Below are 57,671 nucleotides of genomic sequence, written 5' to 3'. Positions count from 1 at the left end.
TCAATCATCATGAGTACTAAATTTAGCATCTTTGATTCATTCCTTTTTATTTAGTTAGTTTTATTATGGGAAAATAATGAAGTCGGCGTCAAGAAGAACGAAGTATTTTTTGAAATATTTTACACATAATAACTTCCTCTTTATTTGACAATACAATAGAAGAGTGCTAAAAATAAAGTAATATAATACAGTCCTTTAACCCAACCCCGTGAGGTTGAGAAGGAAGTCGGAATACAATATACGTATGTTCTTTTTTTGGGATACGTATGCTTTTTTGGCCTTCTCATCATATCAGGTGAGAAGGCCTTTTGTTATTCTTCCATAGCGACTGTAGAAAATAAGGAGGAGTAATAATGAACGTCACTACTGATGTACAACAAATAACAGAGGAGACGAAAGCGAAAAGATATAAAACATTATTTGGTTCTGCGCTAGGATATGCAGCAGAAGGTTTAGATATGTTGCTATTATCTTTCGTACTTGTCTATATTTTAAAAGAGTTTCACTTAAGTCCTGTTGAAGGTGGAAACTTAACATTAGCTACCACAATAGGGATGTTAATTGGTTCTTATTTATTTGGATTTATTGCTGATTTATTTGGACGTATTCGTACAATGGCCTTCACAATCTTACTGTTTTCACTAGCAACCGCACTCATTTATTTCGCAACAGACTACTGGCAATTATTAATTCTTCGCTTTTTAGTTGGAATGGGAGTTGGTGGTGAATTCGGAATCGGAATGGCCATTGTAACAGAAACATGGTCTAAAGAAATGCGCGCTAAAGCGACATCTGTTGTTGCACTTGGATGGCAATTTGGTGTACTGGTTGCTTCACTCCTTCCAGCATTTATTGTCCCGCATTTTGGATGGAGAGCCGTTTTCTTATTTGGATTAATTCCAGCTTTACTAGCTGTCTATGTCCGTAAAAGTTTAAGTGAACCGAAAATATGGGAGCAAAAACAACGCTACAAAAAAGAACTATTACAAAAAGAAGCTGCAGGTAAATTAACACCTACTGAAGCAGAACAACTAAAACATATAAAAAAATTCCCACTTCGAAAGTTATTTGCCAGTAAAAAAGTAACAATCACAACAATCGGTCTTATTATTATGTCATTTATCCAGAACTTCGGATATTACGGAATCTTCACATGGATGCCAACTATTTTAGCAAATAAATATAACTATACATTAGCAAAAGCAAGTGGCTGGATGTTCATTTCTACCATCGGTATGCTAATTGGAATTGCAACCTTTGGTATTCTAGCTGATAAAATTGGTCGTCGTAAAACTTTTGCAATTTATTATATTGGCGGTACAATATACTGTCTCATTTACTTCTTCTTATTCACAGATTCAACATTATTATTATGGGGAAGTGCATTGCTTGGATTCTTTGCAAATGGAATGATGGGAGGATTTGGGGCAATTTTAGCTGAAAACTATCCTTCTGAAGCTCGCTCTACCGCAGAAAACTTTATTTTCGGTACAGGACGTGGATTAGCTGGATTTGGGCCTGTTATCATCGGCTTACTCGCTACAGGTGGCAACCTACTTGGAGCATTATCCCTGATTTTTATCATCTACCCAATCGGGTTAATTACAATGCTACTATGTGTACCAGAAACAAAGGGAAAAGTATTAGATTAAACGTAAAAGAGGAAGCATCTCATTTAAGATGCTTCCTCTTTTACGTTTTTATTTATTTTGATTTACTAGCCTTCTGAAATAAGAATGCAGTTTTATCTTCTTCTTTTACAATACCTTGTTTTAATGCTAATTCTCCCGCAACTTTAGGCGCTAACCATAGCATCGGGAATAACAAAATTGATACCGGAACTGCCGTCACTACGATAAACGATTGTAGCGCATTAATACTTCCTTCACCCATATATAAAAGAATTGCTGCAACTGCTCCCATAATAAGCGACCAAAAAATTCGCAAACTAATTCTAGGATCTCCGTCTCCAGTCACTGCCATTGAAATGGAATACGCCATTGAATCTCCTGTTGTCACTACAAATAAAATTGTTAATAAAAGAAATGCTGGTCCAATAATATTAGAAAGTGGCAATTGTCCTGTAATTGCAATCATAGCTGCCGGCATACCAGATTCACTTAATGCATCCGAGATAGAACCAGGATTCATTAACTCATAAAACACACCTGATCCACCTAATATAGTAAACCAAAACGTTGTAATAATAGGTGCGATAATTCCAATTGCAATGATGATTTCTCGAATCGTTCTCCCTCTTGAAATTCGACTCACTAAAATTGCCATCATTGGTCCGTATCCAATAAACCATCCCCAGAAAAAGATTGTCCAAGATCCTAACCAACTTGTATCACCACGGTATGTGCTCATCGGTATAAACTCACTTACATAAAATCCAAACGAAGAAACAAACGAATCAATAATAAATCCACCTGGCCCAAATAGTAATATGAATGCCATTAACAAAATTGCTAATCTAACATTTAAATTACTTATAATTTGAATCCCTTTATCAATACCTGTTACTGCCGATATGGTAGACACGGCCACTACACAAACAATAATTGCTAATTGAGTAGTAAATACATCAGAAATTCCAAATAATTCTTGTAACCCATAACTTGCTTGTAAACCTAAAAATCCAATTGGGCCAATTGTACCTGCAGCTACTGCAATAATTGCAGCTGCATCAATTATCGTTCCAAGCAGGCTCTTTCTTAATTTTTCCCCAAAAATAGGATATAAAAGCGTTCGAGGTTTTAGCGGCATACCTTTATGATAATGTCCATACATCATAACTACCGCACTAATTGTACCTAAAATCGTCCATGCTAAAAATCCCCAATGCATATAACTTTGTGCTAAAGCAGGCATAACTGCTTCTTTCGTTCCAGCAGATATACCATCATGTATTGGTGGCACCGTCATCAAATGGTACATTGGCTCTGCTGCTGCCCAAAAAACGCCACCTCCGGCAAGTAATGTAGACATAATAATAGCAAGCCATTTTGCCGTACTAATCTCAGTTTTTTCTAATCCCCCAAGTTTAACTCTCCCATATTTGGAGAACGCCATACACATCGCAACAATAAATGTACCTAATAATAAAACTTGCCAGAAGGCACCAAAATATTTAATTGAAAAAGCGAAACTGTTATTAATCGCACTCTCTACATAATCCTTGTTCAAAAAAACTGCAATTACAAATAATAAAAGTGAACCACCGCTAATAATAAACACAGGCCAATCAGTTTTTCGACTCTTCATCCTCATTTACACTTCCTCCTTCCTCAGCAATCTAAAAAAACAACTTTATTATGTTTTATTGTTTAAACCCAAAACACAATAATTATATATGCATAACATTTTATCGACTTCCCACATACTTATGTTGTCCCTAAAAACATGCCAAATCCCTTATTAAAAAGAAAAAATCTCTTTCTCTTACATAAAAAAGCAAAACAAAAGACCTTATATTTCTATAAGGTCTTCGAAACAGAAATTTGATTATAACATAAGGAACTCCTTGGTTCAAAAATCCTCTTCCAAAAATAACCGAGAGTAAAGGCTTCCATTTGCTACATAACAGTAATTAAAAAAAATATATTTTGCAGAAAAAAACTGCACTAAATATTATTTATGAAAGAAATTTGGCTTCAAAATTTCATTCGGATACGGTTTATGATAAATATGAGTGGTAGCTGGAGATAATGGTGGAATAAGCCACACCCAATTACCTGTTACAACACGACCACAAGCAGCTTCTTGCTTCTCAAATTGCTGAAATTGTTGTGCAGCAGTATGATGATCAACAATACTAACTCCTTGTTTTTTAAAAGAGTGTAGTACGGCAATATTCAACTCAATTAGCGCCTTATCCTTCCATAACGTACCGTTTCTCGATGTATCTAAATCCATCATCTCCGCAACAGCCGGAAGTAAATTATAACGATCATGATCCGCTAAGTTGCGCGCCCCAATTTCTGTTCCCATATACCATCCATTGAACGGAGCGGCTGTATAAGAAATACCGCCAATTTCTAAGCGCATATCTGAAATCATTGGAACCCCATACCATTTTGCTCCAAGTGATGAAATAGGGTATTCTGGGTGTTCAATTGGCACTTCTTTTACTTCTTTCCTCGGAATTTCTTTATATGTAGGCGCCTTCCCGTTTATAGAAAATACAAGTGGCAATACATCGAAATTCGTACCTTCTCCTTGCCAGCCAAGCTCCTGACAAAAGTCCGTAAATGTAGCGGAATGCGAGTCACCGATCACTCCCATTTCTGTTTTATATCCTGCATATCGAATCAATTGGTGATTATAAATTCGTATATTATTTTCCTCACCTTGATATTGCTTAAAAATCGTAATGGTTGGTTTAACTTTTCCATCGTTCGTTGCATATTTAATATGATGAATTAATGCATTATATACACCCTCTTCATCATTTACTTCGCGCGCATCTAATATGTGCATCTTACTCCAAAATAGTCTTCCAATACATCTATTACTGTTACGCCATGCCATTCGTGAACCATGAACAAGTTCTTCAAATGTATGCTCATATGTCCCTGTCTTCTCTATCTCAATTTGAATTTCTTTTATACGTTCTTCTATCAATTGTTCTTTATGAAGCTCCTTATAACAAATCGTAATAAAATTACTTGCTTCCTCTATTAATTGTTTCGTTTTACTCATAAACAATCTCCTTCTATTTCAACAAAACCTTGCTACTTTACAGTATAAGCAAAAAGGATAGGAGTCACAAATGAAATTGAGAGTGTTACTTTTATTGTAATATTTTTCAGAAAATTAACAGACTTACTATTGACTTATATGGAAAATGGGTGTATTTTTGACTCAGGTAAAGTATTTTTACCTAGACCAACTTTTTTAAATAGAAAGGAGGGAATGTTATGTCTTCATTTCAATTGCCAAAGCTTTCATATGACTATGATGAACTAGAGCCACATATCGATAGCAATACACTTTCCATTCATCATGGAAAGCACCATGCGACATACGTAAACAATTTAAATGCTACTTTAGAAAATTATACTGAATTACATAATAAATCTTTAGAAGAATTGCTATGTAATTTAGATGCTTTACCGAAGGAAATTGTTACAGCTGTAAGAAATAACGGTGGTGGTCACTATTGTCATAGTCTTTTTTGGGAAGTGATGAGCCCACGAGGTGGCGGTGAGCCTAATGGAGACGTTGCAAAAGTAATTGATTATTATTTCAATACCTTTGACAACTTAAAAGATCAACTTTCCAAAGCAGCTATTAGTCGTTTTGGAAGTGGCTATGGATGGCTTGTTCTTGACGGTGAGGAACTCTCTGTTATGAGTACACCAAATCAAGATACGCCTTTGCAAGAAGGGAAAATCCCCTTACTCGTAATTGATGTATGGGAACATGCTTATTATTTAAAGTATCAAAATCGGCGCCCAGAGTTTGTTACCAATTGGTGGCATACAGTAAACTGGGACCAAGTAAACGAGAAGTATTTACAAGCAATTCAATCACAAAAACATTAGTCGTATGTATAAGGTAAATTTGGTAATGTAAAATCAGTATTGTCGAAATCCTCCAGAATCCCCCGGATTGCCACCGGGGGATTTATGATTACTTCATTGTATTTATATAATGTTTTAAAACATTTTTTATTTCTAGTTTCAGCTCTCGGAACAAAAATCCAAATTTACGAGCCTTTCCATTATGTAACGTACAGTTAGTTACCTCATTATAAGGAGCTATATTTTCTCCAGCTTCCTGGATGAGTGCTTTTATTCCCGTCTTCTCTTCTATGAAATGAATAATTTCTTCCGTAGAAACTACCCCGTTACTACAGGCGTTAATTGGTCCTTTCACATTTTCCATTCCGCACCAAGCTAGAAACTCTCCTGCCTCTTTTTCATGTATAAATGACAAAGTTCCATCTACATGATCCACAACAATAGGTTTTTGGTTCACAACACATTCAACGTAAAATTGTAACCTTTTCGTATAGTCATTTTCTCCAATAACAACTGGAAAACGCACTGCAACGACTGGGAATGTTGCATATTGAAATAAAACCGCTTCGGCTAATCGCTTTCCTTCACTATAATTAAAATCATTTCTATCTCCATATGTAATTGCATATTCGTATGGATTAAAGTCCTCTTCTAACAAACTTAATGCAGGTTCATAGACAGCCATTGAAGATGTCATAATATACTTCTTCGTTTTTCCTTTCAAAACTTCACATACCATTTTCGCTGCATTTGAACTATAGCATAAATTATCGTATACAATATCATAACTTTTTCCTTCTAGACGCTCTTCCAGTAGCTTTCTATCTTCTCTATCGACAATTATTCTTTTTACTGCGCTACCAAAAGAATCTTCAGTGACTCCCCTTGTGGCAATTGTTATATCGTGTCCAGCTTGCAAAAGGTACTCTACTAAATGTTTACCAAAAAACCTTGTTCCTCCTAGCACCAACACTTTCTTCAATTTCATCATCCCCATTTTCATGATTTATGAGATACCACCTCTTTTATTATAAAACGCTAATATATAAAAAAGCATGAAATCAGTTTAACGATTCCATGCTTTTATGCAGATCATATATTAACGTACTCGATATTTATAAATACAATAACAGAAGTACAAAATAGAAATTACTGATACATAAACCCATAGTTCATATACGAATCCCTCTCCCCATACTCCCATAAAATAAAATAGTGAAGGTAAAGTCAATGTTACCCATGATTGTACGAAGGCAATCCTTCCAAGATATTGATTGATGTTCTTCTTTTGTGTATTTAATACAAAGAATAAATACCAAAGTAATGCCCACATAAACCACGTTAATGCATTAACAACATCATGGAATTGAACAAATGAAACAACCATATAGAATAAAGCAATAATTGCTACCCAAATACAAAACCATCCTAGACCACTACTATCTATTCCTTTTATAAAAGTAACACCTACATATAAATAAGTTAATCCAAATAAGAAAGTAGCCGCATATGAATACACTGTCCAATTGCTTTGGTCAGAAATCATGATCAAATAAAACGGAATAATAATTTGTAGTGCACCCACAAATAAATTAAAAACACCCGCACTTTTCATCTCTGCTTTCCCTAATATAACAAGACTATTTAAAAATAAAGCTGCCCCTGAAAGTAATAATCCTATATAACCCATATATATTCGTGTGAAAATCTTTACCTTTCACACTTTTAACCTCCCCACACTATAAAGTGATACTGATATTATTTTTCTTCCCATTTAAAACTACATACATAATTTTTTATCTGAATAAGTCAGACCTCCTACCTCAAAAAAGAGGAAACTTAAAACGCTTTCAATAATAAATAATCCTATCAAAATATGAAATAGGATTCCTTGATTATAAACGGACTCTAGCAATGATACAAGTGTTGGAATACTTTTCAATAATACGCTTTCAATTTCTATAAAAAATTAATAAAATAATACATTCCTCTATCTCATTCTACTATCTTCTAGCATAAGATATTGTAAAATCATATCATTTAAAACAGCAAACGTTCTTTTCTAGGTTCGCTAATAAACCTAATAAAAAATGACCTCTTGCTTTTATGCAAAGGTCATTTTTTTATTCATCATTAAACTTCTAAATAGCCATTTTTATTATTTGATTGCCATTTCCAAGAATCTGCACACATCTCTTCTAATCCGCGTGTTGCCTCCCAGCCTAATTCACGCTTTGCTTTAGATGCATCAGCAAAACACACTGCCACGTCACCTGGGCGACGCTCTGTAATTTTATACGGAACTTTCTTGCCCGAAACTTTTTCAAACGCTTTAACCATCTCTAGTACACTATAGCCCATGCCTGTGCCTAGGTTATAAGCATCTACTCCTGTTGTATTCAGTACTTTCTCAAGCGCCTTTACGTGACCATTTGCTAAGTCCACAACATGAATGTAATCACGGACTCCCGTTCCATCTTTCGTTGGATAGTCATTTCCGAATACACTTAATTCTTTTAACTTACCTACTGCTACTTGCGTTACATATGGCATTAAGTTATTTGGAATTCCATTTGGATCTTCTCCAATACGCCCACTCTCGTGTGCACCAAATGGATTGAAATAACGCAGTAACGCGATACTCCATTCTGCATCTGCAAATGCTACATCACGCATAATTTGCTCAATCATTAATTTCGTTTGACCATATGGATTTGTTGCACTTAATGGAAACTCCTCCGTAATCGGTGACGTTTCCGGGATACCATATACAGTTGCAGATGAACTAAAGATCATCTTCTTAACATTATGTTTCTGCATTACTTCACATAGCACTAACGTGCTTGTAATGTTGTTATGATAATATGTTAATGGAATCGCTACTGACTCCCCTACAGCTTTAAATCCTGCAAAGTGAATAACTGCGTCAATTGCATTTTCTTCAAAAATTGCGTCAAGCACTTCATAATTTAAAATATCTTCTTTATAAAACTTAAATTGTTTTCCTGTTATTTCTTTGACTCGATTTATAGATTCTACCGAGCTATTCGAAAGGTTATCCACTACTATAACTTCGTAACCGCTATTTAGTAATTCTACGCATGTATGACTACCAATATATCCTGCTCCACCTGTTACAAGTATTGCCATAATTATAGTCCTCCATATTTCATTCATTATAAACTTCTCAAAGTATATCACATATTTCTTATCCTATGTTTAACATGCGAACACATAAACTTACATTTTATCCCATAATAATTTTATAACATATACGATTCTAATCAGGTAATAAAAAAACGCCACATAATTTTTATTATGTGGCGTTTTTTTATTAAATTACGTAACAATATACACTTAGAAAATGCGCAAGACTACCTAATAATACAAAAACATGAAAAATTTCATGATGCCCCATATATTTAAACTCTAACCATTTTGGCTTTGTTCCATAAATAAATCCACCAATTGTATAAAAAATGCCTCCAAGTACTAAGAAAATAATGCCTCCTGTACTTAAATTCTCAGCTAACGGTGCAAAGAATAAAACAATTAACCAACCCATCGTAATATAAATTGCTGTCGATAACCATCTTGGACAATTAAACCAAAACATTTTAAATACAATGCCACAAATCGCAGTTGCATAAACTAAACAAAATAATAGTAAACCACTTGCTGAATTTAATGTAATTAAGCAAAAGGGTGCATATGTACCTGCAATTAATATAAAAATCATAGAGTGATCAAGCTTTCGAAAGAAATAAATAACTCGTTCACTGGCTACCACACTATGATATACAGCTGATGCTGTATACAGAACCATCATTCCGATGCCAAACAAAATAACAGCTGTAATTGCCGCAAAAGATGGCATCTTAATAGAAACTTTTACAAGCATAGCTAATAATGCAATAAATGATAATACAGCTCCCCCCAAGTGGGTAAAAGCATTAACCGGTTCCCTTATATAAGCATTCATATAAACACCCCTCATATAATTACATGTAGTTTCGATAACTACATGTAATTATATACGCATTATTATTAGAGGTCAACATTTACAATTCATTTGTTTCGTAATACCATATTTAGAGATAAATTTAACTTTATGCTCCACTAAGTTATAAAAGTGAGGGGTTCTACGTGAAAAATATAAATAAATTGCTTGAAACATTACATTTAGAAAAAAATATTACGCTTGAGGATATTCCAAATGTCGACTTGTATGTAGACCAGGTTGTCCAACTATTTGAAAATACTTATGCGGATACAACAAGAACCGATAATGAAAAAGTATTAACAAAAACAATGATTAACAATTATGCAAAAGGGAAACTGTTTATTCCAATCAAAAATAAAAAATACTCAAAAGAGCATATGATTTTAATTAGCCTAATTTATCAATTAAAAGGGGCCCTTTCCATTAATGACATAAAAAGCTCCTTAGAAAATATAAATGAATCCTTATTAGGCGATGATTCCTTCGAATTAAATACGCTATATAAAGATTATCTTACCCTTACCGAAAACAACGTTGAAAACTTTACGCAAGACGTAAATAACCGTGTTTCAGAAGTAAGTGAGATTTCTTCCTTAGAAAATCCGAACCTAGAGAAATTTTTATTACTAACATCATTTGTGTCGATGAGTAATATGTACAGACGCTTAGCTGAGAAGTTGATTGATGATTTAAAAGAGTCCTAATAACTATCCGAATGATTGTAGTATTTTAGAAATTATATTTTCTAAGTATCCTCTCATGTTTATTTTTCTATTGGGATTTTACTCTTTCAAACTAAAAAAGTACATTTTGCATACTGGCAAAATGTACTTCTCTCTAAAATTATAATTTTTACTGTTTCTTTATTAGTAATTCAAAGCGATCACAATACTCTTTTACTAATAATTTACACATAGCATAGAAAATAAAAACATTAATAGTAACGATAAACATTCCCATATTCGTATTAGAGCCTGCATACAGAACCATTACTAGATTTAAAAAGATTGTTAACGTTAATCCTAAAGCTATTCCTGTCCACTTCATTTCATATAGCAATAAAAAGATGACAAATACTAATGCTGGGAAAGCATATCTCTCATGCATTTGCGTAGGTAACATAAAGAATGCAAAACTTATAAAAGTCGCTGCTTTTAATAGAATTGCCGTATTCATATGGCGATGGAAAAAGACATATAAACAAGTTAATGCCGCTGCAATAGACAAGAGTATTAATCCAACTGTTTTCAATGTAATATGTGGTAAAACTTGAATAGTATCTACCGTATTAGGATCCGTACCAATCGCGTAATACCAAATATTCATAGCAAATACAGTTACCGTTGGGAAAGTACCCACCGCATTTAAATATGCTTGTGTCAACATAGTAATAAATGTTCCATGTGCTGCGAAATAAAGGCCGAATATTAATAACGGGATACAGAACCCTATTATAAATTTAATTAATTGCTTACCTTCTCTTTTTTCAAAAATGATTTTTAGGAAATACATAGCAAATACAGGCGCAATTACGATTGATTGAAATTTAGCTAGTAACGCTATAGCGTAAATAGCACCAGACCAAGTTGGCTTATACATTAGCAATAAAATAGAACTAACCATCAATATACTATGTAACATGTCTACTTGACCCCAAATAGTCCCATCCACTATAACTGCTGGACTAAATGCAAAAAATGTCACTAATGCTGCTCTCACAATCGAATTTTCTATCCTTTTAGAAGCTATAGCAAAAATAATTATAGCCACTACTTCAAATGCAATTGATGGGACTCGAATTAAAACACCAGCAGCATCCACGGATATATTAAAAAATGACAATATCACTCCATAAATACCTAAAAGAGCTAAGAAAAACGGAGGGTAGTTTACTAAATCCCCATGTGCATACACATCACCTAATCCATATTTACCTACCGTGTTCATCCAATCCACGAAAAATAGTTGATCTCGTTCATATCCTTCTAAATGAAATGCTAAATATATTCGTAATAAAAGAGATGCAACAACTACTACCATCAAATAAAAATGAAGCCATTTAAAACTCCACCTATCTTGAGTAAAATTCATTTCATAAACACCGTCCTTATTTTTTATAGCTTACAACAATTAAAATAAAATTGATTTACTTATATAAAAATATACTCCTAAATGAATTAACAATTTTCCCATTAAACGGTAGAAAAAACCAATTAAAAATACTAACATACAAAAAAACAATCGTCAATCACGTATTGGTTAAAGTCCATTCACATTATCCACTCTATAAGTAAGCCCCAAAAAAATATCCACCTTTAAAGTGGATATTTTCATTTATTTAATTGCCTCATGAACTTTTAATTGTTTACCTTTTATCGTTGTATTTCTCATAACCTTTAAAACCAGTGGCCCTTTTCCATTTAATATTTCAACATAAGAAACATTGTCTTGTATTGTAATAATACCTATATCATCAGCAGAAACACCTTGAATTTTAGCAATTGTTCCAACGAAATCTACCGCCCTAATTTTCTTTTTCTTTCCGCCATTAAAGTACAATTTCATAATTCCTTTGTTTAGGTCTGCATTTTTATCTTTCTTTATAATTGGTTTAGCATATATCTTTTCTTCAAATACTGCTTTCCCTTTTATAACTTCTTCTTTTGAAGGTGCCAGTTCCTTTGGAATTTCAAATCCGATATATTCCTCAATCTCTTCTAAAAATCTATTTTCATAAGGCGTTATAAATGTAATAGCTTTTCCACTATTACCAGCTCGTCCCGTTCTTCCCGTACGGTGTACATAGCTTTCTTTTTCTAATGGAATATCGTAATTAATAACATGTGTAATATTATCAATATCAATTCCTCTCGCAGCTACATCAGTTGCTACTAAATAACGGAACTTTCCTTTTCTAAAATCATCCATAACTTCAAAACGATCTTCCTGTACCATACCACCGTGTATTTTGTCACAAGGATAATTAACTCGTTTTAGCTGTCTATATACATGATCTACGTTTTCTTGTGTACGGCAGAAAATAATACAACTATCTGGATTCTCAATCGTTGTTACATCTTTAAGTAGTGAAAGCTTCTCGTCTTCTATTACCTCAAAAAGAGTATGTTCAATTTTATCCGTTGTAATCCCATCTGCTTTAATTTCGATATGAGTTGGTGAATTCATATATGTACGAGACAATTTTTCAACATCTTCTGGAAGTGTTGCTGAAAATAGCATTGTCATTCTTTTTATAGGTAATTCATCAATAATTGCCTCTACTTGATCGATAAAGCCCATATTTAGCATCTCATCTGCTTCATCAATAACTAAATACTTCAAACACTCTAAAGAAAGGGTACCCTTTTCAATATGATCCAACACACGACCAGGAGTCCCAACTACAATATGTGTCTTTTGCTTTAATTCTAATTTTTGACGTGCAAATGGAGATTTCCCATAAACTGCCGCAGCCTTAATCCTTTTGAATCGACCTATATTTGTAATATCTTCTTTTACCTGTACCGCAAGCTCTCTCGTTGGTGTTAAAACTAATGCTTGTGGTTTATTCTCTTCCCACTCCACCATTTCACACAGCGGAATACCAAATGAAGCTGTTTTTCCACTTCCAGTCTGGGACTTCACAACAAGATCCTTCTTTTGTAATGCGACTGGAATAACCTCACCTTGTACTTCTGTTGGATGATCATATCCTAACCCAGTAAGCGCCCTTACAATTTCCTTACTTAATTTATAATCAGAAAAACTTTTTTTACTCATATATTAACCTCATTTTATTCTGTATTATTTTCTTTTTTATCTTTTGTATACGTTACTATCACCCTACTTATTATACTTGAAACCTCACATAAAAAGGTGGATCATATCAGATTCATCTTTTTATATAGAAATAAACCTTATCATTTCATATATTGTTCAACTAATTGATAACATCTTTTGCTCGTATTGTTAGCATTAACCCTTTCATAGTACCCTCACCCTACCAAAAAATAAAAATAATACATACAACCTTGTATAATTATCTAAATTTTTCAACCTTTTTTCATAAACGAACAATACAATTGAAAAAACGTTTTAAATTCGTTTTTAACGTTTTTTTTCAGATATAAAATCTACTTTTTAAAAAAATGTTAAGAAATCCTTTGACTTCTTAATAAAAATAATGTAAATTATCCTATGGACGAACATTTTTGATTAATAAAAATAAAATATTCGTATTTTAGGGGTGTAAATGATGGAAAACGTATTCGACTATGAAGATATTCAATTAATTCCTGCAAAATGTATTGTAAATAGCCGCTCTGAATGTGATACAACTGTCACTTTAGGAAAACATAAATTTAAATTACCTGTCGTGCCTGCAAATATGCAAACGATTATTGATGAAAGAATCGCAACTTATTTAGCTGAAAACAATTACTTCTATATCATGCATCGTTTCCAACCAGAGAAACGAATCTCATTCATTAGAGATATGCAATCACGTGGATTAATCGCTTCTATCAGCGTTGGTGTAAAAGAGGACGAATATGAATTCGTACAACAATTAGCTGCTGAGCAACTTACACCTGAATATATCACGATTGATATCGCACACGGTCATTCTAATGCTGTGATTAACATGATTCAACATATTAAAAAACATTTACCAGAGAGCTTCGTTATCGCTGGAAACGTTGGAACTCCCGAAGCGGTAAGAGAATTAGAAAATGCTGGTGCCGATGCAACAAAAGTTGGTATTGGACCTGGTAAAGTTTGTATTACTAAAATTAAAACAGGCTTCGGAACTGGTGGTTGGCAGCTAGCTGCACTTCGTTGGTGTGCAAAAGCTGCAAGTAAGCCAATTATCGCTGATGGTGGTATTCGTACACACGGCGACGTAGCTAAATCTATTCGATTTGGGGCAACTATGGTCATGATCGGTTCTCTATTCGCTGGTCACGAAGAGTCTCCAGGGGAAACAATTGAAAGAGATGGCAAACTTTATAAAGAATACTTCGGTTCTGCTTCTGAATTCCAAAAGGGTGAGAAGAAAAACGTTGAAGGTAAGAAAATGTTCGTTGAGCATAAAGGTTCTTTAGAAGATACGTTAATCGAAATGGAACAAGATCTTCAATCTTCTATCTCTTACGCTGGTGGAACAAAACTAGATGCTATTCGTACTGTAGATTATGTTGTCGTGAAAAACTCAATTTTTAATGGTGACAAAGTATATTAATTCTTAAAATTAAAAAGAAGGAGAAGCATAGAATTGCTTCTCCTTCTTTTTCATATATAAAAATGTTAAATATTTTTATTTTACTGAATTTTCTAGTATCATATTTTTAGATGCTTTTAATAAGGAGGATATAAGACATGAAAACTATAATTGAGAATCGTCTTGTTCGTGCGGAAGTACCTAACGAACTAAAATGGGATTTGTCTGATTTGTATAAGTCCAATGATGAGTGGCATACCGCATTAAACGTATTAGAAAATGATATACAGAAACTTGATGCATTTAAAGGACGTTTACATACTAACTCCACAACTTTATTAAATTGCCTACTTTTAGAAGAAGAGCTTTTAATGAAGTTAACAAAACTGTACTCATATGCAAATTTAAAAGAATCTACTGATCGTACAAATCCAGTTATTCAAGCGAACTCTTCCAAAATTTCTGCTTTATGGACGAAAGTACATACTGCACTATCCTTTATTCATAATGAAATCCTCTCATTCGACGAAGAAACAATTGAAAAATATTTAACTGAAGAAACAAAACTCGAACCTTTCCGTAAGTCGTTACTAGAAATACTCAAAAAAAGGCAGCACACACTCTCTCCTGAAACAGAAGAAGCACTTGCTGCACTTGGCGAAGTTCATAGTTCTCCATACAAAATTTACGGCATGACTAAATTGGCAGATATGGATTTCACTTCTATACAAGACGAACAAGGAAACGAACTCCCTGTTTCATTCTCATTATTTGAAAGCAAATATGAATTTTCTCCAAGCACATATATACGTCGAAAAGCATATTCATCATTTGTTTCCACACTAAAACGATATAAAAATACAGTTGCGACAACATATGCTACCGAAGTAAAAAAACAAGTAACACTTTCTCGTTTACGTAAATATGAATCCGTTACCCATATGCTATTAGAACCACAAAAGGTTCCACTTGAAATGTATAACAACCAACTTGATATTATTTATAAAGAATTAGCACCTCATATGCGCCGTTTTGCAGATTTAAAAAAGAAAGTATTAGGACTCGATCAAATGCTTTTCTGCGACTTACATGCACCTTTAGATCCCGAATTTAATCCGACGATTACTTATGAAGAAGCAGCCACGCTCATTCAAGATTCTTTAAAAGTATTAGGCGATGAATATAGTTCCATAATCCAAAAAGGATTCAAAGAAAGATGGGTAGATCTTGCAGATAACGTAGGCAAATCAACAGGGGCGTTTTGCTCAAGTCCATACGGCTCTCATCCCTATATTTTAATTACATGGCAAAATACGATGCGTGGATGCTTCACATTAGCTCATGAATTTGGACATGCTGGTCATTTCTATTTAGCAAATAAAAACCAACGTATCATGAACGTACGCCCATCTATGTACTTTGTTGAAGCACCATCAACTATGAATGAATTACTATTAGCTCAGCATTTACTAGCGACTACTGACAATAAGAGGATGCGCAGATGGGTCATTCTACAACTACTCGGCACATATTATCACAACTTTGTTACTCATTTACTTGAGGGTGAATACCAACGTAGAGTATATGCTCTAGCAGAAGAAGGACAGGCCCTTACAGCTACAACTTTAACTGAAATTAAAACAAATGTCCTTTCGACATTCTGGGGAGATTCTGTAGAAATCGATGAAGGTGCGGGCTTAACTTGGATGCGTCAGCCTCATTATTATATGGGTCTATATTCCTACACATATTCCGCAGGCCTCACTGCATCAACTGCAGTAGCTCAAATGATTAAAGATGAAGGACAACCTGCTATTGATCGCTGGTTAGATGTGCTTCGCGCTGGTGGTACGATGAAACCACTTGAACTAATGAAACATGCCGGAGTAGATATGTCAAAACCAGATGCAATCCGTCAAGCTGTTTCTTACGTTGGTTCATTAATTGATGAATTAGAGCATTCTTATCAAGAATAAAAAATAAGCCCTCGCTTTATGAGGGCTTATTTCATATTTACTTCCCAAACCTTTTACGATATCCACATTTCCTACAAAGCTCTTCAACCGCAACTCTTTTGGAAAATCCATCGACAATGTTTGTTGCTCTTTCACCTTCTATAATGTTAGAAAATGAATCATTATTAATATTTCCAAGGTTAATAATCCCTTCACCATCTAAACAACAAGGAATAACCGTCCCATTCGCTAAAATCCCTGCTTGATTACGAAGTCCATGACAGAATCCTTTCCCATCATCCTCTTCTTCATGTAATGCTGGCCACTGGAATTCATAGTCTTGATTAATAAAGACACGTTCTGCAATTTTTATACCTTTTCCTGGTGTAAGCTTCTCTTCAATCTGATAAGATAGATCAAATTCATTTTCAATTATGGATAATAACTCCCTATTTTTCTGAATTTCAGCATTTGTTTTATTATCCTGAGTTAAATTCCATAACCTTAACGATACAATTAAATCTGATTGACTTGTCGCTTCCCTAATGAAGGAAAGTATACTCCTTACATAGCCCTCTTTATCTTGCGAACCTGGGTGTCCATCAAAACTATGCAGTGAAAAATTCATTTGTCTTAACGCGGGCTTATTTAACAGCCTATGCCTTCTCTTATTAATTAACGTTCCGTTCGTTGTAATATTAACTTTAAACCCTTTTTCATGACTTAAGTCTAATAGTTGATCTATTTTCGGATGGAGCAACGGCTCACCCTTCACGTGCAAATAAATGTAGTCTGTGTGAGGTTTAATTTGGTCTAATCTTTTAGCAAAATCCTCTACAGAAATGAATTGCTTCTGCCTTTCCGTCGGCGGACAAAAGCTACACGCAAGATTACACACACTCGTAATCTCCAAGTAAAACTTCTTAAACTTCTTCACCTTTAATTCCTCACTTCTCTAACTACTTATACTTTTTCCTCTTCATATTACAGCATATTTTTATGGAAATAGAAACATACTTATTTTAGGAAATGTACATACCATCTAATAATATTTAAAAGACCATCGGTAATTTTTGTCCAATGGTCTTTTTATCCTTTTTATATGCAAAGAATAAATTTATTTATGATACAGTTCATCATAACTATTCTAAATAAGCTTATTTTTTATTATTTTCATAATTAAATTTAACAAAAAAGGTAGTGCCTTCCGATCCTGTTTGAATTTCTATTTTTGCATTATGGCGGGCAGCAATGGCATAACATACACCTAACCCCAATCCAGTTCCATTATGTTTGGTCGTGTAAAATGGCGTACCCAGTTTCTCTAATACTTCAGGCCTGATACCTTTTCCTTGATCCTGCACTGCAAGCACCACACAATTTTGACCTTCCTTGTAGGTGCTAATGGTTAGAACTTTCCCTGTACTCATCGCTTCTAAGCCATTACGATATAGATTCATTAATAATTGCCGTATCTCATTACGATTTAAAAGTAATTTCGGAATGTCATTTGTATCGAATTGAATATATTTATTTTGATTATACGTATCAATCTTTATTAAAGGAATAATATCGCGGATAAGTGAATTTAAATCTAACATCTGCAAATCCAATTTCCTTGTATTACCCATTGAGAGAAATTCAGTAATAATAGAATTGGCACGGTTAAGTTCTTCAATCATTAAATGAAAGTACTTATTATGTTTCTCATAGGTATTCTCTTCTTTTAATAACTGCAAAAATCCTAGTACCGTTGTCATTGGATTTCTAATTTCATGGCTGATACCTGCTGCCATTTGCCCTATTAAATCAATGTTAGATAATCTTTTCAATTCCTGTTCATATTTCTTTTTTTCCGTTATGTTTTTAAAAATACAACAAATACCATCATCATACGGGTATGCAATAACTTCGTGCCAATATTCATCTGCAGTAGAAAGAAATTCGAAATGAACTGTAGTTCGTTCTGACATCGCACGATGAAATTCCTTATACATAACTGTGTCGATATCACTCGGGAAAACATCCCATATATTCTTTCCTAATACATCTTTTGCTGTTTTTCTTTGCGGAAAATATTGGTGCTTATTTACGTACGTAAATTCCCATTTATTATTTAAAGTAAAGAATCCATCCGTAATACATTCAATCACACTTGTAACTTTTTCATTAGCAGCAGCTAGCTCTCCCGTTCGCTCTTCCACTATGCTTTCTAGTTGATCCATATATAACAAATTTGAAAACGTAGGGGCTGTGGCATCAACGATAGATTTTGCTAGTTGAATTTGAGAATTATCGTAATTGTGAGCTTTTCCTTCTTTCCCAACGACGATTACCCCCAATACTTCTCCCATTGAAATCAATGGAATCATCAATAAATCCTTACTATCTATATTTTTTGTTTGAATAACTTCTTGGATCTTGGCTTCATAGCTTTTCTCTGTCCAATCAGCTTCTGTCCAATCACAGCCCTTACTTAATTTCGTTGTTTTAATCGTTGTTTTGTCTAGCGGATCTAGAAGATGGGCAGTCATATTTTTACTCTCTAAAATCTGTTCTAAGTAAAAAAAGCATTTATCAAAACTCTCCTGTATCGAGGAACACATTGATAAATCACGGGTAACATTTAGTAACAGCTGCTTCTCAACAATAAGGTTTTCCTTTTGTGTTAAATTATTTGCGTTTTGAATTGCGACCGCGGCCATATTTACATAAGCTTCAACACTTTGAATTTCTGAATCTGTTAAGTTCATCGGAATCCCATAATCAAATAAAAAAACCAGACCAAATAACTCTTGCCTAAATGAGATAGGCAGAGCTAATAAGGACTTAATTTTAAACGCATCAACTGGTCTCGGATCTGGTCGATGATCCTTTGAGGTATCAGGAATATAGATGGTTTTTTTCGTTTCAATAACTTCTTTTGCCAGTAAATCTACTTCAGGATCAATTACCTGAGTATCGAGCGTTACGCCATTTATGGTCTCTGGTTTTCCTGCAAATCCTCTAAATGTTCCATCTTCCTGGGGTAAATAAATTCCAACAGCATCGCACCTAACAATCTCCTCTGATATCGCCATTGTCACACGCTGTAATACTTCACGTAGTTCTAATTTTGTATTTATTATTTTTGTTATATTCGCGAGCCTAGAATATCTCGTCTGATCACTTACCATTCACATAGCCTCCAGTTATAGGCATAATAAAATAAATATGATAATATCAGCGTCTTACCTTTGTTTTACATAGAATACCTTACTTATGGTAAGGTTCACCGCGATTAATCCGAAACGCTCTATACACTTGCTCAAGCAACACTAATCGCATTAATTGGTGTGGTAACGTCATCTTTGAAAAAGAAAGTGATTCGTTTGAACGCTTCATCACTTCTGAACTTAGTCCGAGTGATCCACCAATTACAAATGCGACTTTACTCTTTCCGTATGTAGCAAGGCGATCTAGACTTACCGCAAATTCTTCTGATGACTTTTGCTTTCCTTCTATAGCTAATGCAATCACATGCGTGTCATCAGAAATTTTATCCAGTATACGTATACCTTCTTTTTCCTTTACAATTAACATTTCTGCTTCACTTAAATTTTCTGGCGCCTTTTCATCTGGCAATTCAATTACTTCTACTTTTGCGTATGCTGATAATCGTTTTAAGTATTCTGCTATACCTTGTTTCAAATATTTTTCTTTTAATTTCCCAATTGAAATAATCGAGATATTCACACGTATCCTCCACCTTACAAACATGTTATCCACAAAACTTATCCACATATCCACAAACACTACCCACATATTGTGTGAGAATCTGTGTTCGATACAACATATGTCGCCTCATTTTGACAAAATTCACATGTTTTTTTCTCTTTTTCTGAGTTATCCACATTGTTGATAACCGGCGCAACTTCACACTCATCCACAATAATATCTAACGCTAATTCAACATGTTCTAAACAACAAGGTAAATTCATTTTCTTCACCTCACTTTTCTACAATAGAAAACAGGAGGTAGGCCCTCCTGTTTTTAATACTTTTGAATGCCTAATTTCACTGTTGTTGTTACTCTTTTTGTACCACGATAAAACGTAAGAGTCATTTTATCATTAATTTCCTTATCATATAAGGCCGTGCGGAATCCAATAATATCGCGAATCGGTTTTCCATCTACTGCCACAATAACATCATGTTCTCTTAAACCAGCATCCGCGCCTGGCGAAGGACTTTTCACATCCAAAATACAAACTCCTTCTGTTACAGTACCTGGTAAATGTAATGTTTTTGACCAATAATAGTTTGGAATTTCATTTAATGACCTAAGTTCAATCCCGACATACGGTCTTCTTACTTTTCCATACTTCTCAAGTTCATTCATAATCGGAACAGCCCTAGTCACCGGAATAGCAAGTCCGATTCCTTCTACTTCTTTTGCAGCAATTTTCATTGAATTAATACCAATTAATTGTCCTGCTGCATTTACAAGCGCACCGCCACTATTCCCTGGGTTAATCGCCGCATCTGTTTGTAACACTTCTACTTGCCAATCATAATGTCCATCTTGATCTAAATCTACAGGGACAATACGTTCATTAGCTGAAATAATACCTTGCGTAACAGTTCCAGAGAATTGCAGTCCAAGTGGATTTCCAATCGCAATAACTGGCTCTCCTCTACGAACAGTATTAGAATCGCCAATTTCAATTATTTTTTTCACATGCTTTGCATCTATTTCTAATACAGCTAAATCTGTGACTACATCGGTTCCTAATACTTTTCCAGGAACCTTCTTACCGTCACTTAGACTTACTTCAATACGATTCGCTCCAGCTACAACATGATTATTCGTTACAATATAAGCTTGACCATCTGTCTTTTTATAAATTACTCCTGATCCTGTACCAGCCTCTGAATCTGCCTCTGAAAAGTTATCTCGTTGAATGTTAATAACACCCACAACAGCTTCAGATGCACGATCAACAGCATCTACAAAGCTAATCTGTTTAATTCCTTGAGCTTCGGCCATATTACTTCCGCTTGCTTCAGCTTGCGGAAGCGTATCAGCAGAATTTGAAAATAAAGGAGCTCCAAACGCAAATAAAGAAGCTCCTACAATTGTTCCCGCTATACTAGAAAGAACTATACCTTTATGCTTCTTTTTTCCTGCACGTTTCATACGATAATTTTCTTCATCAATAAAGGACATATTTGTTCACCCATCTTCCTGAAAACAACTATATTCACCTTTATTGTTTACTAAAATGAAGAATTATACGTATTGAATTTTTGTAGGCATTTTTGGATCTGTATCGTGAATTTCAAAGGATTCACCCACTCCAAATCCTTTTTCCTCTAGTACTTGTGATACTGACATACGCGCTAGTTCTTTCATGTTATTATCTAAGCTTAAATGGGCTAAATAAATATGCTTTGTCTCATCTGTAATTACATCTGCCATCGCTAATGCAGCATCCTCATTACAAACATGCCCAACGTCGCTTAAAATACGTCGTTTAATGCTCCATGGGTAACGTCCCATACGAAGCATTTCCACATCATGATTACTTTCAAACACGAAAGCATTAGCTCCCTTAATAACGCCCTTCATACGGTCGCTTACGTATCCCGTATCTGTAATAAGCGCTAATTTCCTATTATTGTTATGGAAAGCATAAAACATCGGTTCTGCCGCATCATGAGAAACTCCAAATGATTCGACTTCAATATCACCAAATGTTTTCACATCCCCAACTGAGAAAATGAATTTTTGCTCAGTTGGGATATTTCCTATTAAATGTTCCATTGCATTCCATGTTTTCTCATTCGCATAAACGGGTAAATCATATTTTCGCGCCAATACACCTAACCCTTTAATATGATCACTATGCTCATGTGTTACAAGAATACCTGATACATCATTTATATTCAGTTCTGCTTGTTTAAATAAAGCCTCTGTCGCTTTACCACTTAAACCTGCATCGACTAGTAATTTTTTTTCATCGGTTCCTACGTATAGCATATTTCCTGTACTTCCACTTGCAAGTACGCTAAAATGCAACCCCATTATTTCTCACTCCAGTATGTTCATCAACCACTTGATTTTCCTTTTCCCCTAATTCCATAACTTGTCCTTCAATTGCATTCACAAAGAAGTCCTGCTTTTGCTCCGTTTTTAAATTCCATGTTGGAGCAAGTACTTGGTTATTAGAAGTAGATGCGGTAAGAGTGGCATAACCAATTTGCGCTTCTTTAACATGTGTATTTCCATGAATTTTATTTTTTAAATACAAATTTTCTAAAGCTGTTTGAGCCGTAATAATTTCTTGCTCTTTCGTTTTTTCACCTTCGCCCATTTCTTTTAAATCAGTTAGCATTGTCTGCGTATATGAAACAAGTTCATTTTTTTCATTTAATTCCACAACAATCATCGCCTGATTATTATAGAAAATAGGCTTATCTTTATATTTTTGGAAGAAATAAATTTTAGAGTCTTTCACCGCTCCAAATTCATACTTTTGTCCATCCAATACATAGTTCTTCAAAAATTCATTATACTTATCTTTTGATAATGATTTCGTATTTAAAAAAGGCTCTTTTAGCTTACTTTCTATCGTGTACATATTTTGTATATGCGCCGTTTGATTTTTCAAAGACTGTATATCATCTTCTTTAAAGGCTTTATTTTCCGCTCTAATAAATGACTCTTTCTTCGGTTCCTTAGGGATATTCCCTATAGTAATTTTATTTGCTTTTAATTCTTGATCTATCTTTGTTTCTGCAATAAGCTCCAATTGATTACTATCTTGCTTTTGAATGAATTGAAAAATGAGAAAGAGGTCCAAAACAAAAAAGGTCACAATAAATATGGTTTTAATTCGATCCCAATCCATTTAGTCCTCCCTCACTCCACTCATAGATTTGCTGTTTACCCGTTTCACCTTCAACAAGCTTTACATACCAAATTGGTTGTAGTCGAACTACTTGCCCATCTAGTGATAACTTGTATCCAATACCAATATCCTTAATTACTTGTTTCTTTATCTCTGGATTATTTTCTAGGGATGCTATTACAACATGCCCTGACGGAAGAGTAACTTTCTGTTCTATGCCTTTAGTATTTAAAGACAGCAACGGTCTTTCATATTCCATTACTTCTTCTGATCCCCATTTTTGTCTCAATTCAGCTAATCCATCTGTATTGAATACGGAATATCCATCTTCATGTAAGCGAAATACTGTCTCTCCTTTATTCATATAGTCCAAACGATATGAATCCAAACTTCCACTGTGACCACTTACAAATTCAAAGCTTTTTTGTAACAGCATTAAATTATCTATCGTTTTCTCAGTTAAGACAGAAGAGTTTTTATACTTTAGCATGTGACGATCGTTTTCAATTTCCATGGATCTAATACCATCTGTAAATGTTTCTTTCGATATCTCAGTAATCGGACTTAAATAACGAGGATCACTAAACAGAGCATTCTTAAACGTATCAACTGCTAAATTAGATGAAATATATGTTATATTGTTTAACTCTGTCGTGCCATCTGGTAAAAATAACTTTTTCATATCATTGATTTGATAATCAAAATAGGGCTTTGCTGATACTATAAATTGATTTTGAGCATTTACAATATCTTTTAAATACACACCACTTAATTTTGCCTCATATATTTTAAAGTTATCACCATCAGAAACAAAGTTAATTTTAATTTCTTGATCCTTACTCCTAGAAGGATCAAGGAGAATACGATTAAAATGTTTAGGCTTATCTGTACTTTTCTCTTTCATGTTAAACATAGATTTAACTGCATCAAATGGGATATCAGTAGGGAAAACAAGTTCAATTTTCCCTTCACCATGCACATAGGATAGGAAATCATCCTTAGTGATTGATATCTCTCTAAACTCATGTAGTTCCCCTACTTCCAAAGGCTTATAGATTGATTCTATATCTGCCTCTCTTCTGCTCCCATAATGATTTTTATCTTTATGCACGATGATAGAAGTAGGACGGACAACATCGGAAATTTTAGTTTGATTCGTTCCTTCATTGCCCTGTACAAATTTTGCGTTTTGCATGGATGTAGAATCTGGCACATACGTCCATAGGTTAAAAGTAAGAAACAGGCTAATTACAACTAGGTTAATTAAAACTATTGTTTTAAAGTTTTCCATACTCATTCCCAATCGTCCTCTTCATCTGCTGCCATTGGTAACGTGAAATAAATAGTTGTCCCTTTTCCTTCTTCACTCTTCGCCCAAATAGAGCCACCATGTGCCTCGATCATTTCTTTTGCAATTGCTAATCCAAGTCCCGTACCACCCATTTGTCTTGAACGAGCTTTATCTACGCGATAAAAACGTTCAAAGATTTTATCAACGTTTTCTTTTGGAATACCCATTCCTTGGTCACTTACGCTAATTTCTAATAAATCACCGCGATCACGTAAGCGATATGTTACTGTTCCACCTTCTGGTGAATACTTTAATGCGTTAGAAATAATGTTATACAGCACTTGAGTAATTTTGTCAGTATCCATATCAATAAACCTAGACTTCTTAGAGAAAGATCGTTTGAAACTTACATTTTGTTCTTTAGACATTTCAAAGCGATCAATAATATTATTAAAGAAATCAGTAAAGTCGACCCATTCTTTCATTAAACGGTGCTCTGTACTATCAAGTTTAGATAGCTGTAACAACGCATTTACAAGTCTAATCATTCTTTCTGTTTCTTCTTGTGTAACCGTTAAAAATTGTGGTGCAATATTCGGATCCTGCCATGCTCCATCTGTAAGTGCCTCTAAATAACTGCGCATTGTCGTTAATGGCGTCCTTAATTCATGAGAGACATTCGCCACAAACTCACGGCGTTCCCTTTCTATACGCTCCTGCTCTGTTACATCATATAATACGGCAATTAAACCATTTGCCTTCCCTGTTTCTTTTTGAATAACAGAGAAACTAGCACGTAAAATATATGGTTCATTTCTCGTACTAAAATCTAATAAAACAGAATCTGGCTCTTCATATAAATGATCGAGCGTAAATTCTTCCTGTATCCCTAATACCTCTAAAACAGATTGATCGAGCGCTGTTTCACGAGAAACATTTAACATTTTTTCCGCAGGGTCATTTAGTAAAATAATATCCCCTTTTCGGTCAGTAGCAATTACTCCATCTGTCATATGAGATAAAACAGATGATAGTTTACGCCTTTCACTTTCTGTAGAAGAACGAGCTTGTTGTAATTTTTTTGATAAATTATTGAAGGATAATGCCAGTTGTCCAATTTCATCATGGCTATGCACCTTTACTTTTCTCGAATAATTTCCTTTTGCCATTTCGATTGCTTGTCTCCGCATATCTGAAATTGGTCTTGTAATTGTTTGAGCCAATAAAATCCCAAGTACGGCCGTTACTAATAAGGCAATTACTGTTCCCGTAGCAAAAATTTGATTTATATCCTTCATTTGTTTATATACATCTTCCATAGATGCAACGATGTATATAACACCAAGCGCATCCTTGCCATTATCATCTAGAATCGGAGTAAGCATAACTTGAACACGATGGCCTGTACTACCATCCTTCTCAATTTTCACTTCTGGCTTTTTTTGCACCAACACTCGCTGAACAGCTATATCAGTTGATGTTCTATTCACCTTATTCTGCTTTGATTCATCTGAAATAGCCAGTAACTTTCTATGCGAATCAAATACACTTACCTCTTGTATAACTTTTTTTTGATCAGAGGCAAACTTTCGAATAGAAGTTTTAATCGTTTCATCTGTTGACTCTGTTTCTGCTTTTGTATAACTTTTTTTAAATTCTTGTTTCAAGTTATATGATAATAAGTTTGTTTGCTGCGTTAAAGAATCCCTAAAACCTTGTACTAGGCTCTTCTCTAATTCCCTTACAAAATATACCCCAATAACTTGCATCGCTATTAATATTAATAGCATATATATAAGCACAAATTTTAAATGAATAGATTGAAAAAAACCAACTTTCTTCATATACTATTCCTGCTCTGGGTCACGCAAGTAATACCCTACTCCACGTCTAGTTACAATTAAAGTAGGATGGCTTGGATTATCTTCAATTTTTTCACGCAAACGACGTACTGTTACGTCTACTGTGCGCACATCTCCAAAATAGTCATAACCCCAAACTGTTTGTAATAAATGTTCGCGTGTCATAACTTGTCCTAAGTGTTTCGCTAAATAATGTAGCAACTCAAATTCACGATGTGTAAGCTCGATATTTTCCTCGCGCTTCGTTACACTATATGCATTTGGATTAATAACAATTGGTCCAATAACCATTTCTGTATTTTCTTCTTTTTCTGCAGCACCACCTTGTTGGTGACGGCGTAAATTCGCCTTCACACGAGCAAGTAATTCTCTCGTGCTAAATGGCTTCGTTACATAATCATCTGCCCCAAGCTCAAGCCCTAATACTTTATCAATCTCAGAGTCCTTTGCTGTAAGCATAATAATCGGCATTTCTGAACTTTTACGTATTTCACGACAAACCTCTAAGCCATCTTTACCTGGTAGCATAATATCTAATAAAACCATATCTGGTTGTTCTTCATTAGCTTTTTCAATTGCTTCATCACCATCATGCGCCATTACTATTTCAAAACCTTCTTTTTCTAGGTTAAACTTCAAAATATCTGCAATCGGCTTTTCATCATCAACTACTAAAATTTTCTTTCCCATCATCGTCTATTTCCTCCTTATAAAAATATGGTCAATAATCCCTAAACATATTGATGTTTACATAGTATGTCCTATATGACCGCATCCTTTGTTTAAGTATTTTCTCCTCTATTCTCATAGACTCATGTATGATCCACTTTTACACGGAATCCTATACGATCTATAGAAAAACCTCTAGCTTCAACTGCTAGAGGCTCCTCGTTCTATTTTAAAATAACTACTCAGTTTTGTAAAATTACATAAATAAAAAGGATATTAAGTGGGCCCACTTAATATCCTGAGAGTGGCTCGGGACGGAATCGAACCGCCGACACGAGGATTTTCAGTCCTCTGCTCTACCGACTGAGCTACCGAGCCAAAACTATATATAAAACCACTAATGGTGGTATAAACAAAAGTGGCGGTCCCGACCGGGGTCGAACCGGCGATCTCCTGCGTGACAGGCAGGCATGTTAACCACTACACCACGGGACCAAAAATAAGCATAAAAAAAACATGACCCGTACGGGATTCGAACCCGTGTTACCGCCGTGAAAGGGCGGTGTCTTAACCACTTGACCAACGGGCCACGAAAAATAAAATGGTGAGCCATGAAGGATTCGAACCTTCGACCCTCTGATTAAAAGTCAGATGCTCTACCAACTGAGCTAATGGCTCATACTCACCAACGTCATATTTTCGTGACGACAAGATGTATCATAACATGTATTCTGTATTCTTCGCAATACTTTTTTTCATTTTTTTATAAAAGATAAGAAAAAACTCATGCGGACATGAGTTTTTTCTTAAAATATCAATTAAGCTTCGTATACATTACGAACAATATTCGTTTGGTTACGATCTGGTCCAACTGAGAACATAGATAATTGAATTCCTGTTAACTCAGAAACACGTTCTACGTATTTTCGTGCATTTTCAGGAAGCTCGTCTAATGATTTTACACCAGTAATATCTTCTGTCCAACCTGGAAGCTCTTCATATACAGGCTCACATTTCGCTAAAATGTTTAAGTTTGCTGGAACTTCATCGATAACTTCGCCATTGTATTTGTAAGCAACACAAATTTTAAGAGTTGGAATATCTGTTAAAACGTCGATAGAATTTAATGATAGATCCGTTAAACCACTAACACGACGCGCATGTCTTACAACAACGCTATCGAACCAACCTACGCGGCGCGGACGACCAGTTGTTGTTCCGTACTCACGACCAACTTCACGAATTTGATGACCAATTTCATCATTAAGTTCAGTAGGGAATGGACCGTCACCAACACGGCTTGTATATGCTTTACATACACCTACAACGCGAGTAACTTTCGCAGGACCAACTCCAGTTCCAACTGTTACACCACCCGCAATCGGGTTAGAAGATGTAACGAATGGGTACGTACCTTGGTCAATATCAAGCATAACACCTTGTGCACCTTCAAATAATACACGGTGATTGTTATCTAGTGCATCATTTAATACAACAGATGTGTCGCATACATATTGTGCGATTTGTTGTCCATATTCGAAGTACTCTTCAAAGATTTCTTCTACACTGAAACCTTCTGTATCGTACATTTTTTCAAACAAACGATTTTTCTCTACTAAATTGCGCTCAAGCTTCTCTTTAAATGCTTCACGATCTAAAAGATCAGCCATACGGATACCAATACGAGCAGCTTTATCCATATATGCAGGACCGATACCTTTTTTCGTTGTACCGATTTTGTTATCACCTTTACTAGCCTCTTCTAACTCATCTTGTTTTAAGTGATAAGGTAAAATAACGTGTGCACGGTTACTTACACGTAAATTATCAGTACTTACACCACGGTCGTGTAAGTATTTTAACTCTTCAAGTAATGCTTTCGGATCTACTACTAAGCCATTTCCGATTACACAAATTTTCTCTTTATAGAAAATACCAGATGGAATTAAGTGTAACTTATATTTAACTCCGCCGAAAACAATTGTATGTCCCGCGTTATTTCCACCTTGATATCTTGCAACTACTTCCGCATGCTCAGAAAGAAAATCAGTGATTTTACCTTTTCCTTCGTCGCCCCATTGTGTTCCTACAACTACTACTGAAGACATTATTAAAGCACCTCCGCAATTTTCAAACGATCTATTCAAACAATATAATTGTACCAAAACCGAAAAAGAAGTCAACCAAAAAGCGAACATTTTTTTATTAAAAATCATTTTCGTTCGTAAGAATTATGTTTTCACCTTATGAAAGCCTTATCTTTACCCCATAAAAAAAGAAACACATCTTATTATAAGAAATGTGTTTCTTTTTTATACTGCCTTTATGCCCCATCCTCAAAGCGTCGTTCTAAGTTAACGAACTTATTGAACTCTTTGACGAATGCAAGTTCCACTGAACCTACTGGACCGTTACGTTGCTTTGCAATGATAATTTCAATTGTATTTTTATTTTCCGTTTCACGGTCATAGTAATCTTCACGATATAGGAAAGCTACAATATCAGCATCCTGCTCAATACTTCCAGATTCACGAATATCAGACATCATCGGGCGTTTATCCTGACGAGATTCTACACCACGAGATAACTGTGATAAGGCAATAACAGGCACTTGCAATTCACGTGCAATCCCTTTTAAAGTACGAGAAATCTCAGATACTTCCTGCTGACGGTTCTCACCTGATTTCCCACTTCCTTGAATAAGCTGTAAGTAGTCAATTAAAACCATTCCAAGACCTTGTTCTTGCTTTAGTCTACGACATTTTGCTCGAATCTCATTTACCTTAATTCCCGGTGTATCATCAATATATATACCGGCATTTGAAAGACTCCCCATCGCCATTGTTAATTTCGCCCAATCATCAGAAGTTAGTGACCCGGTACGAAGTCTTTGCGCATCGATATTTCCTTCTGCACAAAGCATACGCATAACAAGCTGATCGGAGCCCATCTCCAAACTAAAAATCGCTACATTTTCATCCGTTTTCGTCGCTACGTTTTGTGCGATGTTTAATGAAAATGCAGTTTTCCCTACTGACGGACGTGCTGCTACGATGATTAAATCATTTCGCTGGAAACCTGCCGTCATCTTATCTAATTCAGTAAATCCAGTTGGTATCCCAGTAACTTCACCTTTTTGATTATGCAAAAGTTCAATTTTATCATAAGCATCCACAAGAACATCTTTAATATTTTGAAATGCTTTTGCATTCGTTTGATGGGATACTTCTAATATTTTTTTCTCGGCCTCATTTAAAAGGCCGTCCACGTCATCTTCTCTCTCGTATCCATCCGACACTATATGAGTCGCTGTTCGAATTAAACGGCGTAAAAGTGCCTTTTCAGCAATGATACGTGCATAATATTCAACGTTAGCAGCTGTTGGAACAACTTCTGCTAACTCTGCTAGATAAGACACTCCACCAACTTCTTCTAGTAATCCTTGATCAGCCATCGCTGATGTCATTATTACTAAGTCGATCGGTTCTCCTTTATCAGATAATCCAAGCATGACCTCAAAAATCTTTTGATGTTTCGTTCGATAGAATGAATCAGGTACCAATAACTCCGATGCTGACGTTAACGCATCTTGATCAATTAATATGGCACCTAAAACCGCCTGCTCGGCCTCTATATTATGCGGAGGGGTACGATCAGCAAGTACATCACTCATACGCAATCCTCCTTGCTTAATTTATTTTTATTGTTCACTAACATGAACTTTTACTGTCGCTGTTACTTGCGGATGCAATTTCACTGTTACATTTGTGTAGCCTAATGCACGAATTGCATCATCCATTTCAAATTTACGTTTATCAAGTTTAATTTTATGTGATTTTTGCATCGCATCTACGATTTGTTTGCTCGTAATAGAACCGAATAAACGGCCACCTTCTCCAGATTTCGCCTTTAATTCTACAGTTAATTTCTCTAAAGTCTCTTTTAACTCTTTTGCATTTTCAAGCTCTGCTGCTGCATCTTTTTCTTCTTTACGCTTTTGAGCTTCTAAAGTTTTCATACTGCTATTTGTTGCTTCAGCAGCTAATCCTTGTTTTAGTAAGAAGTTATTTGCATAGCCATCCGGTACGTTTTTTATTTCTCCTTTTTTACCTTTACCTTTTACGTCTTTTAGAAAAATTACTTTCATGATTGTGTGCCTCCCTGTAAATAGTCATCAATAACAAATCGAAGCTTCTCCTCAGCTTCATCTACTGTAACATTTTTCATTTGTGTGGCTGCATTAGTCAAATGCCCGCCACCGCCTAAGTTTTCCATAATTAGCTGCACATTCACTTCACCTAAAGACCTGCTGCTAATTCCAATGAGATTCTCACCACGTTTCGCAACAACAAATGATGCAATAATCCCTGTCATCGTTAATAACGTGTCTGCCGATTGCGCAATAAGCACTTGATCGTAGTAATCATCACTATCAACTTTAGCAATCGCAATTCCATTTTTATAAATGTACGCATTTTTTATAGCTTTTGCAACCCGTAAATACTGATCCATATCTTCCTTTAAAAGTTCTTGTACAAGCACAGTATCTGCACCATGTGAGCGTAAATAAGAAGCAGCATCAAATGTACGAGCCCCTGTCCGGAATGTGAAACTTTTCGTGTCGACAATAATACCTGCTAACAATGCCGTCGCTTCTAGCATTGTCATCTTTAAATTTTTAGGTTGATACTCAAGTAATTCTGTAACCAATTCTGCCGTTGAAGAAGCATATGGTTCCATATAAACTAGCAATGGGTCTTCAATAAAATCTTCCCCACGACGATGATGATCAATAACTACTACATTTTCAATTTTATGTAACAGTTTTTGCTCCATCACCATAGAAGGTTTATGCGTATCAACAACAACAAGTAACGACTCATCATTTGCAAATTCCATCGCTTGCTCTGGAGTAATAAAATGAGACCATAACTCCTCATTTTGTTTCACTTTGTCCATCAAGCGTTTAATTCCCTTATCAGAATCATTTTCATCTAATACAATATATCCTTTACGCTCGTTTAATTGAGCCACTTTTAAAATACCAATCGCAGCACCAATTGCGTCCATATCAGGAGCCCTATGTCCCATGACAATGACATTACTACTTTCTAATACTAAATCCTTTAACGCATGCGAAATGACCCTAGCACGTACACGGGTACGCTTTTCAACCGGATTTGTCTTACCTCCATAGAACTTAACTTTACCTGTCGCTTGTTTAATAGCTACTTGGTCTCCCCCGCGCCCAAGCGCAAGGTCTAAACCAGATTGAGCCATTGCCCCAAGCTCTGACAAAGGTAAATCACCTGATCCGACACCTACACTTAATGTAAGTGGTATATTCCTTTTAGATGTTTCTTCACGCACCTGATCTAAAATACTAAATTTCCCTTTCTCCATCTGCGTCAGAATACTTTCATTTAGCACAACGAAGAATCTTTCTGAAGATGCACGTTTTAAATACGCACCATACTTAAGTGCCCATTCATTTAGTCGCGATGTCACAAGACTTGTTATATTCGTACGTAATTGATCATCTAATCCTTGTGTAACTTCATCATAATTATCCAAATAAATTACAGCTAAAACAGTGCGTTGATCCTCATACATCTTTTCGATTTCCGTTTGTTCCGTTACATCAAAGAAATAAATTAACTTTTCTTCTTTCCTTACAAAAACACGAAACTTTCGATTATTTAAAGAGACTATATCATCAGAAGTTTCTCCTTTAATGAAAAGAAGTAATGTTTCTGATACATCGTAAAGGTGCCATCCAGCTAACGCATGCTGTCCCAGGCATGAAGATAAATAAGGATTTGCCCAATCAATCCCGTAATCCTTATTGTATAACAAAATACCAATCGGCATTTGGTTAAATGCTTCATTACTGACTTTCTTTACCCTCGTAATCATATCTGTCGTATGCTTTTCGAAATTCCTTTGAAAATTAAGTTCAAATCGTATAACGATAAAGAACACGATACAAAAAATGATAAAAGCAGCTATCCCCATAATTAAATGAAAATAACAGAGAATTGAAATGAGCACAAACACAAAAAATGCCAATACATAAACAGGATATAAAAACCACTGTTTCTTATCAAATTCAGGCATGTATACAACTCCTATAAAGTAAAACTAACTCACCTTCCAGTTAGTTAAACAGATTAAAATAGTATAAGGAATATTATTTTATTCCCCTATTTTAGAACGCAACGAAATCCCTAAGTCAATTATACCTAAGATTGTCACAAGAGGAAACAGCATCGGAATAAACATGCATACAATAAAACTAATAATAGGAACCCCTTTTGTAAAACCTTTTCTATACGCTAAAAAGGAAATGAATGTCAGCCCTTGCAGTACAAGCAATAGTGCAAATATGACATATAGGTTAGAAAATACCATATGTAAATATGATGTTGGATCTACTTTTATAAAAGTTGCTAACAAAATAAATATAACGTAATACCAAACAATACTCTTTGGTAATTGTAGATCTTTAAATTTAGGCCAATGTATAATGTCGTGTTTTAACTTTTTCAAAACACTACCTGATATTATCACTGTAATCCAAGAAAAACATACTGAAACTAGAACAAGTATACTTGGAAATAACAATTGTAATATATCATTCATTTGTGTAAGTAACTCTTTTTGTTCCTTACTAATCGGCATACCTATAGCACTTACTATCTTTTCACTTTGCACCATACTTTCACTAAACATACTTTGCATCTGCTTCATTATATCTATGTTGAAAAACTTTATACTCGCAACATAAATAAGTACAAAACCAATTAAGTATGCAAGCGTCCCTGCTATTAAGATTTCCACTGGCTTTTTTCTTGTTTTATACGTATACCCTAAAACAATCCCTATCAATCCAAACATAATTGTCTTCACTAAATTCATAGGTTGACTCACAATAACAGTAACAAAAAGTGCCACTACAAAAATCACAAGCACATTAGATAGTTTATATCTTATCGTTAATAGTATAAATGGTAACGGCAACGCAAAAGTTACAACAGTACCTAAAATTGGAACATACATAGATATAAGCAATAAAATTGCATATATAGCTAATAACGCTGCGCCTTCTGTAATAAACTTTGTTTGTTTCACATTTTAACCTCTCTTTCAAAAAAGAAAAGCATAGCAAAATGCACAGTAGAGTCGGACTCTACTGTGCATTTCATACGCTATTATTCACCAACATATGGTAAAAGTGCCATTTGACGAGCACGTTTAATTGCAACTGTAAGTTTGCGTTGGTATTTTGCGCTTGTCCCTGTTACACGACGAGGTAAAATTTTACCACGCTCAGAAACGAAACGTTTTAATAAATCAACATCTTTATAGTCAATGCGAGTGATGCCGTTAGCTGTGAAGAAACACACCTTACGACGTTTCGCACGTCCACCTTTGCGTCCTGCCATGTCTATTTCCCTCCATTCTTTGTTAAAACTAACAAATTTACTGTATTAGAACGGTAAATCGTCGTCGGAAATGTCGATCGGTTGACCTACATTTGAAAATGGATCGTCATTCTTCGTAAATCCAGAGTTCCCTTGATTACCTTGGTTACCTGAATTACTAGATTGACCAAATGGGTTAGAGCCTTGGTTACCGAAACCAGCTCCTGATGGTTGCTGATTGAATGAACCACGTTGCTCCCCACCGCCATTACGCGGCTCTAAAAATTGTACGCTTTCCGCAAGAACTTCTGTTACATATACACGTTTACCGTCTTGTCCATCGTAATTACGAGTTTGAAGACGTCCATCTACGCCTGCTAAGCTTCCTTTTTTCAAATAATTTGCTACGTTTTCTGCTTGTTTACGCCATATTACACAATTAATAAAGTCAGCTTCACGCTCACCTTGTTGATTCGCAAATGCGCGATTCACAGCTAACGTAAAAGTAGCTACTGCAACACCATTGGGCGTGTAACGTAAGTCAGGGTCCTTAGTTAAACGACCAACGAGGATAACACGATTCATCAATCGAACCACTCTCCCTTATATATCAATTATTTTTCTTCTTCTTTAACAACGATATGACGAAGGATGTCTTCGTTGATCTTAGCTAAACGGTCGAATTCGTTAATCGCTTCTGCGTTAGAGTTCACGTTTAAGATCATGTAGAAACCTTCACGTAAGTCGTTGATTTCGTAAGCTAAACGACGCTTACCCCACTCTTTCGTGTTAATGATTTCTGCACCATTGTTTGTTAAAACACCTGCAAAACGTTCAACTAAAGCTTTTTGAGCTTCTTCTTCAACGCCAGGACGAATGATGTACATAATTTCGTACTTTCTCATTACACTTTCACCTCCTTTTGGTCTAAACGGCCCATAATGGGCAAGGAGCAATTAATTTATAGTAATTACTCACGAGTTTAGATTATATCATAGTAAGTTATATGAATCAACTCACCAATACATAAAAAACTTGGCAAACATATAATATATTCGCCAAGCTCATATCTTTATTTTTCCTAGGAAATATTAGATTAAACGTTAAAACGGAAGTGCATAACATCTCCGTCTTTTACGATATACTCTTTTCCTTCTAAACGTACTTTTCCAGCTTCTTTTGCAGCTGTCATAGAACCGTTTGTCATTAAGTCATCGTAAGAAACTGTTTCTGCACGAATAAATCCACGCTCAAAGTCTGTATGAATAACACCAGCACATTGTGGTGCCTTCATACCTTGTTTAAATGTCCAAGCACGTACTTCTTGAACGCCAGCTGTAAAGTAAGTAGCAAGTCCTAATAAGTCATATGCTGCACGAATTAATTGATCTAAACCAGACTCTTCAATACCTAGTTCTTCAAGGAATACTTTTTTCTCTTCCTCGTCTAATTCAGCGATTTCTGATTCGATTTTTGCACATACAACGATTACTTGAGAATTTTCATTTTCTGCAAATTCTTTTACCATTTGTACGTATTTATTTTCCGAAGGATCGATAACATCGTCTTCACTTACGTTCGCTACGTATAACATTTCTTTTGTTGTAAGTAAATGAAGGCCTTTAACAATCTTCATCTGCTCTTCTGTAAATTCAACAGTACGAGCCGGTTTCCCCTCTTCAAAAGCCTCTTTTAAACGAACTAAAATTTCATGCTCATATACAGCTTCTTTATCTTTTTGTCTTGCTAATTTCGCAACACGCTCGATACGCTTATCAACAGACTCTAAGTCCGCTAAAATTAGCTCTAAGTTGATTGTTTCGATATCATCAATTGGATCTACTTTCCCTGAAACGTGCGTAATATTTTCGTCTTCAAAACAACGAACAACTTGGCAAATTGCATCTACTTGACGAATGTGAGATAAGAATTTATTTCCTAAACCTTCACCTTTACTAGCACCTTTTACGATACCTGCAATATCAGTAAACTCAAATACAGTCGGAACAGTCTTTTTCGGTTCTACTAATTCCGTTAATTTATTTAAACGCTCATCTGGTACTTCTACAATCCCTACGTTTGGATCAATTGTACAGAATGGATAGTTTGCAGATTCTGCTCCTGCTTGTGTAATTGCATTAAATAAAGTGGACTTACCTACGTTAGGTAATCCAACAATCCCAGCCGTTAATCCCATATTTTTCACTCCTATGTCTCAATCTTTCATCATTATAGATAGTAACGAAAAAAATGACAAGTTTCCGCCAAACGAAAAAAAGTAACAGTTACCTACTGTAACTGTTACTCTCCCTCTATTCTTCGTGCTTCACAAGTATTTTTTTCACCTTACGATCAAACTCTCTTCGAGTAATCATTACTGAATGGTCACATCCCTCGCACTTAATGCGGATATCCATTCCCATACGAATAATTTTCCAACGATTCTCGCCACATGGATGTGCTTTCTTCATTTCCACAACATCGTACAAGTTATATTCCTTTTGCTCCACTCTTCAAACTCCTCTCCATACTAAATTGCTTTTCCACTAACCAATTCTTCACGATTGTATAAAACCATACGTGGATATGGAATTTCAATTCCATGTAAATCAAGACGATTTTTAATCTCTTTACGAAGTGCCCTTGCAATAACTGCATGTTGCATCGGCTCTACTTCAGCGATAACGCGTAATATAACTTCTGATGCAGCTAACGTTTGCACACCTAATAATTGAGGTGTTGTTACCATTTTTTCATACTTTGAAGGTAACTCTACTAATAAATCTTCAATAACCTGTTCTGCTTTCGCAATATCAGCCTCATATGAAATAGATACATCAACAAACGCTACACTATTACTAACTGAGTAGTTAGTAACTTGAATAATACTTCCATTTGGTAAAATATGAATTTCACCTGTCCAACTCTTTACTTTCGTTGTACGAAGTCCAATTTCTAAAACGACTCCTTCAAATTGACCGATTTTAACATAATCGCCAACTGAAAACTGATCTTCTAGCAAAATAAATAAACCTGTAATAACGTCTTTCACTAAACTTTGAGCACCAAATCCGACTGCTAAACCAATTACCCCGGCACCCGCTAATAAACCTGATGCATTAATATCAAACACACCTAAAATCGCAATTAGCATAATGAACATAACAACATACGCTACAATATTTTCAAGTAATTTCGCCACTGTAACTGTACGACGTTCTGAAATTTGAATTGGAGAACGACTCCCCATACGAAACGCATTTCGTACAACCGCTCTTGCAATTCGCACAACAACTGCACCAATTATTAAAATAATACATATTTTTAATGTCGCAACTCCAATATGAGCCCAACGATCAGCATCTAATAAATACTGTTTCGTAGAATTAAACCACTTCGTTAATAAATCCATGTACCTCTACCTCTCTAGCTAAAATTTCTTTTTAGTTATCCTTATTATTGTATCAGAAGTCCTCTAATTGCTGAAAAAATTTTATGATTTTAATCCTATTTTATCCCCGCCATTCAGGTATAAAATGGAACGAATATATATATACTAGTACTATTATTTCCGTTTTCATTCACATTTTGCAAAAATTACGCACTTATAGCTTTCCATTTTTCTCACCATATAACATATATTGAAAATTTATTAAAAGGATGGGTGCTTCATGAACATTGGAAGTTTTCGCTTACCATTTTTTGAGAAAGAAACTCAAAACGTTATGCACCAAGATCTAGAAGCCTCTGAGATAATCAGTAATTTCTTACTTACCCATATTCCTATTAAAACTAATATACCACTCATTCTCGTTTGTATCGGAACAGATCGTTCTACAGGTGACGCACTCGGCCCGTTAGTTGGTACAAAACTTGAACAAATAGACATAAAAAACCTCCAAATATTCGGTACACTAGATGAGCCAGTACATGCACTAAATTTAGAAGAAAAAATTCAGAATATACAGAAAAAACATCCTACTGCATTTATAATTGCTGTTGATGCATGTTTAGGAAAGTCCCAAAATATTGGGTCAATCACTACTGGAAAGGGACCTAGTAAACCGGGTGCTGCTATGAATAAGAAATTACCTGCAGTTGGTGATCTGCATATACACGGTATCGTCAATCTAAATGGGTTTATGGAGTTTTTCGTTCTTCAAAATACAAGATTAAGTTTAGTCATGAAAATGGCTGATGTAATCGCACAAAGTATAAAAGAGACGGATCAAAAATTATCCGCATTAAAAAAAGCAAACCATCTATAAATAATAAGATGGTTTGCTTTTTAATTTTTCTGTGCTAATAGTTCTAAAATACGATTTAAATCTTCTTTATTAAAAAATTCAATTTCGATTTTACCTTTTTCTTTTTTCGTCTCTTTAATTTTCACATCTGTGCCAAACTTTTCTCTTAAGAACGTTTCACGTTCTACGAAAAATATATTTCGCTCTTTTTTCACTTTTTTTGTTTCACGTGAAACGTGTTTATTAATCTCTTGGACGATTTTCTCTAATTGACGAACATTTAATCCTTCTTTTTCAATGCGTTTCAATAAGGACTTCAATTGTTCTTCGTCTTTTATCGTAAGTAAAGTTCTCCCATGAGCCATTGAAAGTTGACCATTTGCAATCATATCTTGGACGAACGAAGGGAGGCTTAATAACCGAGTATAATTTGCAATGTAAGGTCTGCTTTTGCCAAGACGTTTCGCTAATTGTTCTTGCGTTACATTTAGCTCATTCATTAACATCTGGTATGCCATTGCCTCTTCCATAGGATTTAAATCTTCTCGTTGTAAGTTTTCTAACAAAGCAAATTCCATCATTTGCTGTTCAGTTAATTGTCTTACAACCGCAGGTACCTTTTCTAAACCAGCCTCTTTTGCAGCACGAAATCGTCTTTCACCTGCAACGATTTCATATCCTTTAATACTCTTTCTAGCAATTAATGGTTGTAGAATACCGTGTTCCTTAATCGAAATTGCTAATTCCTGAATAGCCTCTTTATTAAAGTGTTTACGCGGTTGATATGGATTTGGCCTTAATTCAGTTACAATAATCTCCTGAATTGTTTCCTCTTCTTTCACATCTAAATCAGGAAAAAACACATTAATTCCTCTTCCTAATCCTTTAGCCACCTGCAATCACTTCCTCTGCTAAATCTATATATACTTCTGCTCCTCTTGATTTAGCGTCATACTGCATAATAGGTTTCCCATGACTTGGAGCCTCGCTCAAGCGTACATTACGCGGAATAATCGAGCGATATACTTTATCCCTAAAATACTTTTTCACTTCATCTATAACTTGGATCCCTAAATTTGTACGAGCATCCAACATTGTTAACAATACGCCTTGAATTGCTAAATTTTTATTTAAATGTTTTTGTACAAGTCGAACTGTATTTAATAGCTGACTTAATCCTTCTAGTGCATAATATTCACACTGTACAGGAATAATAACAGAATCTGCTGCTGTTAATGCATTAATCGTTAATAACCCTAAAGACGGGGGACAGTCGATAATAATATAATCATATTCATCACGAACTGGCTGTAATGCTCTTTGCAAACGTACTTCCCGGGAAATAGTCGGTACCAATTCAATTTCAGCACCAGCCAATTGAATTGTAGCGGGTAGAACATCTAAGTTTTCAGTTGCGGTTTTCTGTATAACCCCTTGAACATCTGCATCTTCCACAAGAACGTTGTAAATACATTGATCTAATTCAGATTTTTCAATTCCCACACCAGTCGTTGCATTTCCTTGAGCATCAATATCTACAAGAAGGACTTTTTTACCTACTTGCGCCAATCCAGCCCCTAAATTAACAGATGTTGTGGTTTTTCCAACACCGCCTTTTTGATTAGCAATAGCAATGATTTTTCCCATGATGTCACCTACTTTCAACCTTTCTATCTTATTCTAGTAACAATTACGTTTATTGTAACATGAAATAAAACTTTTTCTTTTACGTCCTTTATTAAACTTCAAAATTTATTTCTAAACTCCTTCTTCATTTAACAAGAAAATATAGTAAAAGAGACCTCTCCAATAGGATAAGGTCTCTAACACGTCATTATTATTTTTTCTTTGGAATTTTAATTGTAATTTGATAGTACTCATCAAATTCTTCTTCCTCAGAATTAACATTTAAACCACTTTCAGTAACCATTTGTAAAGATTGTCTAATTGTATTCATAGCAATCCTCGTATCTCGACTTACTGCTTTTTGCTTTGCCTTACGCTTCGGTTTTGCGTCCTCTAGTAACTTCGCAATTCGTTCTTCTGTTTGCTTTACATTCAGTTGTTTCTCCACAATTTCCTGTAAAACCTTCAGTTGTAATTCCTCATTTTTTAAAGGAATGAGAGCGCGGGCATGACGTTCTGTAATGCTTTTTTCTAATAATGCACTTTTTATTTCTTCAGGCAACTTTAACAATCGCAACTTATTTGCGATTGTAGATTGTCCTTTTCCAAGTCGTTGTGCCAATGCTTCTTGTGTTAAATTATGTAACTCAATCAGCTTTTGATACGCCACAGCTTCCTCGATTGCCGTTAGTTCCTCACGTTGCAAGTTTTCAATTAAAGCTACAGAAGCTGTCTCTGTATCATTTAAGTTCTTTATAATTGCAGGAACCTTTTCCCAACCTAACTTTGTTGCCGCGCGAAAACGTCTTTCTCCAGCAATAATCTCATACTTATCGTCCTCATATTGCCTTACAACAATCGGCTGAATAAGTCCATGTGTACGAATCGTTAATGCTAGCTCATCAATACGCGCATCATCAAAAACTGTTCTTGGTTGATAACGGTTAGGGGTAATATTTACTATCGGAATTTCTTGTATTTCCTCATATACCTTTTTATCTATCTCTTCATGGCTTTCGTCTTGTAATTCGAATTCGCTCTCTTTATCTCCAAAGCCAAATAAACGAGAAAACGTATTTTTCATACATATTCCACCACCTTTTAGGCCTATTGACTATTCTCCATAAAATGTTTCCTATGAAACATTTACGTTTTCATTTATATAATTTAATCTTACGTCTAATAAGATTTATTTTTCAATAGGTAATTTATTGGGTGTTCCCGGTTTGCGTGGATATTTCTTTGGTGTCTTGCGCTTTTTCTCGATTAATAAAATATTACGTTCACTCTCTTCAAACGGTAATTGGAACGTAGACATCTCTTTTAACTCTCCGCCTAGCACCTCTAAAGCATACTTGCCATTTTCGATTTCTTCGTTTGCTGCTGCACCTTTCATTGCAATGAATGTTCCTCCAACTTTTACAAGTGGTAAGCATAGCTCACTTAATACAGAAAGACGCGCAACTGCACGTGCCATTACAATATCGTATGATTCACGTACACCTTCTTTTTTCCCAAATGTTTCAGCACGATCATGACAAAATGCAACATCACTTAATTCTAACTTTTGTGCTAAATGATTTAAGAAATTAATACGTTTTTGCAATGAATCTACAATTGTTACTTTTAAGTGCGGGAAACAGATTTTTAAAGGAATACTTGGGAATCCAGCCCCTGCACCAACATCACAAATTGAGAATGGTTTTGAAAAATCATAATAAAAAGCAGCTGTAATGGAATCAAAAAAGTGTTTTAAGTATACTTCTTCTTTTTCTGTAATAGCCGTTAAGTTCATTTTTTCATTCCACTCTACTAATGTTTCAAAGTAGATTTTGAACTGCTCTAATTGTCTAGAAGAGAGGGTGATTCCCTTCTCTTCTAGCATAGATTGAAATTGTTCTATGTTCATCTAGCAATATCTCCTTACTATGTTATTGGTTCGATACGCGCGCAATTTTTCCTTGTTCTATATACACAAGTAAAATGGAAATATCCGCTGGATTTACGCCAGAAATACGTGAAGCCTGCCCCATTGAAAGTGGACGAACATCTTTCAATTTCTGTCTAGCTTCTGAAGCAAGGCTAGAAATCGCGTCATAATCAATATCTACAGGGATTTTTTTACTCTCCATTTTCTTCATACGCTCTACTTGCTGTAAAGATTTTTCAATATATCCTTCGTACTTAATCTGAATTTCAACTTGTTCTGTAACTTCATCACTTAATTCTACTTCACTTGGTACTAAAAGATGAATATGCTCATATGTCATCTCTGGACGACGTAATAAGTCACTTGCACGTATTCCATCTTTCAATTCACTTCCGCCAATATTGCGAATTAATTCTTGAACTTCAGGACGTGGTTTAATAATAATGCTGCTTAAACGTTCCTTTTCCTGTTCAATTTGTAATTTTTTATTTGTAAATCGCTCATATCGCTCTTCTTTAATTAATCCAATTTCACGACCAACTTCAGTTAAACGAAGATCAGCATTATCGTGGCGTAATAATAGACGGTATTCTGCACGAGACGTTAATAAACGATATGGTTCATTTGTACCTTTCGTTACAAGATCATCAATTAAGACACCAATATAAGCATCCTCGCGGCCTAAAACAACTTCTTTTTTACCTAAAGAACGGCATGCTGCATTAATCCCAGCCATAAGCCCTTGTCCTGCCGCCTCTTCGTAACCAGAAGTTCCATTAATTTGTCCTGCTGTATATAAATTTTTAATCTTTTTCGTTTCAAGTGTTGGCCATAATTGTGTTGGCACAATTGCATCATATTCAATCGCATAACCTGTGCGCATCATTTCAACATTTTCTAGGCCTGGAATTGTTCTAAGCATGTCACGTTGTACATCTTCTGGTAGGCTTGTGGATAAACCTTGTACATATACTTCTTGTGTATTACGCCCTTCTGGCTCTAAGAAAATTTGATGACGTGGTTTGTCATTAAATCTTACTACTTTGTCTTCAATAGAAGGACAGTACCTAGGGCCTGTTCCTTTAATCATACCAGAATACATAGCTGAACGATGTAAATTTTCATCTATTAAACGGTGTGTTTCTGTACTTGTATATGTCAACCAACATGGAATTTGATCCATAATAAATTTCGTTGTTTCAAAAGAGAACGAACGCGGCTTATCATCACCTGGTTGAATTTCCGTTTTACTGTAGTCAATTGTATTACTGTTTACACGCGGAGGTGTCCCTGTTTTAAATCTAACAAGATCAAATCCAAGCTCCTCTAAATGCTCAGATAATGTAATAGACGGTTGTTGATTATTTGGACCGCTTGAATATTTTAAATCGCCCATGATAATCTCGCCACGTAAAAATGTTCCAGTCGTAATTACAACGGTTTTCGCTGTATATTCTGCACCAGCTTGTGTAACTACCCCTTTACATATACCTTCTTCAACGATTAAACGCTCTACCATTCCTTGGAATAACGTTAAGTTTGGTGTTTCTTCAATTGTTTTCTTCAATTCATGTTGGTAAGAGAATTTATCAGCTTGCGCTCGAAGTGCACGTACAGCTGGACCCTTACCTGTATTTAGCATACGCATTTGAATATGAGTTTTATCAATATTACGTCCCATTTCTCCGCCTAATGCATCAATTTCACGAACAACAATCCCTTTTGCTGGTCCACCAACAGAAGGGTTACATGGCATGAATGCTACCATATCTAAGTTAATTGTTAACATTAATGTTTTTGAGCCCATTCGTGCTGCCGCAAGACCAGCTTCACATCCTGCATGACCTGCACCGATTACTATGACATCGTATGAACCGGCATTGTATCCCATTGTTTATTCCTCCTAATAATCTCTATCTTTCTAAAACATCACTATATTATTTTCCTAAACAAAATTGAGAGAACAACTGGTCAATTAGGCTTTCATGGACTGTGTCACCAGTAATTTCACCAAGTATTTCCCACGTTCTTGTTAAATCAATTTGCACCATATCAATTGGTACACCATTTTCTATTGCCTCAATTGCATCACCGATTGTTTGTCCCGCTTGTGTTAATAATCCAATATGTCTCGCATTAGAAACATATGTCATATCTGTAGAATCGATTGTTCCTTCAAAGAATAAATCAGCTATTGCCTTTTCGAGTTCATCTATTCCTTGTTCCTCAATTAAGGATGTTGTAATAACACGATTTCCCTCGGCTAACTCTGTAACACGTTCCATATCAATTGCTTGCGGTAAATCAGTCTTATTCACAATAACAATAAAGTCTTTTCCTTGTACCGCATGGAATAGATCTTCATCCTCATTTGTTAAAGCCTCGCTATAGTTGACAACAACTAATACTAAATCTGCTTGGCTCATCATTTCTTTTGAACGCTCCACACCAATTCGTTCAACAACATCTTCTGTCTCACGAATACCGGCTGTATCTATAAGTTTAAGAGGTACGCCACGCACATTAACGTACTCTTCAATAACATCACGAGTTGTTCCTGCAATATCAGTTACAATTGCTTTTTTCTCCTGAACAAGGCTATTTAATAACGATGATTTTCCAACATTAGGCCTACCGATAATTGCTGTAGCAATACCTTCACGTAAGATTTTCCCTTGTTTTGATGTTTCTAATATTTTTTCGATTTCCGAACGAACATGCGTTGCTTTCTCAATTAAAATATTATGTGTCATCTCTTCTACATCATCGTATTCTGGATAATCTATATTTACCTCAACATGAGCTAATGTTTCTAATATTTCTTGACGTAAGCGACCAATTAATTTAGATAATCGCCCTTCCATTTGATTAATTGCTACATTCATCGCACGATCTGTTTTTGCTCGAATCAAATCCATAACAGCTTCTGCTTGTGATAAATCGATACGTCCATTTAAAAAAGCACGTTTTGTAAATTCGCCCGGTTCTGCCAATCGTACTCCTTGCGCTAGAATAAGTTGCAATACTTTATTTACTGAAACAAGTCCGCCATGACAGTTAATTTCCACTATATTTTCACGTGTAAAAGTCCTCGGTGCGCGCATAATAGACACCATAACTTCTTCAATAACTTGATTTGTATCTAAATCAACGATATGACCATAATGAATAGTATGAGAAGAAACCTCTGTTAAATCCTTCCCTTTAAAAATACGGTCAACTTTCTCAACCGCATCATCCCCACTTACTCGAACAATGGCAATTGCACCCTCTCCAAGCGCTGTGGAAATCGCAGCAATTGTATCAAATTCCATGTCCTTTCACCTCACTTGCTTATTTATCTCTATTTCAACATGATTATTTCTTTCACTAAATTATTAGGATACCATAACGAACCTATCTACAAAAGAAGAATAACTCATTTTATTATATCCCCATGTAAAAAACACTAAACTTATTCACAGTGGATAAGTTTAGTGTTTTTTAGTTATCCACATCTATTTTTCGCTCAAAAAAACCGGCACTCATTTGAGCAACCGGTCATTTAGGAGATATTACAACATGCCGATGTGGTTCATTTCCTTCAGAAGTTGTTTTGATACCTTGATGATTTGATAATGCCTGATGAATAATTTTTCGTTCAAAAGATGGCATCGGTTCTAAAATAACTCTTTTTTTCGTATTAGATACTTGTTTCGCTAATCGATAAGAAAGTGATTCTAACGTACTTTTTCTTTTACTACGATAATTTTCAGCATCTAGTGTAATACCGATATACTGCTTCGTGTTACGATTTGCGACAAGTTTTGTTAAATACTGTAAAGAGTTCAATGTATTACCTCTTTTTCCAATTAAAACTCCTACATCATCACCAGAAATTGTAAATTCAATCTCGCGTCCTTTTACAATTTTACTAATTTCAACTTCCACACCCATATTGTGAATAACATTTCTTAAATATTCTTCACATTCCTGAATTGGATCTTTCTTCAATACAACTTCTACTACTGCAGGACGATTCCCAAATAAACCTAAGAACCCTCTTTTACCCTCATCGACAATATTTATATCTACTCGATCTTTTGATGTGTTTAATTGCCTTAAAGCATCCTCTACTGCCAGCTCGACTGTTTGTCCTTTAGCAGTAATTATACTCACTTGCTTGAGCCTCCAGCTTTGTTAGCCTTAATCTCTGGCCCTTTGATAAAGTACATTTGAGCAATACCAAAGATATTACCAACAACCCAGTAAAGTGATAATGCAGCTGGGAAGTTAATTGCAAAGATTAAAATCATAATCGGCATAAGCCAAAGCATCATTGCCATTTGCGGATTTTGACCAGCTGTTCCTGCCATTGCAAGCTTTTGCTGAATAAATGTCGTAATTGCCGCAACAATTGGTAAGATATAGAACGGATCTGCCTGTCCTAAATCAAACCATAAAAATGTATGTTCACTAATTGCTGTTGTTCTCATAATCGCATGATAAAACGCGAATAAAATAGGCATCTGAACAAATATCGGTAAACATCCTGCCAATGGATTTACACCATTCTTTTGATATAACTGCATCATTTCTTGTTGTAGTTTTTGCTGCGTTGCTTGATCTTTAGAACTATATTTCTCTTTTAACTTCACCATTTCTGGTTGTAACGCTTGCATTGCCTTTGTACTCTTCGTTTGTTTAATCATTAATGGTAATAATGCAAAACGAATGATAAGAGTTGTAATAACAATTGCTAAACCGTAATTACTGTTAAATAAGTCGGCAAAATACGTGATTAACTGAGAAAGTGGATATACGAAATATTCATTCCAAATCCCAGTACTTTTCGATGTAATCGGCTGACCCGTTTCACTACAACCGGTGGCAATCGCCATTAATGCAACGACCATGGCTAGTAAACCTAATTTCTTTTTCAAAGCCTACTCCTCCTTGTATCGGTATGTATATAGTGTAATTCATTTCCTTACGCTACTTTTTTATTCTTTTCATACCAGAGCGTTTAAAGACATGAATTAAGCTTTTCTTTACTTCTTCATATGTCATCTCTGCACAAGGCTTCCTTGCTATTATAACAAAATCTTTTCCAGAATCTATCTCATCTTTTAACTCTGTAATAGCCTGACGGACCATGCGCTTAATTCGATTACGAACTACTGCATTTCCTATTTTCTTGCTAACAGAAAGGCCGATGCGAAAGTTTGGCTGTTCTTCTTTATCTAATTGGTATACAACAAACTGACGATTCGCATTTGATTTTCCTTTTTGAAAAACCGCCTGGAATTCATCATTCTTCTTTATACGATGTTTTTTCTTCATATCAATTGACACTCCTGTATTTCATCAGCGGAAATTCACTATTATTAGAAAAAAAGACCACTGAACGATCAGTGGTCTACGCAGATAATACTTTTCTTCCTTTACGACGACGAGCTGCTAGCACTTTACGTCCGTTCGCTGTGCTCATACGGCTGCGGAAACCATGTACTTTGCTGCGCTTACGTTTATTTGGTTGGTAAGTTCTTTTCATTATATGACACCTCCCTGAGGAATATCTGTTAAAGACAGTCCTATAAATTATAGTTAATTAACTAGGAAAATGTCAATGGTTCTAGAAATTTTCATCAAATATTCATTTTGAACCTATTCACATACTTTTTCACAGCATCTATATTTCCTTGTGGATAAATGTTTTTTCACGTTTTTTATATCCACAAACTTTTTTCCCACTTTTACACAGTATATCGTGTTGTGGACAAGTTTATTCCACAAGGTATTGATTTTGTGGATAACTTTCTTAAATTCATTGCTATAGCCACTTTTTTTTGATATTATAGTTGTGTTTTCACTTTGAATAAGTTTTCCACACCTTTATCTTATCCACAATTTGTGTATAACATGTGGACAGTTTTAATCACATGTGGGTAAATAGTTGTCCACATTTGCTTTTTTTGTCGAAAACCCTATCTCATATACAAACGACGTTTTTAGGTTTTAAAATACGTTTCGTATAAATATACATTTTATATTTATTAGGTTGTACATTTGTTGCGCAACCTTATTCTTTTACCATCTTAGTAAAGGAGGGACACCTTTGGAAAATATCTCTGATTTATGGAATAGTGCCTTAAAAGAATTAGAAAAAAAGGTAAGCAAGCCTAGTTATGAAACATGGTTAAAATCAACAACGGCTCATAACTTGAAGAAAGACGTATTAACGATTACAGCTCCAAATGAATTTGCTCGTGACTGGCTAGAATCTCATTACTCAGAACTAATTTCGGAAACACTATACGATTTAACAGGGGCAAAATTAGCAATTCGCTTTATTATTCCCCAAAGTCAATCGGAAGAGGACATTGATCTTCCTCCAGTTAAGCGGAATCCAGCACAAGATGATTCAGCTCATTTACCACAGAGCATGTTAAATCCAAAATATACATTTGATACATTTGTTATCGGCTCTGGTAACCGTTTTGCCCATGCAGCTTCATTAGCTGTAGCCGAGGCGCCAGCTAAAGCGTATAATCCACTCTTTATTTACGGGGGAGTTGGGCTTGGAAAGACGCATTTAATGCACGCAATTGGTCATTATGTAATTGAACATAATCCAAATGCAAAAGTTGTATATTTATCATCAGAAAAATTCACGAATGAATTTATTAACTCTATTCGTGATAATAAAGCTGTTGATTTTCGTAATAAATATCGCAACGTAGATGTTTTATTGATAGATGATATTCAATTTCTTGCTGGAAAAGAACAAACTCAAGAAGAGTTTTTCCATACATTTAATGCATTACACGAAGAAAGTAAACAAATTGTAATTTCTAGTGATCGACCACCAAAAGAAATTCCAACTTTAGAAGATCGTCTTCGTTCTCGCTTTGAATGGGGACTTATTACAGATATTACGCCGCCAGATTTAGAGACACGAATTGCAATTTTACGCAAAAAGGCAAAAGCTGAAGGGCTTGATATACCAAATGAAGTTATGCTTTATATCGCAAATCAAATTGATTCAAATATTCGTGAATTAGAAGGTGCACTTATCCGAGTTGTAGCTTATTCATCTTTAATTAATAAAGATATTAATGCTGATTTAGCAGCTGAAGCACTTAAAGATATTATTCCAAATTCTAAGCCGAAAATTATCTCTATTTATGATATTCAAAAAGCTGTCGGAGACGTTTATCAAGTAAAATTAGAAGATTTTAAAGCGAAAAAACGCACAAAATCAGTTGCGTTTCCTCGCCAAATTGCAATGTATTTATCACGCGAACTTACGGATTCCTCTTTACCAAAAATAGGTGAAGAATTTGGTGGACGTGATCATACAACAGTTATCCATGCCCATGAAAAAATTTCTAAACTACTAAAAACCGATACGCAATTACAAAAGCAAGTTGAAGAAATTAATGGTATTTTAAAGTAGTAGCTGAATAGTGTGAATAACTTACCTTGTTTTACGCACAGTCTATCCACATGTAGATAGACTGTTTTTACATCCTTCAAAGGGGTTATCCACATATCCACAAGCCCTATTACTATTACTACTATTTTTTTATCTTTATTAATTAAATAAAATCTTATACTTACCGGAGGTTTTTCTTTATGCGTTTTACAATACAAAAAGACTATCTTGTAAGAGGTGTACAAGATGTAATGAAGGCCGTTTCTTCTCGTACAACAATCCCTATCCTTACGGGAATTAAAGTTGTAGCTACTGAAGAAGGGGTTACATTAACAGGAAGCGATGCTGATATTTCTATTGAATCGTTTATTCCTGTCGAAGAAAATGGAAAAGAAATCGTAGAAATAGCTCAATCAGGAAGCATTGTTTTACAAGCAAAATATTTTAGTGAGATTGTAAAAAAACTACCTAAAGATACTGTCGAAATTTCTGTGGAAAATCATTTTATGACAAAAATAAAATCTGGAAAATCAGAATTTAACTTAAATGGTTTAGATTCTGCAGAATATCCGTTATTACCACAGATTGAAGAACATCATGTATTTAAGATACCAACAGATTTACTTAAGCATATGATCAGACAAACTGTATTTGCAGTTTCTACTTCTGAAACAAGACCAATCTTGACAGGTGTAAACTGGAAGGTATATAACAGCGAGTTAACTTGTATTGCAACAGATAGTCATAGACTAGCACTTCGAAAAGCGAAAATCGAAGGACATAATATTGCAGATGAATTTCAAGCTAATGTTGTTATCCCAGGTAAGAGCTTAAATGAATTAAGTAAGATTCTAGATGAGTCTGAAGAAATGGTGGATATCGTTATTACGGAGTATCAAGTATTATTCCGTACAAAACATTTATTATTCTTCTCAAGATTGTTAGAAGGAAATTATCCAGATACAACACGTTTAATTCCAGCAGAGAGTAAAACGGATATTTTTGTGAATACAAAAGAATTCCTACAAGCAATTGATCGTGCTTCACTATTAGCGAGAGATGGCCGCAATAACGTTGTCAAATTATCAACTTTAGAGCAAGAAATGCTAGAGATTTCTTCGAATTCACCAGAAATCGGAAAAGTTGTCGAAGAAGTACAATGTGAAAAAGTGGATGGAGAAGAGTTAAAAATATCTTTTAGTGCAAAATATATGATGGATGCATTGAAAGCCTTGGATAGTACAGAGATTAAAGTTAGTTTTACTGGGGCGATGAGACCGTTCTTAATTCGTACAGTAAATGATGATTCAATTATTCAATTAATTTTACCAGTTCGTACTTACTAGGTAAGGAATAAGGGTTGCTAGTTTAAAGATGCTAGTGGCCCTTATTTGATTTTTGGGTATTACTTTCCTAATGTTAGTTTATTTAGTACAATGAAAGAATGAACACTTTCAGAAAGTGAGCGATTTTATGAAACATATTAAAATTTCAACAGAGTATATTACACTAGGACAATTTTTAAAGTTAGCTGATGTAATTGATACAGGTGGCGCTGTAAAATGGTTTTTACAAGAATATGAAGTGTACGTGAACAACGAACTTGAAAATAGAAGAGGTCGCAAACTATATGCGAATGATGTTATTGAAATTCCAGGAAGCGGAACTTTCCAAGTTCAGGCATAAAGGGGGAGCCCTTTGTTTATTTCAGAAATACAATTAAAAAACTATCGCAATTATGAAAAATTAGAGCTTTCCTTTGAAGATAAGGTAAATGTAATTATCGGCGAAAATGCACAAGGGAAAACAAACTTGATGGAAGCTATTTATGTTTTAGCGATGGCGAAATCTCATAGAACCTCTAATGATCGCGAACTTATCCGCTGGGATGAAGAGTTTGGTCAAATAAAAGGGAAATTACAAAAAAGAAACAGTTCTTTGTCTTTGGAATTAAATATTTCGAAAAAAGGTAAAAAGGCAAAATTAAATCAACTTGAACAACAAAAGTTAAGTCAATATATTGGCGTGATGAACGTTGTCATGTTTGCCCCAGAAGATTTAAATCTTGTAAAAGGAAGCCCTCAAGTAAGAAGACGCTTTTTAGATATGGAATTAGGACAAATAGCTCCTGTATATTTGTATGAATTAAGTCAATATCAAAAGGTGCTCACGCAACGAAATCACTTGTTGAAAAAAATGCAAGGGAATAGTAAGAATGAGGAAACGATGTTGGATGTATTTACCCTTCAACTAATTGAGCATGGTGCAAAAATACTGCAAAAACGTTTTGAATTTTTGCATTTGCTACAGGAATGGGCAGCTCCAATTCATCGCGGTATAAGCCGTGGATTAGAAGAGTTAGAAATTGTCTATAAACCAAGTGTAGATGTATCAGAATCAATGGATTTGTCGAAAATAAAAGAAGTATACTATGAAAGTTTTCAATCTGTGAAACAACGTGAAATTTTCCGTGGTACGACTTTAATTGGTCCTCATCGTGATGATTTACAATTCTTCGTTAATAGTAAAAATGTTCAAGTCTTTGGTTCGCAAGGACAACAACGAACGACCGCACTATCCCTAAAATTAGCTGAAATTGAATTAATTTATTCAGAGGTTAAAGAATATCCAATCCTTTTACTGGATGATGTTTTATCAGAATTAGACGATTATCGTCAATCACATCTGTTAAATACAATTCAAGGAAAGGTGCAAACATTTGTTACAACGACGAGTGTCGACGGAATTGAACACGAAACATTAAAAGATGCGAAAACAATTCATGTAACGAACGGCACGGTAGATTGTGAAATAGATAGGGCATAAACCCCTGTTTAAATGGAAAAGTAGGTGATCTTTGTGTCAATGGAACAAAAACAAATGCAAGAAAATGCATATGATGAAAGTCAGATACAGGTACTTGAAGGACTAGAGGCAGTTCGGAAACGTCCGGGTATGTATATTGGATCTACGAGTGGGAAGGGACTTCACCACCTTGTATGGGAGATTGTCGATAATAGTATCGATGAAGCGTTAGCAGGATATTGCGATGAAATTAACGTTAGTATCGAAGAAGATAATAGTATTCTTGTAACGGATAATGGACGTGGTATTCCAGTTGGTATACAAGAAAAAATGGGACGTCCTGCAGTAGAGGTTATTATGACTGTCCTCCACGCTGGTGGTAAATTTGGCGGTGGCGGTTATAAAGTTTCTGGTGGTTTGCACGGTGTTGGTGCATCTGTTGTAAATGCCTTATCAACAGAATTAGAAGTATTTGTACATCGTGATGGCAAAATCCATTACCAAAAATACGAAAGAGGTATTCCGGTTGCAGATTTAAAAGTCATCGGTGATACAGATAAGACTGGAACAATAACTCGCTTTAAACCGGATCCAGAAATTTTTAAAGAGACGACAGAATATGAATTCGATACGCTAGCGACTCGTATGCGTGAGTTGGCGTTTTTAAATCGTAATATTAAATTAACAATTGAAGATAAACGTGAACATAAGCAAAAGAAAGAGTTCCACTATGAAGGTGGAATTAAATCATATGTTGAACATTTAAATCGTTCAAAACAACCAATTCATGAAGAGCCTGTATATGTAGAAGGTTCAAAAGATGGTATTCAAGTTGAAGTTGCGCTTCAATATAACGAAGGATATACAAATCATATTTACTCATTTACAAATAATATTCATACGTATGAAGGTGGTACACATGAGGTAGGATTTAAAACTGCCTTAACACGTGTGATTAACGATTATGGTCGTAAAAATAACATTTTAAAAGATGCGGATAGTAATTTGACTGGTGAAGATGTTCGTGAAGGTTTAACAGCAATCGTGTCAATTAAACATCCAAATCCACAATTTGAAGGGCAAACGAAGACGAAACTTGGAAATAGTGAAGCGAGAACGATTACGGAGTCAGTATTCTCTGAGGCTTTTGAAAAATTCTTACTGGAAAATCCCAATGTTGCACGTAAGGTTGTAGATAAAGGGACGATGGCAGCACGTGCGCGTGTAGCAGCTAAAAAGGCTCGTGAGCTAACTCGCCGAAAGAGTGCTTTAGAAGTTTCAAGTTTACCAGGGAAATTGGCAGATTGTTCTTCTAAAGATCCAGCAATTAGTGAAATTTATATCGTAGAGGGTGACTCTGCTGGTGGATCTGCAAAACAAGGACGCGATCGTCATTTTCAAGCAATTTTACCGCTGAAGGGTAAAATTATTAATGTTGAAAAGGCACGCTTAGATAAGATTTTATCAAATGATGAAGTTCGTACAATTATTACGGCGATTGGTACAAATATTGGTGGGGACTTCGATATCGAAAAAGCACGCTATCATAAAGTTATTATTATGACCGATGCTGATGTTGATGGTGCGCATATTCGTACCCTATTATTAACGTTCTTCTATCGTTATATGCGTCAAATAATTGAGTGTGGATATATATATATCGCACAGCCACCTTTGTTTAAAGTGCAACAAGGTAAAAAAATTCAATATGCTTATAATGATAAAGAACTTGAAAAAATATTAGCTGAGTTACCAGCCCAGCCGAAACCAGGAATTCAACGTTATAAAGGTCTTGGAGAGATGAATCCAACTCAGCTATGGGAGACGACAATGGATCCAGAAGTACGTTCGTTACTTCAAGTTTCCCTTCAAGATGCAATAGAAGCAGATGAAACATTTGAAATTTTAATGGGTGATAAAGTGGAACCGCGTCGTAACTTTATCCAAGAGAATGCAAAATACGTGAAAAACCTTGATATTTAAATGAGTAATGACAGGAATCTAAGTATTCCTGTCTTCTACATATAAATCAATGTATGTGTAACGGAAATGTAAGAGGAGGTGCTCGTTGATGTCAGACAATCAACAACAAGCACGAATTCGAGAAATTAATATTAGTCATGAAATGCGTACCTCATTTTTAGATTACGCAATGAGTGTTATCGTATCTCGTGCATTACCAGATGTTCGTGATGGATTAAAACCTGTGCATCGTAGGGTTTTATATGCGATGAATGATTTAGGAATTACAGCTGATAAAGCGTATAAGAAATCAGCACGTATTGTCGGTGAAGTAATCGGTAAGTATCACCCTCATGGAGATTCAGCCGTTTATGAAACAATGGTACGTATGGCGCAAGATTTCAGTCAACGTTATATGCTTGTAGATGGGCATGGTAACTTCGGTTCTGTAGATGGAGATTCAGCAGCGGCAATGCGTTATACAGAGGCAAGAATGTCTAAGATTTCTATGGAATTAATACGTGATATTTCAAAAAATACAATTGATTACCAAGATAACTACGATGGTTCGGAAAGAGAGCCGATTGTATTACCAGCGCGTTTCCCTAATTTATTAGTAAACGGTACGACAGGTATTGCAGTTGGTATGGCAACAAATATTCCGCCACATCAACTTGGCGAAGTAATTGATGGTGTGTTGGCATTAAGCCATAATCCAGATATCACTATCGCGGAATTAATGGAATATATTCCTGGGCCAGACTTCCCGACATCAGGTTTAATCTTAGGGCGAAGTGGCATCCGGAGAGCTTATGAAACAGGACGAGGTTCTATTATGCTTCGTGCCAAAGTTGAAATTGAAGAGAAATCAAATGGTAAACAATCTATTATCGTAACGGAACTACCTTATCAAGTTAATAAGGCACGATTAATTGAAAAAATCGCAGAATTAGTTCGCGATAAGAAAATTGAAGGTATTACAGATTTACGTGATGAATCAGACCGAAATGGTATGCGTATTGTCATGGAAGTACGTCGTGACGCTAATGCAAACGTACTATTAAACAATCTATATAAACATACAGCACTTCAAACAAGTTTCGGTATTAATATGTTGTCTCTTGTAAATGGAGAGCCTCAAGTACTAAACTTAAAACAAAACTTATATCATTATTTGGAGCACCAAAAGGTAGTAATCCGTAGACGTACTGCTTATGAATTAGAAAAAGCAGAGGCACGTGCCCATATTTTAGAAGGATTACGAATTGCTTTAGATCATCTTGATGAAGTTATTACGTTAATTCGTAGTTCAAAAACGGCTGATATTGCAAAGCAAGGCTTAATGGAACGTTTCGGTTTAAGTGAGAAACAAGCGCAAGCGATTTTAGATATGCGTCTGCAACGCTTAACTGGATTAGAACGTGAAAAAATCGAGCAAGAATATCAAGACTTAATGAAATTAATTGCTGAATTAAAAGCGATTTTAGCAGATGAAGAGAAAGTTCTTGAGATTATTCGTGAAGAATTAACAGAAGTAAAAGAGCGTTTCAATGATAAGAGACGAACAGAAATTACAATTGGCGGTATGGAATTTATTGAAGATGAAGATTTAATTCCTGAGCAAAACATTGCGATTACGTTAACTCATAACGGTTATATTAAGAGGTTACCAGCTTCTACGTACAAAACACAGAACCGTGGGGGACGTGGTGTACAAGGAATGGGTACGAATGATGATGACTTTGTTGAACACTTATTAACAACGTCTACTCATGATCATATTTTATTCTTTACAAACAAGGGTAAAGTATACCGTACGAAAGGATATGAAATCCCAGAGTATAGTCGTACTGCAAAAGGGCTACCAATTATTAACCTATTAGGGGTAGATAAGGGTGAGTGGATCAATGCCATTATTCCAATTCGTGAATTTGGTGACGACCAGTTCTTATTCTTTACAACGAAACAAGGTATTTCTAAGAGAACGCCACTTTCATCATTTGCAAATATACGTACAAACGGTTTAATTGCAATTTCGCTTCGTGAAGAAGATGAAGTGATTTCTGTACGTTTAACATCTGGCGATAAAGATATTATCGTAGGGACAAGCAACGGTATGTTAATTCGCTTCAATGAACAAGATGTACGTTCTATGGGCCGTAATGCAGCTGGTGTAAAAGCTATTACATTAGGCGAAGAGGACCAAGTAGTAGGTATGGAAATTGTTGAAGAAGATACGAATGTTTTAATTGTAACGAAAAACGGGTATGGTAAGCGTACTCCAGTTGAAGAGTATCGACTACAAAGTCGTGGTGGTAAAGGTCTTAAGACTTGTAACATTACAGATAAAAACGGTAAGTTAGTAGCGGTTAAGTCTGTAACAGGTGAAGAAGACATCATGCTAATTACAGCCGCAGGCGTTATTATTCGTATGCCAGTTGATCAAATCTCTCAAATGGGACGTAATACACAAGGTGTTCGTCTAATTCGTTTAGAGGATGAGCAAGAGGTAGCGACAGTAGCAAAAGCACAGAAAGATGAAGAAGAAGAATCTAATGAAGAGGTTTCTTCTGAAGAATAAGAGGGGGATTTTCCCCCTCTTATTTTTTTATAATAATACTTGCATAGTAATAGAAAAGTCTATATAATAGGCAGAGTCAGCAAATGAGAGATACAAATTATCTTGAAAAACTTGTTGACGAAAATAATATACTATGATATATTATAAAAGTCGCTGAAACGCGATATTGAACTTTGAAAACTAAACGAAACAAACAACGTGAAACGTCAATTTTTATTTTTAGATGCTAGACAAACTAACTTTATTGGAGAGTTTGATCC

Annotated in this window: 52 protein-coding genes and 4 tRNA genes (1 of these 56 running past the window's edge); 12 read left to right on the top strand and 44 right to left on the bottom strand. The window is 35.2% G+C overall.

Going from position 1 to position 57,671, the window contains the following annotated elements; all coding sequences use genetic code 11:
• A protein-coding gene (lytS, locus tag AC1Q8L_RS19575) for a two-component system sensor histidine kinase LytS (RefSeq protein ID WP_000933592.1) crosses the window boundary here: on the bottom strand, positions 1 to 29 show its beginning. Its footprint begins 1,741 nt before the window's first position; the window shows 29 of its 1,770 coding nt (coding positions 1-29); its start codon is at positions 27 to 29; its stop codon lies off the left edge, out of view.
• Positions 30 to 353: 324 nt separating this feature from the next.
• On the opposite strand from lytS, the gene AC1Q8L_RS19570 reads away from it, so the two are divergent.
• Positions 354 to 1,652, top strand: a complete 1,299-nt coding sequence (locus AC1Q8L_RS19570; protein ID WP_098311683.1) for an MFS transporter — start codon at positions 354 to 356, stop codon at positions 1,650 to 1,652.
• A gap of 52 nt (positions 1,653 to 1,704) precedes the next feature.
• Here AC1Q8L_RS19570 and AC1Q8L_RS19565 read toward each other — a convergent pair whose 3' ends face one another.
• Both AC1Q8L_RS19565 and AC1Q8L_RS19560 read right to left on the bottom strand, forming a co-directional pair.
• The gene (locus tag AC1Q8L_RS19565) at positions 1,705 to 3,273 is read right to left on the bottom strand and encodes a BCCT family transporter (protein WP_086387485.1); all 1,569 of its coding nucleotides are present in this window, start codon (positions 3,271 to 3,273) and stop codon (positions 1,705 to 1,707) included.
• Between the two features lie 360 nt (positions 3,274 to 3,633).
• Positions 3,634 to 4,704, bottom strand: a complete 1,071-nt coding sequence (locus tag AC1Q8L_RS19560; protein WP_000047620.1) for a nitric oxide synthase oxygenase — start codon at positions 4,702 to 4,704, stop codon at positions 3,634 to 3,636.
• 218 nt (positions 4,705 to 4,922) lie between these two features.
• Between AC1Q8L_RS19560 and sodA the strand changes: the two genes are divergently transcribed.
• A complete protein-coding gene (gene sodA, locus AC1Q8L_RS19555) occupies positions 4,923 to 5,549 on the top strand; it encodes a superoxide dismutase [Mn] (RefSeq protein ID WP_000094037.1) in 627 nt (208 codons plus the stop codon).
• Between the two features lie 88 nt (positions 5,550 to 5,637).
• On the opposite strand, the gene AC1Q8L_RS19550 is transcribed toward sodA, so the two are convergent.
• From AC1Q8L_RS19550 to trhA, 4 genes are all read right to left on the bottom strand, one after another.
• Positions 5,638 to 6,531, bottom strand: coding sequence for an NAD-dependent epimerase/dehydratase family protein (locus tag AC1Q8L_RS19550; RefSeq protein WP_000781720.1), 894 nt, complete (start codon positions 6,529 to 6,531; stop codon positions 5,638 to 5,640).
• Between the two features lie 96 nt (positions 6,532 to 6,627).
• A complete protein-coding gene (locus AC1Q8L_RS19545; RefSeq protein ID WP_000540539.1) occupies positions 6,628 to 7,218 on the bottom strand; it encodes an AmiS/UreI family transporter in 591 nt (196 codons plus the stop codon).
• A gap of 443 nt (positions 7,219 to 7,661) precedes the next feature.
• The gene (gene galE, locus AC1Q8L_RS19540) at positions 7,662 to 8,678 is read right to left on the bottom strand and encodes a UDP-glucose 4-epimerase GalE (RefSeq protein ID WP_000996538.1); all 1,017 of its coding nucleotides are present in this window, start codon (positions 8,676 to 8,678) and stop codon (positions 7,662 to 7,664) included.
• A gap of 184 nt (positions 8,679 to 8,862) precedes the next feature.
• Positions 8,863 to 9,510 (bottom strand): PAQR family membrane homeostasis protein TrhA, encoded by a 648-nt coding sequence (trhA, locus tag AC1Q8L_RS19535; RefSeq protein ID WP_000995320.1) that lies wholly within the window; start codon positions 9,508 to 9,510, stop codon positions 8,863 to 8,865.
• Positions 9,511 to 9,674: 164 nt separating this feature from the next.
• Between trhA and AC1Q8L_RS19530 the strand changes: the two genes are divergently transcribed.
• On the top strand, positions 9,675 to 10,235 hold the full coding sequence (locus AC1Q8L_RS19530; RefSeq protein WP_000789961.1) for a DUF1836 domain-containing protein: 561 nt from the start codon (positions 9,675 to 9,677) through the stop codon (positions 10,233 to 10,235).
• A 148-nt stretch (positions 10,236 to 10,383) separates the two neighbouring features.
• On the opposite strand, the gene AC1Q8L_RS19525 is transcribed toward AC1Q8L_RS19530, so the two are convergent.
• Entirely contained in the window at positions 10,384 to 11,622 is a 1,239-nt protein-coding gene (locus AC1Q8L_RS19525) for a hypothetical protein (RefSeq protein ID WP_002094212.1), read from the bottom strand.
• 243 nt (positions 11,623 to 11,865) lie between these two features.
• The gene (dbpA, locus tag AC1Q8L_RS19520) at positions 11,866 to 13,311 is read right to left on the bottom strand and encodes an ATP-dependent RNA helicase DbpA (RefSeq protein WP_000039340.1); all 1,446 of its coding nucleotides are present in this window, start codon (positions 13,309 to 13,311) and stop codon (positions 11,866 to 11,868) included.
• 475 nt (positions 13,312 to 13,786) lie between these two features.
• Here dbpA and guaC point away from each other — a divergent pair, with 475 nt between their 5' ends.
• Positions 13,787 to 14,770 (top strand): GMP reductase, encoded by a 984-nt coding sequence (gene guaC / locus AC1Q8L_RS19515; protein WP_000432447.1) that lies wholly within the window; start codon positions 13,787 to 13,789, stop codon positions 14,768 to 14,770.
• Between the two features lie 137 nt (positions 14,771 to 14,907).
• Entirely contained in the window at positions 14,908 to 16,725 is a 1,818-nt protein-coding gene (pepF, locus tag AC1Q8L_RS19510; protein ID WP_000848815.1) for an oligoendopeptidase F, read from the top strand.
• 37 nt (positions 16,726 to 16,762) lie between these two features.
• On the opposite strand, the gene AC1Q8L_RS19505 is transcribed toward pepF, so the two are convergent.
• The 25 genes from AC1Q8L_RS19505 to AC1Q8L_RS19385 all read right to left on the bottom strand — a co-directional run bounded on the left by AC1Q8L_RS19505 (position 16,763) and on the right by AC1Q8L_RS19385 (position 38,255).
• A complete protein-coding gene (locus tag AC1Q8L_RS19505; protein WP_000713633.1) occupies positions 16,763 to 17,641 on the bottom strand; it encodes a radical SAM/SPASM domain-containing protein in 879 nt (292 codons plus the stop codon).
• 220 nt (positions 17,642 to 17,861) lie between these two features.
• A complete protein-coding gene (locus tag AC1Q8L_RS19500) occupies positions 17,862 to 19,880 on the bottom strand; it encodes a GAF domain-containing sensor histidine kinase (RefSeq protein WP_000253125.1) in 2,019 nt (672 codons plus the stop codon).
• Between the two features lie 79 nt (positions 19,881 to 19,959).
• Entirely contained in the window at positions 19,960 to 20,439 is a 480-nt protein-coding gene (rlmH, locus tag AC1Q8L_RS19495) for a 23S rRNA (pseudouridine(1915)-N(3))-methyltransferase RlmH (protein WP_001027003.1), read from the bottom strand.
• Between the two features lie 59 nt (positions 20,440 to 20,498).
• On the bottom strand, positions 20,499 to 20,684 hold the full coding sequence (locus AC1Q8L_RS19490) for a CxxH/CxxC protein (protein ID WP_001052827.1): 186 nt from the start codon (positions 20,682 to 20,684) through the stop codon (positions 20,499 to 20,501).
• A 53-nt stretch (positions 20,685 to 20,737) separates the two neighbouring features.
• A complete protein-coding gene (locus AC1Q8L_RS19485; protein ID WP_000008031.1) occupies positions 20,738 to 21,913 on the bottom strand; it encodes a S1C family serine protease in 1,176 nt (391 codons plus the stop codon).
• 63 nt (positions 21,914 to 21,976) lie between these two features.
• Entirely contained in the window at positions 21,977 to 22,771 is a 795-nt protein-coding gene (locus AC1Q8L_RS19480; protein ID WP_000522837.1) for an MBL fold metallo-hydrolase, read from the bottom strand.
• A complete protein-coding gene (locus AC1Q8L_RS19475) occupies positions 22,755 to 23,597 on the bottom strand; it encodes a two-component system regulatory protein YycI (RefSeq protein ID WP_000383720.1) in 843 nt (280 codons plus the stop codon). The genes AC1Q8L_RS19480 and AC1Q8L_RS19475 overlap by 17 nt, the downstream gene beginning before the upstream one ends.
• A complete protein-coding gene (locus AC1Q8L_RS19470; RefSeq protein ID WP_000061568.1) occupies positions 23,578 to 24,894 on the bottom strand; it encodes a YycH family regulatory protein in 1,317 nt (438 codons plus the stop codon). Before AC1Q8L_RS19470 ends, AC1Q8L_RS19475 begins: the two co-directional genes overlap by 20 nt.
• A complete protein-coding gene (gene walK, locus AC1Q8L_RS19465) occupies positions 24,891 to 26,732 on the bottom strand; it encodes a cell wall metabolism sensor histidine kinase WalK (RefSeq protein ID WP_000755367.1) in 1,842 nt (613 codons plus the stop codon). The genes AC1Q8L_RS19470 and walK overlap by 4 nt, the downstream gene beginning before the upstream one ends.
• 3 nt (positions 26,733 to 26,735) lie before the next feature.
• Positions 26,736 to 27,443, bottom strand: coding sequence for a cell wall metabolism DNA-binding response regulator WalR (gene walR, locus AC1Q8L_RS19460; RefSeq protein ID WP_000971865.1), 708 nt, complete (start codon positions 27,441 to 27,443; stop codon positions 26,736 to 26,738).
• A 281-nt stretch (positions 27,444 to 27,724) separates the two neighbouring features.
• Positions 27,725 to 27,797: transfer RNA gene (locus tag AC1Q8L_RS19455), tRNA-Phe, on the bottom strand.
• Between the two features lie 41 nt (positions 27,798 to 27,838).
• Positions 27,839 to 27,914 (bottom strand) — tRNA-Asp (locus AC1Q8L_RS19450).
• A gap of 22 nt (positions 27,915 to 27,936) precedes the next feature.
• Positions 27,937 to 28,008, bottom strand: a tRNA-Glu gene (locus AC1Q8L_RS19445).
• Between the two features lie 13 nt (positions 28,009 to 28,021).
• Positions 28,022 to 28,097: transfer RNA gene (locus AC1Q8L_RS19440), tRNA-Lys, on the bottom strand.
• A 140-nt stretch (positions 28,098 to 28,237) separates the two neighbouring features.
• Entirely contained in the window at positions 28,238 to 29,527 is a 1,290-nt protein-coding gene (locus tag AC1Q8L_RS19435; protein ID WP_098311793.1) for an adenylosuccinate synthase, read from the bottom strand.
• 215 nt (positions 29,528 to 29,742) lie between these two features.
• Positions 29,743 to 31,092 carry a replicative DNA helicase gene (gene dnaB / locus AC1Q8L_RS19430; RefSeq protein ID WP_001286147.1) on the bottom strand — a complete coding sequence of 450 codons (1,350 nt, stop codon included), beginning with the start codon at positions 31,090 to 31,092 and terminating at the stop codon, positions 29,743 to 29,745.
• 27 nt (positions 31,093 to 31,119) lie between these two features.
• Entirely contained in the window at positions 31,120 to 31,566 is a 447-nt protein-coding gene (gene rplI / locus AC1Q8L_RS19425) for a 50S ribosomal protein L9 (protein WP_000864223.1), read from the bottom strand.
• Positions 31,563 to 33,536 carry a DHH family phosphoesterase gene (locus AC1Q8L_RS19420; RefSeq protein ID WP_001113780.1) on the bottom strand — a complete coding sequence of 658 codons (1,974 nt, stop codon included), beginning with the start codon at positions 33,534 to 33,536 and terminating at the stop codon, positions 31,563 to 31,565. Before AC1Q8L_RS19420 ends, rplI begins: the two co-directional genes overlap by 4 nt.
• A gap of 78 nt (positions 33,537 to 33,614) precedes the next feature.
• A complete protein-coding gene (locus AC1Q8L_RS19415; RefSeq protein WP_000814845.1) occupies positions 33,615 to 34,550 on the bottom strand; it encodes a YybS family protein in 936 nt (311 codons plus the stop codon).
• A gap of 80 nt (positions 34,551 to 34,630) precedes the next feature.
• On the bottom strand, positions 34,631 to 34,864 hold the full coding sequence (gene rpsR / locus AC1Q8L_RS19410; protein WP_000918873.1) for a 30S ribosomal protein S18: 234 nt from the start codon (positions 34,862 to 34,864) through the stop codon (positions 34,631 to 34,633).
• A gap of 45 nt (positions 34,865 to 34,909) precedes the next feature.
• Entirely contained in the window at positions 34,910 to 35,431 is a 522-nt protein-coding gene (gene ssb, locus AC1Q8L_RS19405; RefSeq protein WP_002094213.1) for a single-stranded DNA-binding protein, read from the bottom strand.
• A 26-nt stretch (positions 35,432 to 35,457) separates the two neighbouring features.
• Positions 35,458 to 35,748 carry a 30S ribosomal protein S6 gene (gene rpsF, locus AC1Q8L_RS19400; protein WP_001233781.1) on the bottom strand — a complete coding sequence of 97 codons (291 nt, stop codon included), beginning with the start codon at positions 35,746 to 35,748 and terminating at the stop codon, positions 35,458 to 35,460.
• Between the two features lie 191 nt (positions 35,749 to 35,939).
• Complete coding sequence (gene ychF, locus AC1Q8L_RS19395) at positions 35,940 to 37,040, bottom strand: redox-regulated ATPase YchF (RefSeq protein WP_000524670.1); 1,101 nt, start codon at positions 37,038 to 37,040, stop codon at positions 35,940 to 35,942.
• Between the two features lie 115 nt (positions 37,041 to 37,155).
• Positions 37,156 to 37,353: a DUF951 domain-containing protein gene (locus AC1Q8L_RS19390; protein WP_000435486.1), complete on the bottom strand. Its 198-nt coding sequence runs from the start codon at positions 37,351 to 37,353 to the stop codon at positions 37,156 to 37,158.
• 20 nt (positions 37,354 to 37,373) lie between these two features.
• Positions 37,374 to 38,255, bottom strand: a complete 882-nt coding sequence (locus AC1Q8L_RS19385; protein WP_000365110.1) for a mechanosensitive ion channel family protein — start codon at positions 38,253 to 38,255, stop codon at positions 37,374 to 37,376.
• Positions 38,256 to 38,514: 259 nt separating this feature from the next.
• Between AC1Q8L_RS19385 and yyaC the strand changes: the two genes are divergently transcribed.
• Entirely contained in the window at positions 38,515 to 39,111 is a 597-nt protein-coding gene (gene yyaC, locus AC1Q8L_RS19380) for a spore protease YyaC (RefSeq protein WP_001020709.1), read from the top strand.
• 20 nt (positions 39,112 to 39,131) lie between these two features.
• On the opposite strand, the gene spo0J is transcribed toward yyaC, so the two are convergent.
• The 10 genes from spo0J to rpmH form a co-directional block, all read right to left on the bottom strand.
• On the bottom strand, positions 39,132 to 39,983 hold the full coding sequence (spo0J, locus tag AC1Q8L_RS19375) for a stage 0 sporulation protein Spo0J (RefSeq protein WP_001051823.1): 852 nt from the start codon (positions 39,981 to 39,983) through the stop codon (positions 39,132 to 39,134).
• Entirely contained in the window at positions 39,976 to 40,737 is a 762-nt protein-coding gene (soj, locus tag AC1Q8L_RS19370) for a sporulation initiation inhibitor protein Soj (protein ID WP_000516114.1), read from the bottom strand. The genes spo0J and soj overlap by 8 nt, the downstream gene beginning before the upstream one ends.
• A 190-nt stretch (positions 40,738 to 40,927) precedes the next feature.
• Positions 40,928 to 41,800: a nucleoid occlusion protein gene (gene noc / locus AC1Q8L_RS19365; RefSeq protein ID WP_000799015.1), complete on the bottom strand. Its 873-nt coding sequence runs from the start codon at positions 41,798 to 41,800 to the stop codon at positions 40,928 to 40,930.
• Between the two features lie 105 nt (positions 41,801 to 41,905).
• Positions 41,906 to 42,625, bottom strand: a complete 720-nt coding sequence (gene rsmG / locus AC1Q8L_RS19360) for a 16S rRNA (guanine(527)-N(7))-methyltransferase RsmG (RefSeq protein ID WP_001019628.1) — start codon at positions 42,623 to 42,625, stop codon at positions 41,906 to 41,908.
• A gap of 22 nt (positions 42,626 to 42,647) precedes the next feature.
• A complete protein-coding gene (gene mnmG / locus AC1Q8L_RS19355; RefSeq protein ID WP_000541052.1) occupies positions 42,648 to 44,537 on the bottom strand; it encodes a tRNA uridine-5-carboxymethylaminomethyl(34) synthesis enzyme MnmG in 1,890 nt (629 codons plus the stop codon).
• 46 nt (positions 44,538 to 44,583) lie between these two features.
• On the bottom strand, positions 44,584 to 45,960 hold the full coding sequence (gene mnmE, locus AC1Q8L_RS19350) for a tRNA uridine-5-carboxymethylaminomethyl(34) synthesis GTPase MnmE (protein WP_000393762.1): 1,377 nt from the start codon (positions 45,958 to 45,960) through the stop codon (positions 44,584 to 44,586).
• A 226-nt stretch (positions 45,961 to 46,186) separates the two neighbouring features.
• On the bottom strand, positions 46,187 to 46,804 hold the full coding sequence (gene jag, locus AC1Q8L_RS19345) for an RNA-binding cell elongation regulator Jag/EloR (RefSeq protein ID WP_000022795.1): 618 nt from the start codon (positions 46,802 to 46,804) through the stop codon (positions 46,187 to 46,189).
• On the bottom strand, positions 46,801 to 47,568 hold the full coding sequence (gene spoIIIJ / locus AC1Q8L_RS19340) for a YidC family membrane integrase SpoIIIJ (protein WP_000727739.1): 768 nt from the start codon (positions 47,566 to 47,568) through the stop codon (positions 46,801 to 46,803). Before spoIIIJ ends, jag begins: the two co-directional genes overlap by 4 nt.
• Positions 47,569 to 47,620: 52 nt before the next feature.
• Positions 47,621 to 47,968, bottom strand: coding sequence for a ribonuclease P protein component (gene rnpA / locus AC1Q8L_RS19335; RefSeq protein ID WP_000726621.1), 348 nt, complete (start codon positions 47,966 to 47,968; stop codon positions 47,621 to 47,623).
• A 76-nt stretch (positions 47,969 to 48,044) separates the two neighbouring features.
• The gene (gene rpmH, locus AC1Q8L_RS19330; protein ID WP_000831901.1) at positions 48,045 to 48,179 is read right to left on the bottom strand and encodes a 50S ribosomal protein L34; all 135 of its coding nucleotides are present in this window, start codon (positions 48,177 to 48,179) and stop codon (positions 48,045 to 48,047) included.
• 564 nt (positions 48,180 to 48,743) lie between these two features.
• Between rpmH and dnaA the strand changes: the two genes are divergently transcribed.
• From dnaA to gyrA, 6 genes are all read left to right on the top strand, one after another.
• A complete protein-coding gene (gene dnaA / locus AC1Q8L_RS19325) occupies positions 48,744 to 50,084 on the top strand; it encodes a chromosomal replication initiator protein DnaA (protein WP_000428028.1) in 1,341 nt (446 codons plus the stop codon).
• A gap of 179 nt (positions 50,085 to 50,263) precedes the next feature.
• Positions 50,264 to 51,409 carry a DNA polymerase III subunit beta gene (gene dnaN / locus AC1Q8L_RS19320; protein WP_001212886.1) on the top strand — a complete coding sequence of 382 codons (1,146 nt, stop codon included), beginning with the start codon at positions 50,264 to 50,266 and terminating at the stop codon, positions 51,407 to 51,409.
• A gap of 127 nt (positions 51,410 to 51,536) precedes the next feature.
• Entirely contained in the window at positions 51,537 to 51,749 is a 213-nt protein-coding gene (yaaA, locus tag AC1Q8L_RS19315) for a S4 domain-containing protein YaaA (RefSeq protein WP_000680510.1), read from the top strand.
• A 12-nt stretch (positions 51,750 to 51,761) separates the two neighbouring features.
• Positions 51,762 to 52,889 (top strand): DNA replication/repair protein RecF, encoded by a 1,128-nt coding sequence (recF, locus tag AC1Q8L_RS19310; RefSeq protein ID WP_000470755.1) that lies wholly within the window; start codon positions 51,762 to 51,764, stop codon positions 52,887 to 52,889.
• Positions 52,890 to 52,928: 39 nt separating this feature from the next.
• Entirely contained in the window at positions 52,929 to 54,851 is a 1,923-nt protein-coding gene (gene gyrB, locus AC1Q8L_RS19305) for a DNA topoisomerase (ATP-hydrolyzing) subunit B (protein ID WP_000435980.1), read from the top strand.
• 88 nt (positions 54,852 to 54,939) lie between these two features.
• Positions 54,940 to 57,411, top strand: coding sequence for a DNA gyrase subunit A (gene gyrA / locus AC1Q8L_RS19300; RefSeq protein WP_001282866.1), 2,472 nt, complete (start codon positions 54,940 to 54,942; stop codon positions 57,409 to 57,411).
• The last annotated feature ends 260 nt before the right edge of the window (positions 57,412 to 57,671 follow it).

The sequence above is a fragment of the Bacillus sp. GW823-FHT06A11 genome (assembly GCF_058795355.1).
Note: the sequence above shows the minus strand (reverse complement) of the source record. Positions and strands in the feature narration are given on the sequence as shown.

Excerpts from the sequence above, each read along its gene's own strand:
- rpsR (WP_000918873.1), bottom strand. The coding sequence starts at position 34,864 with ATGGCAGGACGCAAAGGTGGACGTGCGAAACGTCGTAAGGTGTGTTTC.
- gyrB (WP_000435980.1), top strand. The coding sequence starts at position 52,929 with ATGGAACAAAAACAAATGCAAGAAAATGCATATGATGAAAGTCAGATA.
- gyrA (WP_001282866.1), top strand. The coding sequence starts at position 54,940 with ATGTCAGACAATCAACAACAAGCACGAATTCGAGAAATTAATATTAGT.
- AC1Q8L_RS19420 (WP_001113780.1), bottom strand. The coding sequence starts at position 33,536 with ATGCCTGAATTTGATAAGAAACAGTGGTTTTTATATCCTGTTTATGTA.
- AC1Q8L_RS19565 (WP_086387485.1), bottom strand. The coding sequence starts at position 3,273 with ATGAGGATGAAGAGTCGAAAAACTGATTGGCCTGTGTTTATTATTAGC.
- trhA (WP_000995320.1), bottom strand. The coding sequence starts at position 9,510 with ATGAATGCTTATATAAGGGAACCGGTTAATGCTTTTACCCACTTGGGG.
- mnmE (WP_000393762.1), bottom strand. The coding sequence starts at position 45,960 with ATGGAATTTGATACAATTGCTGCGATTTCCACAGCGCTTGGAGAGGGT.
- walR (WP_000971865.1), bottom strand. The coding sequence starts at position 27,443 with ATGATGGGAAAGAAAATTTTAGTAGTTGATGATGAAAAGCCGATTGCA.
- AC1Q8L_RS19485 (WP_000008031.1), bottom strand. The coding sequence starts at position 21,913 with ATGTCCTTTATTGATGAAGAAAATTATCGTATGAAACGTGCAGGAAAA.
- AC1Q8L_RS19560 (WP_000047620.1), bottom strand. The coding sequence starts at position 4,704 with ATGAGTAAAACGAAACAATTAATAGAGGAAGCAAGTAATTTTATTACG.
- mnmG (WP_000541052.1), bottom strand. The coding sequence starts at position 44,537 with ATGGGATACAATGCCGGTTCATACGATGTCATAGTAATCGGTGCAGGT.
- AC1Q8L_RS19475 (WP_000383720.1), bottom strand. The coding sequence starts at position 23,597 with ATGGATTGGGATCGAATTAAAACCATATTTATTGTGACCTTTTTTGTT.
- AC1Q8L_RS19385 (WP_000365110.1), bottom strand. The coding sequence starts at position 38,255 with ATGGATTTATTAACGAAGTGGTTTAATTCTACGAAACAGTATTTATTA.
- AC1Q8L_RS19570 (WP_098311683.1), top strand. The coding sequence starts at position 354 with ATGAACGTCACTACTGATGTACAACAAATAACAGAGGAGACGAAAGCG.
- pepF (WP_000848815.1), top strand. The coding sequence starts at position 14,908 with ATGAAAACTATAATTGAGAATCGTCTTGTTCGTGCGGAAGTACCTAAC.
- dnaB (WP_001286147.1), bottom strand. The coding sequence starts at position 31,092 with ATGAGTGATGTACTTGCTGATCGTACCCCTCCGCATAATATAGAGGCC.
- guaC (WP_000432447.1), top strand. The coding sequence starts at position 13,787 with ATGGAAAACGTATTCGACTATGAAGATATTCAATTAATTCCTGCAAAA.
- ychF (WP_000524670.1), bottom strand. The coding sequence starts at position 37,040 with ATGGGATTAACGGCTGGGATTGTTGGATTACCTAACGTAGGTAAGTCC.
- soj (WP_000516114.1), bottom strand. The coding sequence starts at position 40,737 with ATGGGAAAAATCATTGCTATTGCTAATCAAAAAGGCGGTGTTGGAAAA.
- sodA (WP_000094037.1), top strand. The coding sequence starts at position 4,923 with ATGTCTTCATTTCAATTGCCAAAGCTTTCATATGACTATGATGAACTA.
- rpsF (WP_001233781.1), bottom strand. The coding sequence starts at position 35,748 with ATGAGAAAGTACGAAATTATGTACATCATTCGTCCTGGCGTTGAAGAA.
- noc (WP_000799015.1), bottom strand. The coding sequence starts at position 41,800 with ATGAAAAATACGTTTTCTCGTTTATTTGGCTTTGGAGATAAAGAGAGC.
- AC1Q8L_RS19500 (WP_000253125.1), bottom strand. The coding sequence starts at position 19,880 with ATGGTAAGTGATCAGACGAGATATTCTAGGCTCGCGAATATAACAAAA.
- AC1Q8L_RS19435 (WP_098311793.1), bottom strand. The coding sequence starts at position 29,527 with ATGTCTTCAGTAGTAGTTGTAGGAACACAATGGGGCGACGAAGGAAAA.
- rnpA (WP_000726621.1), bottom strand. The coding sequence starts at position 47,968 with ATGAAGAAAAAACATCGTATAAAGAAGAATGATGAATTCCAGGCGGTT.
- rplI (WP_000864223.1), bottom strand. The coding sequence starts at position 31,566 with ATGAAAGTAATTTTTCTAAAAGACGTAAAAGGTAAAGGTAAAAAAGGA.
- AC1Q8L_RS19480 (WP_000522837.1), bottom strand. The coding sequence starts at position 22,771 with ATGGGGTTGCATTTTAGCGTACTTGCAAGTGGAAGTACAGGAAATATG.
- AC1Q8L_RS19550 (WP_000781720.1), bottom strand. The coding sequence starts at position 6,531 with ATGAAAATGGGGATGATGAAATTGAAGAAAGTGTTGGTGCTAGGAGGA.
- dbpA (WP_000039340.1), bottom strand. The coding sequence starts at position 13,311 with ATGAGTAAAAAAAGTTTTTCTGATTATAAATTAAGTAAGGAAATTGTA.
- dnaN (WP_001212886.1), top strand. The coding sequence starts at position 50,264 with ATGCGTTTTACAATACAAAAAGACTATCTTGTAAGAGGTGTACAAGAT.
- AC1Q8L_RS19470 (WP_000061568.1), bottom strand. The coding sequence starts at position 24,894 with ATGAGTATGGAAAACTTTAAAACAATAGTTTTAATTAACCTAGTTGTA.
- galE (WP_000996538.1), bottom strand. The coding sequence starts at position 8,678 with ATGGCAATACTTGTAACAGGTGGAGCAGGATATATTGGTAGTCATACA.
- rpmH (WP_000831901.1), bottom strand. The coding sequence starts at position 48,179 with ATGAAAAGAACTTACCAACCAAATAAACGTAAGCGCAGCAAAGTACAT.
- AC1Q8L_RS19525 (WP_002094212.1), bottom strand. The coding sequence starts at position 11,622 with ATGAATTTTACTCAAGATAGGTGGAGTTTTAAATGGCTTCATTTTTAT.
- AC1Q8L_RS19490 (WP_001052827.1), bottom strand. The coding sequence starts at position 20,684 with ATGAATTTACCTTGTTGTTTAGAACATGTTGAATTAGCGTTAGATATT.
- rsmG (WP_001019628.1), bottom strand. The coding sequence starts at position 42,625 with ATGAACATAGAACAATTTCAATCTATGCTAGAAGAGAAGGGAATCACC.
- yyaC (WP_001020709.1), top strand. The coding sequence starts at position 38,515 with ATGAACATTGGAAGTTTTCGCTTACCATTTTTTGAGAAAGAAACTCAA.
- walK (WP_000755367.1), bottom strand. The coding sequence starts at position 26,732 with ATGAAGAAAGTTGGTTTTTTTCAATCTATTCATTTAAAATTTGTGCTT.
- yaaA (WP_000680510.1), top strand. The coding sequence starts at position 51,537 with ATGAAACATATTAAAATTTCAACAGAGTATATTACACTAGGACAATTT.
- AC1Q8L_RS19545 (WP_000540539.1), bottom strand. The coding sequence starts at position 7,218 with ATGGGTTATATAGGATTATTACTTTCAGGGGCAGCTTTATTTTTAAAT.